Raw genomic sequence first — 57,671 nt, forward strand, 5'->3', positions numbered from 1 at the left:
ATCTGCCGGCCGCGATCGCCCAGCAGATCGGCATCCTGGCGCAGCCGCGAGATCAGGCTCCAGCCGTGCCCCTCGGTACCGGTCGGATTGAAATGGCTGAAACGCGCCCGGCTGTAGGCGATCATCGCCTCGACCTGATCCGAGAGGCTGGATCCCTGCGCCGACCACACCGCGCGCAAGCCGCTCAGCGTCGCCTGCATGTAGTCGCCAAGCACCTCGTCGACCAGCGCCTGTTTGTTGCCGAAATGATAGTGGATGTTGGCGCGCGTCGTGCCGAGCGCCGCCGAAATATCGCCGAAGCTGGTGCCGCGATAGCCATGGCGCACCAGAAGCTCCAGCGCCGTATCCTTGATCGCCTGCCTGGTGTCGGTCTCGTCCATGCTTCCATCATAGCCAAATGCGTTGGCCTTGGACGCCGAAGCTTTGCGGCGTCCCCAGCATTTGACGGAACACTGACTTGCAGGTAAGTAAGTCTGAAATCAGCGGGGAGGATACGTGGTGAGGATGCAGACATTCAGCGATATCGAAGGATCGGCGCCGCAGGCCGTCCGTGCCGGTGACCTGGTCTTCATCGGCGGGCTGATGGCGACGGATGCTAGCGGCAATATCGTCGCAACCGGCATAACCGCTCAGGCGCGCGCCATCTTCGACCGGCTGGCGGCCCTTCTCGCCCAGGCCGGCGCCGGCATGGCCGATGTGGTCAAGCACAACATCTATTTTAGTTGCGACGCCGATGCCGTCGGCGCCTTCCTCGACGAACTCGATGCCGTGCGCGCCGGCTGTTTCGCGGCCCCCGGCCCGACCACCACCGAAATCCGCTGCGGCCTCGACCGCGAGGGCGCGCTGCTGATGGTCGACGCCTGGGTGGTGATCGGCGGCAAGCGCGAACTGCTCGACCCGCCGGGTCACTGGCGCTGGCGCAAGCAGCTGCCCTTCGTCCATGGCTGGAAGGTTGGCGACATGCTGTTTGTCGGCGGCCAGCGCTCGCTCGATGCCGAAGGCAATGTGCTCGGGCTCGGCGATATCGAGGTGCAGACCGAGGAAGCCTTCCGCAACCTCGATACCATGCTGCGGTCGGGCGGCGGCGACCGCCACAGCCTGATGCGCCAGAATACCTATTTCCGCTTTTTCGGCGAGGGCCGCGAGGTCACCGACTACTGGGAGAAGATGACCAATGTGCGCCGCCGCTACATGTCGGTGCCTTCGGCGGCCGGTGCCGGATTGCGCATCCAGGGCATGGGCAATGCCGACGAACTGATTCAGGTCGAGGGCATCGGCATGCTCGGCGACGACAAGCAGCGCCTGCAGCCGGCCAACCATTGGGACTGGAGCATTCCCAACACCCAGTTCACGCAGGGCTGGAAGATCGGCGAGCTCGCCTTCATCGGCGGCCAGATCTCGGCCGACAACAAGGCGCAGGCCGTCGGCGGCGACATGGAGACGCAGACCCGCAACGTCTTCGAGTTCATCCGCCGCACGCTGGCCGAAGGCGGGCTCGACGAAAGCGATGTCGCCAAGCTCTATATCTACTATCATGCCGAAGGCGGCTGGACCGGGATCGAGGCGACGCGCGCGGTGATTGCCCGCGTGCAGCGCGAATTCTACCCCGAGCCCGGTCCGGCGGTGACCGCGATCCGCGTCGCCGGCTTTGCCTTCGAGAACCTGCTGATCGAGATCGAGGCAATGGCGGTGACGCGAGACTGATGTCGAAACACGACTTCACAGCCGCCGAGTTCGCCGGACGCCTCTCCAGCGTGCGTGAGGCCATGGCCGCACGCGGCCTCGATTGGCTGGTTGCCGTCCATCCCGCCTCCATCCATTGGCTGACCGGCAGCGACGCCAAGAGCTACCAGGAATTCCAATGCCTGCTGGTCGGCGCGCGTGACGGGCCGCTGGTCGTGCTGACACGCCAGGGCGAGGTGCATGAATTCGAGACGGACGCCCTTGTCGGCGAGGTCCAAGGCTATGGCGGCGGCGAGAACGAGGATCCGGTCGCGGCCTTCGCCGGCATGGCGCGGCGTCACGGCATGCTCGGCAGGCGCGTCGGTCTCGAAGTGCCGGCCTACTACCTCCACCCGCATCACTATCTCGGCCTCCGCGCCGTCATCGGCGATGCCCTGGTCACCGAGGCGACCGAGCTGATCGCCGGCCTTAAGCTGGTGAAGTCGCCGGCCGAGATCGACTATATCAGGCGCGCGGCGGCCCTTGCCGACCTTGGCATGGAGCGTTTTGCCGGCGAGCTCGCGGCGGGCCTGTCGGAACTGGCGCTGGCCGGCGGCATCCACGAGACCTTGCTACGCAATGGCAGCGGCATCGCCGCCAGTCCGATCAACCTCGTCTCCGGCCCGCGCTCCGCCTACAGCCACGGCGCGCCGACAGCGCGCCGGCTTGAACATGGCGATTTCGGCAACATCGAATTCGGCGCCACCTTCAACCGCTACACCGCCACCATCGGCCGCAATTTCGCGCTGGGCACGCCGACGCCGCGCATGGCCGAACTGCACGACATCGTGCTGCGCGCCAGCGACGCCATGATTGCTGTCATCCGCGACGGCGTGCCGGCAACCGTGCCGCACCAGGCGGCCCGCGCCGTCATCGGCGAGGCCGGGCTCGAAGCCTGCCGTGTCCATACATCCGGCTATGCGTTGGGGCCGGGCTTTCCGCCGAGCTGGGCCGAGCCGCTGCACATGATCGGCGACAGCCCGCACATGCTGAAGGCCGGCATGGTGGTCACCATCGAGCCGCCGGTCTATATCGGCGCCGAAGGCCTTGGCGCCCGCATCATCGACAATGTGCTTGTCACCACGACCGGTGCGCAGGTGCTGTCCCGCACGCCGCGCGACATCATCGTCGCGGGCTGAGCCAGCTACCCTCCAAGCTCATGCGCGATCTCGGCGCAAGCGAGCTTCAGCCGCGCCAGCATGGCCTCGAAATTGGGCGCGGCACTGCGCCGGCTGACCGCCGCCACCGTCACGCAGGCCACGGCGCGCCCGTCGCCGGCGATGATCGGACAGACGACGTCGGTCACGCCGATGATGTCGCGGCTCTCATGGATGATGGCGCCGCGCTCGCGCACCGCGTCGAGTTCGGCGGCGAGCGTCGTCGGGTCCGGCGGCTCGCGCATCAGCATCAGGCATTCGGCGATCATCCGGTCACGCACCGGCTTGGGCTGAAACGCCATCAGCACCAGCCCGGAATGGGCATCCGCCAGCGGCCGGCGATAGCCGAGCTTGAGCGAGAAGTTCATGTCCGCCCCGCCCGACGCGGCCGCGATGATAACGGTTTCGCCGCGATGCGCGACGACCAGGTGCGCCGCCTGGTGCACTTCCTCGGCGAAGCGCTCGACGATGGGGGCCGCCGTGCTGACCAGGTCGCGGGCGCGCGCCGTCTGCATGCCCAGCCCGAACAGCTTGTTCGACAGCATCAGCCCCTCGCCGCCCTCGTCGCGCTGGAGGTAGCCGCGCGCAAGCAGCACATGGACCATGCGGAAGATCTCGTTCTTCGATCGCCCCAGTTCCTCGGCGATCTGGCGCGTGCCCATGGGCTGGCCGGCATTGGCCAGCAATTCGAGGATATCCAGCCCCTTTTCGAGGGCCGGCGCGCTGTAATTGAGCTTGTCGTCCGTCATTTGCATCCGCTTCATAGATGACGCTTGACGTCACATATGAAGCGACGATAGCGTGGTGTCCAGCAAATCCGAGCGGAAAATAGCGATCTGTCTGGAGTTGCATAGGGGGACGCTCTGCATCCATGAGCTATAATTTCAAATTTGATGTCCTGCTGCGCTATATCCCCGAGATCGTGCAAGGCGTGCTGCTGACCTTGCAGTTCTCGGTCGTCACCATGCTCTGCGGCCTTGCCATCGGCTTGATCGTCGCCATGGCCTCGATCAGCCCGCTGATGCCGCTGCGCGCCTGCGCCCGCGTCTATGTCGAGGCGCTGCGCAACACGCCGCTGCTGGTGCAGCTGTTCATCGTCTTCTTCGGCCTGCCTTCGATCGGCATCAAGCTTGGCGCCAACACGGCCGCGCTGATCGCGCTTTCGATCAACATGGGCGCCTATGGCGCGGAAATCCTGCGCGCCGGTTTCCAGTCGGTGCGCCAGAGCCAGGTCGAGGCCGGCCGCTCGCTCGGCCTCACCGCCGGCCAGACCTTCCGCCATGTCGTGCTGTTCCAGGCGGTCAAGACCATCTACCCGGCGCTGGCCAGCCAGTTCGTGCTGATCATGCTGACCACCAGCGTCGTCTCCTCCATCGGCGCCACCGAGCTGTTCCACCAGGCCGCCTTCATCGACTCGCGCACCTACCGCTCCTTCGAGACCTACACGCTGATCACCGTTTCCTATCTCGTGCTGACGCTGGGCTTCCGAGCCTTCTTCGCCGGCGTCTACTGGATGGTCTTCGTCAGGAGGCCGCGCCGATGATCCGCGAATTTGGCGGCACCGATATCGTCTACCTGATCGAGGCCGCGCGCTGGACGCTGCTGCTGGCGCTCACCGCCACGGTGGGCGGCGGGCTGCTCGGCATCGTCGTCGCCGTCCTGCGGGTCATCCCGTTCAGACCGCTCAACTGGCTGGCCATCGCCTGGATCAACCTGATCCAGGGCACGCCGCTGCTCGGCCAGCTCTTTGTCTTCTTCTTCGGCCTGCCGCTGATCGGCCTCTCGGTCGACGCCTGGACGGCGGCGGCACTTTCCCTGTCGATCTACGCTTCGGCCTTCTTCGGCGAGATCTGGCGCGGCAGCCTGCAATCGGTGTCGCAGCGGCAATGGGAGGCGGGTGCCGCGCTCGGCCTCACCTACGTGCAGCGCCTCGGCCATGTCGTGCTGCCGCAGGCGATCCGCATCTCCGTCGCGCCGACCGTCGGCTTCCTCGTCCAGCTCGTGAAGAACACCTCGCTCACCGCGCTGATCGGCTTCGTCGAACTGACCCGCGCCAGCCAGATCATTAGCGGCGCGACCTTCGCCCCGCTGCCGGTCTACCTCACCGCCGCCGCCATCTATTTCGTTATCTGCTTTTCCCTCTCCCAGCTCGCCCGCATGCTGGAAAGGAGACTTCATGTCGCTCGTTGAAATCGCCGATATCCGCAAGCGCTTCGGCGCCGTCGAGGTGCTGAAGGGCATCTCGCTCAACGTGGAAAAAGGCGAGATCGTCGCCGTCATCGGCCGCTCGGGCTCGGGCAAGTCGACCATGCTTCGCTGCATCAACGGGCTGGAGAAGGTGCAAGCCGGCCGCATCGTCGTCGACGGCATCGACGTCACCGCGCCCAGGGCTGACCTCAACCTTCTGCGCCAGCGCGCAGGCATGGTGTTCCAGAGCTACAATCTGTTCCCGCATCTCAATGTCGAGCGCAATGTCACGCTGGCGCTGAAGCTGGTGCGCAAGCTCGACACGCCGGCCGCCCGCGAAGTCGCCCGCGCCGTGGTCGCCAAGGTCGGCCTCGCCGACAAGCTGCTTGCCTATCCCGACGAGTTGTCCGGCGGCCAGCAGCAGCGCGTCGCCATCGCGCGCTCGCTGGCCATGCAGCCGACCCTGATGCTGTTCGACGAGATCACCTCCGCGCTCGACCCCGAACTGGTCGGCGAAGTGCTGCGCGTGCTCGAAAGCGTCGCCAGCGAAGGCATGACCATGATGCTCGTCACCCATGAGATGAACTTTGCCAAGAACGTCGCCGACCGCGTGATCTTCATGCACGAGGGCCGCATCCACGAGGATGGGCCAGCGCGTGAGACCTTGCTCGAGCCTCGTACGGCCGAACTCAGGAGCTTCCTGAGCGCCGTCCTTCACTAAGAAAAGAAAGTCCAACCAGAAAAAGGGGAAGTTCCATGTTCAAGCATCTCACCAGGATCGTCACAGCCGTGCTCCTGGCCGGCGCCGTCTCGGCAATGCCGGCGCGAGCGGCCGACCTGCAGAAAATCCTGTCCGCCGGCACGGTACGCATCGGCGTGCCGATCGACGTGCCGCCCTTCGGTTCGGTCGACGCCAAGAACGAGCCGCTCGGCCTCGATGTCGACATGGCCAAGAAGATCGCCGAGGCGCTGGGCGTCAAGCTCGAACTGCAGCAGATCACCGGCGCCAACCGCGTGCCCTATCTGGTCACCGACCGCCTCGACATCGTCATCGCCGCCATGGGCGCGACGCCGGAACGCGCGCTACAGATCGCCTTCACCTCGCCCTATGCGGCGCTTTCGATCGGCGTCTTCGGCCCCGACAGCATCACGGTGAAGAGCCCGGCCGAACTCAAGGACGAGACCATCGCCGTGGCGCGAGGCACGACGCAGGACCTCGAACTGACCAAGGCCGCGCCCAACGCCAAGATCGTGCGCTTCGACGACGACGCCACCGCCGCGGCCGCTTTCACCTCCGGTCAGGCGCAACTGCTGGCCACCGCCGATGTCGTGGCCAAGGATTTGATGGACAAGGACGCCAAGGTGCAGCTGAAGCCCAAATTCATCCTGCAATTCTCGCCCTGCTACATCGGCATCCAGCAGGGCAGCCCGGAACTGCTGCGCTGGCTCGACACCTACATTCATCTCGGCATGCTCGACGGCTCGCTTTCGGCGCTGTCGCAGAAGTGGATCGGCACCACGCTGCCGACCCTGCCGCCGATCTGACCTTTTTGGCGGCGGGGGCCTTTCCGCCCTCGCCGCCTCTCCTCGCCACCTCATCCCCACAGAGTTTCAAAGAGAAACATGGCCCGCATGTCCACCGCCCGCACCACCATCGATTTCGACCGTTCCGGCAAGCAGATCGGCTTCGTCGACATTCCGCATTCGCCGCATGACGACGCCTGGGGCGCGACCCGCATTCCGCTCGCGGTGATCCGAAACGGCAACGGGCCGACCGTCATCCTGCAGGCCGGCAACCATGGCGACGAGTATGAGGGGCCGATCACGCTCGGCGAACTCATCCGCGATCTGGACCCGGGCATGGTCAGCGGCCGCATCATCTTCCTGCCTGCGATCAACCTGCCGGCCGTGCTGGCCGGCCGCCGCACCTCGCCTGTCGACGGGCTGAACCTCAACCGCACATTCCCGGGCGACCCGACCGGCACCATCACCCAGCAGATCTCGGCCTATGTCAGCGACGTCGTCATGCCGCTTGGGCATGCCTATGTGGATCTTCACTCCGGCGGTTCCTCGCTCAACATCCTGCCCAGCGCCATCATCGAGCCGGCGCCCGACGCCGCCCACCGCAAACGCAACATGGAAGCGGTGCTCGCCTTCGATGCTCCGCTCACCGTCGTCATCGACAATCTCGGCGAGCCGCGCACCTCCACGGCCACGTCGGTGCGGGCCGGGCTGACCACGGTCGGCACCGAGATGGCCGGCGCCGGCACGGTCTCGCTCGACGCGCTCGGCATCTGCCGCAAGGGCGTGCGCAATGTGCTGAGCCACCTCGGCGTACTGCCGCCGACAGGCAGGCCGCCTGCCGCGAGGCCGGAAAAAATCCTGCGCATTCCCGGCCATGACGGCTATGTGCTGGCCACCACCAATGGCGTGTTCGAACCGTTCCACGCGCTGGGCGCCGAGGTGCATGCCGGCGAAGACGCCGGCCGCATCCACAATCTGGCCGACCCCGGCCGCGCGCCCGAGACCGTGCGCTACCTCTCGGACGGCATCGTCTATGGCCGCCGCCAGCCCGGCCGTGTCGTTGTCGGCAATTGCTGCGTCACCGTCGCCACGCGCTTTGAAGGAGCGCTGGCGTGATCGCGCTGGAAGACATCCGCACCGCTGCCACGCGCATCGAAGGCAATGTCAGGCGCACGCCGATGATCGCCGCCGGCAACCTCAAGACGCCGCTGGCCGGCGGCGTCGACCTGACGCTGAAGCTGGAACTGCTGCAGGTCACCGGATCGTTCAAGGCGCGCGGCGCCACCAACAGGCTGCTCTCGCTCGACCCCGCCGCGCTGGAGCACGGCATCGTCACCGCGTCGGGTGGCAACCATGGCATAGCCACCGCCCGCGCGGGCTTCATGGCCGGCGTGCCGACAACAATCTTCCTGCCGACCAACGCCTCGCCGGCCAAGATCGAGAAGCTGCGCGCCTGGGGCGCGGCCACCCACATCGTCGGCTCGGCCTGGCACGAATCCAACGAGGCCGCGCAAGCCTTCGTCCGCGAAACCGGCGCTGTCTATTTCCACCCCTTCGCCGACCCGGCCGTGGTCGCCGGGCAAGGCACGGTCGGCCTCGAAATCCTCGACCAGATGCCGGATGTGACGACAGTGTTGGTCGCCATGGGCGGCGGCGGCTTGGTCAGCGGCGTCGCGACCGCGATCAAGGCGCTGGCGCCGCATGTGCGCGTCGTCGGCATCGAGGCCACAGGCTCGCCGGTGCTGCTGCGCGCGCTCGAAGCCGGAAGCAACGTGGCGCTGGACAAGGTGACGACCTCGGTGGCGACCATGGCCTGCGCCAAGACCGACGACCGCATCTTCGATATTGTCCGCGACAAGGTCGACGAGATCGTGCTGGTCGACGACGACGAGATGCTGCGCGCCGCCAGAAGCCTGTGGTTCGAGATGGGCCTCGCCGCCGACCTCAGCGGCGCCGCCGCCATCGCAGCACTGGCCGAGAGCCGGGTGCGGCTGAAGCAGGGCGAGCGCGTTTGCGCCATCGTCTGCGGCGCCGGCCCGGATGCCATTCTGGGATGATGGCGGCGGAGTTGCGCTTGAATCATGGTCTCAACGATAGCGGCCAACCGATTGATTGGATTCGGATCCTGCCTTCGAAAGACCTCTTGCTACCGCGGCAGCCCATCCGAACTGATCGATGAAGTGAAGGAGCCTCGGTGCAATGGCATCGGGTAGTGACTCATTGCCTGCGGTGGAAGACATCTCCTGAGATCGAGAAGGCCGACTCGTCGATCCACACGATGCTGAAATAGACCGGTGCCGGCTGGTAGGCGTTGACGTTCATTATGGTCAGGATGCCGCCATCCGACGATGGGTTCCAACTGCATGATCCGATCGCGCCAACCATGCCATTGGCCTCTATCTTGCACGTTTGCCCGACAACCATCGTCTCGCCCGCATCGCTGTCCCATATGCCGACCGGTGCCGGCGCGGATTGGGCAAGGGCGCAAGGGACGGACATCGCGATCGCGGCCATGCCGGCAAGAGCGGTGACGGAACAGCACAACCTTGTCAAAAGCGAAGTCAAGGTAACCTCCGGCTCACAATAGCGTTGCATCTGTCAAGGCGCCGCGCCGGCAAAAGAGCACCGACCCCCGCCCGGGGTCGGTGCCATATGCGCCCATTGGTGGTATCGAGGCCAGGCGAACCGTCCATGAAGCAGTCGCCCGGCCCTCACCTGAGGCGCACATTCCGCTACCCGCCGTTAGCCTCGCCCGTTACTTTTTCTTGTGCTTGAACAGGCGCGCCTTGCAGGACGCCGACAGCGCGTCCTTGTGGTCGGTCAGGCACTTGGGCGCGGCGCCCGTCGTGATCACGCCGCCACCGCAGAAGCGATTGGCATCGGCCGCGCAAGGGCCCTGCGTGGTGGTGTAGCGGGCGAACGCTTCGTTTGAGCTCACAAGAGCGACCGCGGCTATCATCACGGCATAGAAGATTTTCATTACAAGGCTCCCGACAAGAACACTGGATCCCCCAGTGCAGGGTTGGTTATGGATGGTTCCTGGAGCGGCGCGCTTTCATGGCCCGCATGCCGGCATCGTCACGGATGGTCATGCTGGCGGCCTGCGATCCTGGCGTGCTCGCTGCTGCCGCGGCGAAGGGGATTGGCGTCCATGCTCCAACCGCCCGCCGCTGCGTGCGACAGACAAAAACAGTCCTGCTTCCGTCCATCGACGACCGCCCCACTTCCCGCCAACGCAGGGATCCCTGCGGTTAATGTCCTGATGCGGGAATGACTAAGGCAGTTCGGACGCGGGCGCATCCTAGCTGAAAAGCGGAGGTGGAAAGCATGTCGCGCGCAAACGCAGCCACCGCCCCCACGGCAGGTCGCGCACTGGGATAGAAATGAACTAGAACAAAGGCTTGAATCGCATCGCTAAACGGATCCGGCCAACACCAGCAGCGCCACGGCTTCGCTGCGGCTGCGCGTGCCTGCCTTCTTCTTCACGTTCTCGATATGGTAGTGAACCGTGGCGGGCGCGATGCCCAGGATGATGGCGATTTCCGCATCCGTCTTGCCCGCCGCGACCCAGCGCATGCAATCCGCCTCCCTGGGTGTCAGCAGGATCGGTGAGCGATTGGTGAGACCAAACCCCACGGCTTCATAGGCCTTGTCATGCACCGCGAGCGCCATTGAGCGTATGATGGCTCTCTCCGCCGCATTCATCGTCACCGGCTTCAGGGAGGCGACCGAGACCAGCCCCTGGTAGCTGGAAGGCCCGTGGATCGGTATGCCCATGACCTCGGCCCAACCATAGGCTTTCGCCCCGGCGGTGACCGCGGCCCCCTCGACGGTAAAACTTCGTGCATCCACCATTTCGGTCCACAGGAACGGTGTCATGCGGCGGCGCGCCTCGAGGATCATGGGGTCGACCTCCATGAACCCGTTCGCCATGTAGGAATCGAACCAGTCCTTTGGCCAATTGTTGAAATAGAAGCGATAGGATCGCGAACCTCCGGCACCCGCCCAGGCGCCTCCCGCCGAGGCGGTGAAGCCGAAAACGCCGATCGCCTCGATGAAGCGCTCGATGACTTTGCCGACGTCGCCTTCCGCTGCGCAAAATTCGAGAAAGTCCTGCCCTGCCGCCGTCCGCATATGCTGCCCCCAAGCCACGCGGCAAATCTCCGCGATCCCATGCCAGCGCACAAGGCGTTTTCATCGAATTGAGCCCTCGCCGCCGAGCCCCGGATCGAATTGGCGCTTCCGCGTCACCCGCCCAGCCGAAACAGCCCAACGCCAATCACGCCAGCAACTTCACCGGCGCCTCCAACCCCTCCAGCAATGCGTCGCGAAACAGCGCGATCGGGCGGCCGAGCCGGCCGGCTGGCGGGCGATGCAGCATCCACGCCCGCACCCGCGGTTTGAAATCGGTGCAGTCGATGATCTCGACCTTGTCGCGCCACGGGCTGTCGGCGAAGGCTGCCGGGGTGACGAGGCCGATGCCATGGCCGCGCGCGACCAGCGACATGCGCAGATCCGCGCTCATCGCCTCGACCCCGACCTGGAAAGGCAGCCGTGCCGCCTCCAGCGTGTGGCGAATGAAGGCGCGGAAGCCGCAGCCATTCTCGTTCATCACCCAGGGAAAGCGCGAGAGAGTGGCGAGATCGACGGGCTTCGGCACGCCGAGACCAGGTGCGGCGACCAGCAGCACCGACTGTAGGCCGAGATCGTCACAGACCAGCTCGTCCGGCGGCTTGACGCCATCGGGAAGACAGACCGCGACCGCGTCGAGTTCGCTGCGCACCGCCTGCTCCACCAGCCGTGGCGACCAGCCGGACGTAATGCGCAAGGTGAGGTCCGGAAACGCCGCTCGCAGCCGGTCGAGCGGCAGCGCAAGCGCCGCATCCGACAGGTAGGGCATGATCCCCAGCCGGAACTCGCCGTTCAATTCGCCCTGCGGTGACACGCCGGCCTTGAGATCTTCAAGCGAACGCAGCACGCGCCTTCCATGCTCATAGGCCTGGCGCCCCGAGGCGGTCGGCTTCAGCGGCTTCGACTGGCGGTCGAGCAGCGCCGTCGCCAGCCCGTCCTCGAGGTTCTGGATGCGGCGCGTGACACCCGGCTGGGTGAGGTTGAGCCTGGCCGAGGCACCGACGATCGAGCCGGTTTCCACGACGGCGATGAAGGCTTCGAGATCATGGATATTCATGCGTATCTCGCATAATCATTATCGAATTGATTGAATTGTAGCATGATAATTCTTCGGCATAAAGTCGTCGCCCGATATGCAACCTTATTGAGGGCCTTATGCTCGACACCAATGACGGCCAATTGTGCGAGCGGCTGCCCGCCGGCACCATCACCGGTCCGCAGACGCTGCTTTTTGCCGCCTCTACCGGCATCATCGTCACCAATCTGTTCGCGCCGCAGACGCTGGTCGGGCTGATCGGCCCGTCGCTCGGCGCCAGTGCCGCGAGCGTCGGTCTCGTCGCCATGGCCACCCTGCTCGGCTATGCCGCCGGCCTGTTCTTCCTGGTGCCGCTGGCCGATCTCGCCGAGAACCGCGCCCTGATCCTGCGCATGCTCGTGGCGGCCGCCCTGGCGGCTGGCGTCGCCGCCTTCGCGCCCACCATCGCCTCGCTGCTGCTCGTCCTGTTCGTCCTCGGCGCCGCCTGTTCGGCGATCCAGATCCTGGTGCCGATCGCCGCCTCGATGGCGCCGCCCGGCGCGGCCGGCCGCGTCATCGGCGATGTGATGGGCGGGTTGATGATCGGCATCCTGCTCGCGCGGCCGCTGGCGAGCCTTGTCGCCGGCGCCTGGGGCTGGCGAGCCTTCTACGGCCTCAGCGCCGCCGCTCTGGTCCTGCTCGCCTGCGTGCTCGCCTTCACCTTGCCGCGCCGGCGCCCGGAGGCGAAGTCCTCCTACGGCGCGCTGATCGCCTCACTGTTCGACCTGCTGCGCGACGAGCCGATGCTGCGGCGCCGCGCGTTGACGGCGGCCCTGGTGATGGCGGCGTTCAGCCTGTTCTGGACGGCGGTTGCCTTGCGCCTGGCAGAGCCGCCCTTCGGCCTCGGCCAGCGCGGCATCGCGCTCTTCGCATTGGTCGGCGCCGGCGGTGCCGTTGTCACGCCGCTGTTCGGCCGCGCCGGCGACCATGGCTGGACCCGATCCGCCACCATCGTCTGCCATCTCGTGCTGATCGGCGCGATGGCGCTCGCCGCCTGGGCCGGCTCCTCCCGGTCCGGAGCTTCATGGCAAGCCTTGGCGTTGCTGGGCGCCAGCGCCGTGCTGCTCGATATCGGCGTCACCGGCGACCAGACGCTCGGCCGCCGCGCCATCAACCTGTTGCAGCCCAGGGCGCGCGGCCGCCTCAACGGCCTGTTCGTCGGCATTTTCTTCCTTGGCGGCGCCATCGGCTCGTTGCTGGCCGGCATGGCCTGGAGCTGGGGCGGATGGCCCTGTGTCTGTGCCATCGGCACGACGTTCGGCCTTGCTGCCCTGCTGGTCGACTGGATCGGCGGGCCGCAGTGACGGCCAGCCGGCTCAGGGAAACACGTTCACCTTGCGGACCTTCACCTCGGCCGATCCGTGGTTGTGACGGTAGAAGAAGTCGTAGACCCAAGGCAGGCCGAACACGGCATCGTTGACATAGACATAGAGCTCACCCGATGCCTTGGGCTTGATCTCGGCGGTCAGCTTCATGTTCGCGCATTGGCCGGGGATCACCGGCTCGACGGCATTGAGGACATACTCGTCATTGCCGAAGCGGCTGACGCGGGCGATGGGCTTGAAATAGGGCTCCGCCCACCAGCGTTTCATCAGCGTTCCCAGATAATGCGCGACGCTGCCGCTGGCGACGCCACGTGTATCGGCACAGGCTTTGTCCTTGTTCCCGTCTCCGTCGATCCATGGGTCCCCGGCAATGATGGACATCTCCACCTCGTAGCGAACCCCTTCCTGTAGCCAGTTGCCGGTGTCGCCGCACATGTCGGCGGTGTGGAGGAGATAGGGTGTCCCCGTCAGCCTTTCGCCTTCCGGCGGGTCGCCAAGCCCGGGTTTGGCGCAGAAGGCGCCCATCGAATCGGCGACCTCGAATGTGGCCTTGTTGACGGCAAACAGGATGAGGCCGATCGACAGGATAAGAAATACCGCCGGCAGCACAAGTTCCCTCAGCTTGTCGTAAACCCATTGGGCGAGCGGGTTCGTCCGCACGGCGCGGGCGAAGCGGAGCGAGACAGGGGTCGGCGCGACCCCGCGGCGCGGCCCCCTGCGGGTCAGCAGGAGATAGGCTGAGAACGAGCCGAGCGCCCCTGCGGCGAAGACCCAGCCGGTGTAGTAATTTCCGCCAAGCCACACGGCCAAGGCACCGATGCCGAAGCTGACCGCTCCCAACAGCGACGTGCGGCGATGCGCGTCATTCCTGCTTGATTGCAACATTGTCGCGCTGCGCCCGGCATTGACATTCCAGGCGGCCCGCGCACGGTCGTTGATACGCGTGCGCAACACGCCGTTGACCCAAAGGAGAATGCCAAGCAGCGCGGCCAGGATCGCGGCCGCCGGCGGATGATTGACCACCGCATCGATCCATGGCGCGGCAAAGCCGGGCAGCAAGCCGCTGACCAGGCCAAAGATCGGCCCGATGAGGCCGGAGGCGGACTTCCCGAGTTCACCGCCGACATCGAGCGTGACGTAGCCGGCAAACAGCGGAAACGCCAGGAACAGGACCCCGATCGACAACAGCGCATAGTACAGCCCACGGCGCCACCACACGGTGTCGCGCATCAGCTGCGCGCGTTCCAGGCGACCCTGCGAATGACCGCGGCCGCCGGCGGTCTTTTCGCCAGACGCCGACGCCTCGCCGATGTCGTTCTCCTGAAGCTTGCCCAGCGCTTCGCGGAAGTTGTTTTCCATGTCGGCCAGATCGCGCTTGCGTCCGGCCGGGAGCGGCAATTTGTCGATCGGGGCGGCCTCGCTCATCGGCGCCAGGCGATTGTCCGGCAGGCCGGTAAAAGGTATCCGTGCGCCGAGCGGCGACAGAACGTCGATATGTTCGGGCAGCGCGATCGGCGCGTAGTCGTCGCATCCCTTGGCCATCCGGATTATGACGCTCGCATCGACCAGCGGCTTTACGCCATGATTGATGCGCCGGCCGTCGCGCTCCATCAGATCCTGGGCGTCGCGCGGATGGTAGCGGTAAAAGACGCTGATGCCGGATCGCGAATCGTAGATGCGCCCCGCCTCGGACGCGTAGTCCCAATAGTCGGCGACCAGGTCCTTCTTGAATTGCAGCCCCTGCTCCGCGGCTTCGCCGATCATCCAGCACAGGGGTATGTGGGCAAGCCTGTCGTCCGGGTAGCCGCCGCCGACATTGGCATGGCAGCCGGCGAACCAGACCTGCAGCAGGCGTGGATCGGCCATTGCGGCGGCGCGTTCATTCCAGGGAATCGGAAAGAATGTCCGCCGTTCGTCGTCGATGCTGAAGGCCTGCCGGGCACAATCGACGGCACCGAGAAGGTCCCTGTTGGCGAATGTCATTGGCCAGACCCATTTGTCCACCGCCTTGGTCAACTCGTCGACCGGCAGGCCATAGGCGGAGACGGTGTCCCATACACCAATGAAGGCGACGCGGATCCTGGCGGCGGACCGGTCATCGTCATCCCCGGGTTTGACCTCGCTGTAGGGGCGGCTCCCCGTGATCTCATTCCAAAGGTCGACCGCCCTGTCGCGCACGAAGCGGGCGAACACGACCCAGGGCAGCGAGGAACCGAAGGCCTGGGGGCGGTATGCCCGATAGGTGGCGAGCGCGTTGCGGTCGAGTTCCTCTTCCGACTTGAAGTTGACCAGCCCTTCGCGGGCAATCATCCCGACCAGCACGCGAATGGTGAAGGCGCCGCGGCTGAAGCCGAAGGCGAAGATCCTGTCGCCCGGCTCATAGTTGAGACAGAGGAACTTGTAGAGCGCCAGCACGCGGCGCTTGACGCCGAAGCCGAGCGCCAGGCCGATGATCTCGAACGGCTTGAACTGCGAGGTGCCGACGCCGTCGCTGAACACGGCGATCTGGTCGCCCCCGGTGAGGTCCAGCGCCTGGTAGAGGCGCCAGACATTGGTCTTGAACGCCTTGGCGGCGCTGTTGCCGGTGCCGTCGGCGAAGACGACGATGTTCCTGCCCATCTCCTGCCCCCTCCAAGACCTACACTGCTGTGCTACTCCTGTTCGATCGCCGCGCTGCCGGCTTCAGGCTGTCAATCGACCGCGCCGCTGATATCCAGCCTGCGCAAAGCTCGCCCCTTATCCTGTCCTGCGAAGGGCAATGGACATGCAGCGCCTGCGCGCCGGATCCGGGAATGAGGCAGCCAGGGCCAGAAGTCTCCTGGCGATCGCCTGGTTTTCACTCGAACCCCCAGTTCGTTGGCGTCACTATCCAACAACCACGGGCGGCGTGCAAGTTGAGGCAGTAAAATCGCCGCTTTGACTTCGTTGAGCGGGAAATCGACTGGAATAGAACCTGACAGGATCTTTCTGGACGGCCTCTAGGCACGAATTTCCGGGTTTCCCCAAGCAAACGGCGCCCCTCGCCATAACAGGGCAATATCTTTCTTCAGAACCGCGTCGAGAAGCTTGCCTTGAAGGCATTCTCCATGGCCCCGGAGGCGAACTGGCCGTCATAGGTGAAGCCGAGCCGGCTCGCCTGGCCGATGGCGACGTCGATGCCGGCCTGCAGCGCCAGCGCGTCCCTCGCGATCGGCACGCCGGTCACCGTGAAGGCGTCCCCGCCGGCGAAGGACAACCGCGCCGCCGGCAGGTCGGCGAAGGCATGCCGCCAGCCGAGCGAGGCACGCGCTTCGAGCGCCGAGCCGCCGACCGTGAACGTCCGCGACAGCCGCGCGCCGAGCGTGGTGAAGGTGGCGTCGTTATCTATGCCCTCGGAAGCAAGGGCCGCCGCGCCGCCCTCTTCGCCAAAGCCGTTGGTCGAGAGGTGGACATAGGCGAGCCCCGCGAAAGGCTCGACCTTCATCGCGCCGACATCGAAGGCGCGCGATGCCTCGCCGAACACCTGCACGGTGCTGGCGCCGTAGCTGGCCTTCAGCTGGTCGCTGAAGCCGGAGAAGGCCGGATCGCGCGTGGTGTCGATGTCGTGATGGCTGTAGCCGGCGCCGAACTTCAATTGCACGCTGTCGACCATGCCGCCGCCATAGGCGGCCAGATGCACGCTGGTGATTTCGGCCGAGGAGGCGCGATCGTCGACGTCGAGCGAGGTGACGCTGATGCCGCCGAGGAAACCGAGCGTCCAGCCGTCGGCCACCGTCGCGTCGACACCGGCAAAGAAGGCGCCGGTGCTGGCGTCGACATCGGCGGCATTGCCGTCGCTGTCGAGCGAGCGCGCGAGACCGGCGCCCTGCATCCAGAAGCCCCGCGCCCCGGGATTGGCGATTGCGGCCCCCGTCCGCGCAAGTGCGGCGTCGCGCAGCAGCCGGCTTTCGTCGAGCAGCAGGCCGGACACGGCCGCATGCACCTCGCCCGACAGCTGGTCGAAGGCAAAGCGTGCGCCGTCGGCCGAAAGCGGGGCGACGGCATTGTAGACCGGATTGCCGGCGCCGAGCGCCTCGATGCCGCCGGCCGCCGCGCTCTGGTTCGGCGTTTTGGCCACGGACGAGAAGTCGACCGCGTTGCGGGTCAGCGTCAGCACGACGTTGTTGCCGTCGCCGCCGGTGTAGATCACGTCGGGCGTCAGGAAGGCGTAGACATGGCTGATCGCGGCGAACTGTCCGGTCACCGCGCCGGCGCCCTGATTGTCGATGATCGTGTAGGACTGGCTCGGCTGCCAGCCGGTGCCGGTCAGCTCATGCAGCGCAAGCGTGCCGCCGGTCAGGTCGACAGTGCCCGTCACCACGACCTTGTCGGCACTGGCCGTGTCGACCTCGATGTCGAGCGTGCCGGCCAGCTTGTAATTCCCGTTGATGGTCTGCGTGCCGATCGAGGCGCCGGGCGCATGATGGCCGCCGGCCTGGATGGTCACCGTGCCGCCGGCCACGCCTCCGATCGAGCCGTTGCCGCCAAGCGTGGCTCCGCTCGCCACCACAAGATCGGCCGAGCCCAGCGAGCCGTCGACCTGCAGGATACCGGCATTGACCGTCGTCGTGCCGAGATAGGTATTGGCGCCGGACAGGATGAGCTTGCCGGTGCCGTCCTTGGTGAAGTTGCCCTTGGCCAGCGCACCGCCATCGGAAATCACGCCCGAAATCGTCTCGTCGAGATTGAGCGCGCCAACTTTGAGCGTATGCGCACCGAGAAGGATGTCGCCGCCACCGGACACCGAGCCCAGCGAAACGCAGTTGCACAGGCCCGCCGCGTCGAAGGTCGAGAGATCGACCTTGCCGCCGGCCTGGTTGACGATCCTGGCCGCATTGGACGCATTGTCGCCGCGGAACGCCGTGCTGCCGCCGCCCTGGTTGGTGATGACGGCCGAACCGCCACTGCTGCCGGCCAGGAACACCGTCTTGCCGTCACCCTGGTTGGTGATCGTGGACGTGCCGGCGCTCGACTGGTTGTCGAACACGACCGAACCGTTCTGCGTCGAGATCGACAGGCTGCCGGCGCTGACCGGGCCGGCGAAGCGCAGAACAGGCTTCAGCGTTGCCGCCGGCGCGCCGGCCACCGAAACCCCGCCGGTGCCGAGCGCGCCATTGGCCGCCGCAACGAGTTCGCCCTCCTTGATGGTCGAGCCACCCTGATAGGCGTTGGCCACGCCCAGCGTAAGTGAGCCGTCGCCGAGCTTGACGATGCCGCCCGTGCCGGAGATGCCGACATTGACGATGGCGTTGTTGACGCTGGCCCCCGGATCGGCGGCGACGATGATTTCGGTGGCCGCCGAATTGGAGACCAGCGCGCCGCCCGCACCGGCTGCGAGCGTGTAGGTCCAGTCTGTCGGATGCGAGACGAACCGCAGGCCGGTGAAGGTCTGCGCACCGACCACCGTCACTGTGCCCGGCGTGCCGGCGAACACCGCTTTCTGGCTTGCCCAGGCGGCGTTGATGTCGCCGGCCGCATTCGTCCAGTTGGTGCTGGAGGAATCCCAGGTGCCGCTGCCGCCACGCCCGTTGGCGACAACGCCGGGCGTCATGTTGGCGCCGTCCCAATATTGTTCGCCGGCGCCGGTCGCCACCAGAAGGTTGACCGCGCCGCCACCGCTCTGGATCGACCAGTCGCCGGGGTTGAAGCCCGGCGGCACGTTGCCGATCACCAGGCCGTTATTGGTGAAGGCGCCGCCATAATTGGCGATGCGGTAGGTGCCGTTGCCGAAGCCGCCGGCATCGCTCACCGACAGCTTGCCGTCCAGCGTCAGCGCGCCGGTAACATCGAACAGCGGCGTGGTGCTGGCCGCGCCCAGCGAGACGTTGAGGTTGGAGGTGTCGTTGAGGCTGAGCGAGGCCATGGTCAGCGTTTGCCCGGCGACACCGAGAAGCGTGCCGCCATTGGCGATGGTGGTGGCGCCCAGCGATCCGGTGCCGCCGAGCGTGCCGCCGGAATTGACATGGAAAGTGCTCGAGGCCATCGAGCCGTTGACCAGAAGTGTGCCGGCATTGACGTTGGTGACGCCGGAAAAATTCTTGTTGCCGCTGATGGTCAGCGCACCGCTGCCTTGCTTGGCAAAGGTGCCGGTGCCGTTGATCTGGCCTTGGTAGAGCGTGTCGGCCGACGCGCCTGCGGTCAGCGTGCCCGTCCGGATCTCCAGCCGGCCATAACCCGAGAGATCGCCGACCGTCTGGTTGAAACCGTTTAGGTCCAGCACACCGCCACTGCCGATGATCGCGCCCGTCGTCAGCAGCCGGTCGTTGCCGCCCAGGATCAAGCTGCCGAAAGTCAGCTTCGTGCCACCTGTATAGGTCTGCACGGTGTTTAGCGTCAGCGTTCCGTTGCCCGACTTCTCGAAGCTGCCCTCACCCGAGATGACGCCGGAATAGGTAGGCGTGGCGTTGGAATAGAACAGCAGCCGGCTGTGATTGACATAATCTCCGGTTAGCGTGCCGTTGCCGAAGATGCCGCCCACGTTCAGTTGTCCGCTGTTGATCGTGGTGCCGCCGCCGTAGCTGTTGGCGCCGGTCAGCGTCGACGTGCCGGTGCCGTTCTTCATCAGTTGGCCGTTGCCGGAGATGACGCCGGCATAGCCGAGGCCGAAATCGCTGGAGCGGTCGATGATCAGCGTGCCGTTGTTGGTGACATTGCCGGTGATGCTGCCCGTCGTGCCACCATTTCCGAGTTGCAGCACGGCGCCCGGGGAAATGGTCGTCACCGGCGTGTAGGTGTTGTCGGCGGTGAAGATTGTGGTGCCTGATATGATGTTGACGGCGCCGGGCCCATTGCCGTCGAGCTTCGGCGCGAACACGTAATTGCTGGACGTATGGTTGAAATTGACCGCCTGAGGCGCAACGGCGGTGCTGACGAAAATGGCCGTCGAAGCCTCGAGCGTGCCCGGCGCCGCCGCGGGGCTCGCGGCCGCCGCGCCGATGTTGATGGTGCCCGAGGAGCCGGCGATCCCGCCGATGCCCACGCCACCCGTGCCGCCATTGACCCTGACCACTCCGCCGTCGGCGATGGTCAGCACGCCCTTGCCGGCACCGCCCACGACCAGTCCCTGCGAGGCGTTGGCCGGAGCGCCGAGCGTGTCGCTGATCGTCCACAGCGAACCCGCGCCCGTCACCGTAACCGTGTCGGACGTGGCTGCCGTGGCATCGCTGGCGCTGGCGATGATGGTGTAGCCGGTGTTGAGGTTGCCGCCTCGGGACACGGTCACCGTGGCCGTCGAATCGGCGGCGTTGCCCAGATAGAGCCTATAGGGGGTAGTGAAGCTGGAACCCGAGCCATCGATGTTGATCGCCGCCTTGGAATTGGCCGCGTTGGCGATGCGGGCATCGCCGGAGAGGTAGCTGCCGGCGGTGGAATCGATCACCACCGTGCCGCCGGCAAGCACATTGAGCTCGGAGGTCTGGGTGGTCGAACCCATCGCCAGCGGTATGTTGTTGTAGACGCCCGTGATCTTCCACTGCGAGCCCGCGCCGGTGACGGTCGCCGTGCCGTTGAAGATCCTGGCGGCTGTGTCGGAGCCGGCCGCGTAGGTGGTGGTGAGCTTGCCGCCATTGGACACGGTCAGCGTGCCGGTCGCCGTCTGGCCGACAACCAGATTGCCGGTCGACCACGAGGCTCCGCCCGAGACGGTGGCGGTGCCAGTGCCGGTCGTGCCGACATTGCCGCCGACATAGGTGCGGATGGTCGTTGCCGTGGCGTTGTCGAGCAACTGGAAATCGCCCTTGCCGGTCGCGCCGATGACGAACTGGGTGGCTATGGATCCATTCATGGTGAAATCGGAACCGCTGCCGGTGACGATCAGCTGGCCGTCGGCGAGCGCGGAACTTTCGCCGATCATGACATTGCCGGTGGACAAAAGCTTGCCGCCGGCCTCGACCCGGACGCGGCCAATAGCGCCGGCATCGGCCGAGATCGACAGGAAAGTGTTCGTCCATTGCGAACCGGCGCCGGTGATGGTGACCGTGCCCGAGGAGGACGGATTGTTGGCGACGACACTGCCGGCGCTGGTGATCTTGCCGCCGCCCGACACGGTCAGCGCGCCGGTGCCGAAGTCACCGACGATGAGGTAGTTGCCGCCCACCGATAATGCGCCGGCACCGGTGACGACGAGCGCGCCGTTCGAGCCGGCCGAGCTGCCGATAGTGACGGTCTGGGCGGCCGCTCCGGCGGAGCTGATGGTCGCCGTGTTGACGCCGGCGCTGTTGATGGAGAGCTGGTCGCTGGCGGTCGGCAGCGAAGATGGCGTCCAGTTGCCTGATGTGAACCAGTTGCCCGAGCTTGACCCGTTCCAGGTCAGCGACGCGCCCAGCGCCAGGGACGAACTGGACAACAGGAGCGCCGCCAGCCCCAGCGCAAGCGAGGCACGCCGGCCTGCCATCGGTCGACGGCCTGCCATCGGTTGATTGTCCATTCCGCCCCTGCCCCATCGCCTGCGGACCGGCCTTCGGCCCGCGCACATCCCCTCGGGCACACCGGCCGGTGGCCCTCCGAAACGCTAGAGGCGTGCGCCGATCGTCGATACCGGCAGTTAGGGACAGATGCGGGCAATTCAGGACATCGGGGCGTCCGCCGGCTCGCGATTGCCGTCACGGCGCTGTCGCCGGGACAGAATCGCTCCCTTGTCGCGCCGATCGGGAATCGGCGATCGGCGCGCCGCCCGCGGAAACCGGGAACGATATTGCCGGCAAACTGTTTTAGTCCTTGCCGGAGGATGCCATGAACGACGCGTCGGCAAAGCCTGCTGGCCCCGCCCTTTCATCGACGGAGCGCGTGAACACGCTGTCGCATTTCCACCGTGCCGAGATCGCGCGCATGGCCGGATGGCGCGATCGTCTGGACAGGACGACGAACTGGGCGATCACCGTCGTGGCGGCCATGCTGTCGGTGTCGCTGTCGACGGCCAGCGCCCATCATGGCGTGCTGCTGTTTGCCATGCTGCTGATCCTGCTGCTCTTGTGGATCGAGGCGCGCCGTTATCGGTTCTTCGACTTCTACCGGGCACGCGTGCGCCAGTTCGAACGCCACTATTTCGCGCAGATATTCTCTCCGCAGCCCGACTTCGCCTCGGATTGGCTGCTCATTGTCGGGGAGGGTCTGCGTGCGCCGAAGTTCCTGTTGTCGCAGCGTGCCGCCCTGGCGCGCCGTCTGCGCCGGAATTACATCTACCTGTTCCTCATCCTGCTGCTGGCCTGGGTGCTGAAAATATCGACACCCAGCCTTCAAACTGTCGGCGTCAGGACCGGCTTTGTCGGCTCGCTGCGCGAGGCGGTCGACAGCGCCGCCCTCGGTCCCATTCCAGGCGTCGCCATCGTCGCGATCGTGGCCGCGTTCTATGTGGGACTGCTCGCCATCGTGCTTTTCGCGGCGGGCGACGACGGCGAACTCTCGTTCGGCGATGTCCATGTCTGAGTTCGATGGCTGAGGCCACGCGGCTGCAACGCAAACACCGGTCGCGCGTTGTGAGGGTCAGCCCGCCGCAGCGCATCTTGAGGGATCCATGAACCGTCAACCGGCTACAAGGTCACACGGCATCGTGGCCGCCCTTCTGCCGGCCCTTGTCGTCCTGGCGCCGGCAAGCCAGGCGTTGGCCGCGCAACCGGCCGGACATGCGTCGGGCATGGGCGGCTCGGCCGAAGGAGTGTTCGTCGCCGAGATCGTTCTTCTCCTGCTGGTCGGCCGGGGGCTGGGCGAAATCTTCCAGCGCTATGGCCAGCCGGCGATCATGGGGCAGTTGATCGGCGGCATCCTGCTCGGGCCATCGCTGTTCGGCTGGATATGGCCCGACGCCCAGCACCTGATCTTCTCCAACGACCCGGCGCAAAAGAGCATGATCGATGCCGTCTCCCAGCTCGGCATCCTTCTCCTTCTGCTGCTGACCGGCATGGAGACGGACCTGCGCCTGGTGCGCCGGGTGGGCGCCGCCTGCTTCTCGATCTCGATCACGGGCGTCGTCGTACCCTTCGCCTTCGGCTTCACGCTGGCGCAGTTCCTGCCCGACTCGCTCTTGCCGGACCCGACGCAACGCGTCGTCGCCGGGCTGTTCATCGGCACGGCGCTGTCGATCTCCTCGGTCAAGATCGTCGCCATGGTGGTGCGTGAGATGAACTTCATGCGCCGCAATCTCGGCCAGGTCATCATCTCCTCGGCCATTATCGAGGACACGATCGGCTGGCTGATCGTCGCCGTCACCTTCGGCATCGCCACCAATGGCAGCTTGCAGGTCCTGCCGCTCGTCACCACGGTGGCCGAGGTGGCGCTGTTCATGGTGTTTTCCTTCACCATCGGCCGCCGCCTGGTGTTCACGCTGATCCGCTGGAGCAATGACTACTTCCGCAGCGAATACGCCGTCATCACGGTCATCCTGATCATCATGGGCGTGATGGCGCTGATCACCAACCTGATCGGCGTCCATACCGTGCTCGGCGCCTTCGTCGCCGGCATATTGGTCGGGGAATCGCCGATCCTGTCCGATCACATCGAGAGCCAGCTGCGCGGCGTCATCACGGCTCTGTTCATGCCCGTGTTCTTCGGCATGGCCGGCCTCTCAGCCGACCTCACCGTGCTTACCGACCCGACGCTGGCGTTGCTGACGCTTGCGCTGGTGGCGATCGCCAGCGTCGGCAAGTTCGGCGGCGCCTTCCTCGGCGGCCGGCTGGCCCGCATGTCGCTGAAAGAAGCCACCGCCGTCGGCAGCGCCATGAACGCGCGCGGCTCGACCGAGGTGATCGTCGCAAGCATCGGCCTGTCGATGAATATCCTGTCCCACAATCTGTTCACAATGATCGTCACCATGGCCGTCATCACCACGCTCGCCATGCCACCCATGCTGCGCTGGGCGCTCGGCCGCCTGCCCGTCAACGATGCCGAGAAGCAGCGCGTCGAGCGCGAACTGCTCGACGAGCGCGGCTTCGTCTCCAGGCTGGAGCGCCTGCTGCTGCTGGTGGACGACAGCCCGGCCGGCAAGTTCACGGCTTACCTCGCAGGCCTGGTCGGCGGCGGCAGCGGCATGCCGACCACGCTGCTTCATCTCCAGGATGGCAAGCTCGCCCGGCAGGTCAACGACAAAGGTCCGGAGCGCGCGTCCAGGGAAGTCAAGAAGGGTGCCGCCAGGAGTGCGAAGGCCGTCAGCAAGGCCGAGGACACGCCTGTCGACAAGGTCCATCTCACAGCCCGCACCGAGCTTGAAGCCAGCGCCGAGACAATCGCGGCGGAAGCTCGCAAGGGCTATGGGCTTCTGCTGGTGGGGCTGGAGAACACTCTGAGCGACAAAGGTACCTTCAGCGGCGCGCTGAAGGACATCAGCAGTGGCTTCGACGGCCCGCTCTGCCTCGTGCTGAACGGCGCCAAAGCCAATGGAAAGATGCCCGTACTGCGCGCCGGAACGACGATACTGGTCCCCGTCAACGGCACCGAGGTCGCGCGCCGCGCCGCCGATTTCGCGCTGGCGCTGGCGCGGCCGCACCGGGCCCGCGTCAAGGTGCTCTATGTCTCGCAAGCCAGGCAGGGCAACCGGCCCGGCTCGGTTTCGCACCGCCGGGAGGAAGCCGTACTCAAGGACGTCGCCGATCTCGCGGACCGCTACGGCGTCGCCGTCGACACCGCGATCCGCACCCGGGCCACGGCGGACAGATCGATCGCCAGGGAAGTGGCCAAAGGGGCCGCCATGGTGGTGATGGGTGTCACCCAACGGCCGGGCGAGGAGCTGTTCTTCGGCGACACAGCGACAGCGGTACTGGCCGCGGTCGCCTGCCCGGTCGTGCTTCTGGCCAGCGAACGCGTCAAGCGGGCTGACGCCAACACCGAGGAGACGGCAGCCGAAATCAGCCCCTGAAACACCTCGGCCGAGGTGCCGGAACCTATATGCCGAAGAACTGCCGCCCGATCATGTAGCCCAGCGCGGCCACGACGAGCGGGAACAGCGCCGGCGCGGCCTTGCTGAAGAAGGACGCTTTTGTGTCCTTGGGCGGCACATAGCGTGCATTGCCGAGATTCTTGGTCATTGCGTACCCCGCGCTAAACCAATCAGTTTCGCGCATGTCGTTATCCCGAAACCGCCACGCGGTTTCGGTGGACATGCATTAGAATGCACTTATTAACAGCATGGCCGAATTAACGGCCTGCAAAGAAATTAGATCAAATAGCCGGCTTTCCCTCCTCGATCCGACAACCCTGTCGAAGGAAAATCGACAGGCACCGGGAACCGAATGGCTTGTCCCGGGGTTGTGGCGATCGGGGAGGAAATGCCTGTTCACGTCTTGCCAGATGCTATCTGTCATGGCCACGGTCGCGCCCGCGCCGCGATGTCGTGCGGGCCGCCACGAAGCGAACGATCCACGGAATCTGACACGTTAGCCAGACCAATCGACCCTCGAGCAACGCCGACCGATCCAGGACTCCATGCCGCAAACCAGCACAGCGACCGTAGGCAATCCCCACCTCGCTTTCCTGTCGGGCGGCGGAGAGCTTGGCCGCCTGATCGCCGCCTTCGACTGGGCCTCGACGTCGATCGGACCGATCGGGGGCTGGCCGCAGAGCCTGAAGACAGCGATCTCGCTGATCCTGCGCTCCAGGGTGCCGATCGTCATGCTGTGGGGCGAGGACGGCGTCATGATCTACAATGACGGCTATTCGGAATTCGCCGGCGGCCGCCATCCGCAATTGCTCGGCTCGAAAGTGCGGGAAGGCTGGCCCGAGGTGGCCGACTTCAACGACAACATCATGAAGGTGTGCCTGGGCAAAGGCGGCACGCTTGCCTATCGCGAACAGGTGCTGACGCTGAACCGCACCGGCAAGCCCGAGCAGGTCTGGCTCGATCTCGACTACTCGCCTGTGCTCGACGAAAGCGGCGAACCGGCCGGCGTCATCGCCATCGTCATCGAGACGACCGCCAAGGTCGCCGCCGAGCGCTGGCGCGCCGGCGAGCGCGACCGCCAGCGCCAGATGTTCGAACAGGCGCCGGGCTTCATGGCCATGCTGTCCGGTCCGCAGCATGTCGTCGAACTGACCAACGCCGCCTATATGCAGCTTGTCGGCCACCGCGACATCATCGGCCTGCCGATCCGCCAGGCCTTGCCGGAGATAGAAGGCCAGGGCTTCTTCGAACTGCTCGACCAGGTTTTCACCAGCGGTGAGGCATTCATTGGCTACGCCTTGAAGGCGGAGTTGCAGCGCACACCGGGCGCGGCGATCGAAGACCGCTTCATCGACCTTGTCTACCAGCCGGTGCGCAACCCCGCGGGCGAGGTGTTCGGCATCTTCGTGCAAGGTGTCGACGTCACCGAACGGCTGATTGCCGAACAGGCGCTGCGCCAGAGCGAAGCGCAGTTCCGCACCTTCGCCGAGGCAATGCCCAACCACGTCTGGACGGCCACGCCGGAGGGACTGCTCGACTGGTTCAACCCGCGTATCTACGATTATTCCGGCGCCAAGCCGGGCGAACTTGACGGTCGTGGCTGGGCCGATATCGTACACCCCGACGACATCGTCGCGGCCTCGGAAAAGTGGCAACGGACGGCGGCCGCCGGCACATTCTATGAGACCGAGTTCCGGCTGCGTCGCAATGACGGCATCTATCGCTGGTTCATCGCGCGCGCAGTTCCGATCCGCGATACCGACGGCGCCATCCTGCGCTGGATCGGCACCAACACCGATATCGACGACCAGAAACAGGCGGCCCAGGCCCTGCTGCAGAGCGAGCGTCGCTTGCAGTTGTCGCAGAATGCAGCCGGCATCGCGGCACTCGAACTCGACATCCCCACCGGAACCGTGGTTGGCTCCGAGGGCTTCTGGGGTCTCTGGGGGCTTTCGCCGCGCGACAGCGTGCACATCTCCGTGCTGGAAAACATCGTCATTCCCGCCGACAAGGACGTCCGCTCCAACCCGGAAACGCGTGAGAAGGGCACCGCCGTGCCGGCGGTGGAGTACCGCATCCGGCGGCCCGACACCGGCGAGTTGCGCTGGCTGTCGCGCCACATCGATTTCGTCCACGACGAGAACGGCAAGCCGGTCAAGATGTTCGGCGTCATGCAGGACGTTACCGACCGGCGCGAGGCACAGGCGCGGCAGGAGCTGCTGACCCATGAGCTCGAACATCGCATCAAGAACATCCTGGCGATGGTCGCGGCCATCGCCTCGCAGACGCTGCGCAATACCGACATCGCCACGGCAAGCGCCACCTTCAACGAGCGTCTGCGCGCACTGGCCAACGCCCATGACATCCTGAACAAGACCCGCTGGACCAGCGCCTCGATCCGCGAGGTGGTCGACAACACCGTCGCCACCTTCCCGCTCGAACAGATATCGATTTCCGGCCCGGCACTGCCGATCAATCCCAAGATGGCGCTGACGCTGGCGCTCGCCGTCAACGAACTCGCCACCAACGCGCTGAAATATGGCGCGCTGTCGACAACGGACGGCAAGGTGGCGATCGAATGGTCGCTGCAGCCATCGCAAGACAAGCCCAGCGATATCAGGCTGATCTGGCGCTGGCGCGAGAGCGGCGGTCCGCCGGTAACGCCGCCCAGCCGGCGGGGCTTCGGCCGCTTCCTGATCGAGCGGGTCTTCGGCACCGACTTCGGCGGAACCGTGCGGATCGACTACCACCCCGACGGCGTTGAATGCGTGTTGAACGCACCGGCACCCCAGTTGCCGACAGCACCGTACTGACTACATAGGGCATGCCATGACCATTCAGACCCCCGCCACCGTCCTCGTCGTCGAAGACGAAGCTTTTCTGCTGTTCGCCATCGCCGACGAACTGCGCGAGGCGGGGTTTGGCGTGCTGGAGGCAAGCAATGCCGACCAGGCGATCAGCCTGCTGGAGACACGTCAGGACATCAGCATCCTGTTCACCGACATCGACATGCCGGGATCCATGGACGGGCTGCGCCTGTCCGCCGCCGTGCGCGACCGCTGGCCTCCGGTCAAGATCATCATCACCTCAGGCAAGCAACAGCCGGCCAGGGACGCGATGCCGAGCGGCGGCGTCTTCCTGCCCAAGCCCTATGCGCCGGCGGCGGTTGCAGCGACAGGGGTTGCTGGACTAGTTCGCTACTCCGAGACAAAGCAACCCGAAGGGCTGCTTTGCACTCCAGCTGTGCGCAAGAGCTGTCCTTAAGCGCCCCGGAACCATCCTTTCGTCATCTGAAGCTATTGAAGCTACTCCGAGCCACGAATTTCCAACGGCGACGCCTGAGCTTGGAACAGGTCGATCGGACAGGGAGAGAATACCCAAACGCATGTGCCATAGGCCGTAACGAAAGAGATCATCAGGGCGGTCAAGACGGATAAACGGTGCATGATAGCGTTGGGCCTCTTTGTTGCAGACCCGTGCACAACCCACTGCAACCTGATCGGTTCTCCATAAAATATTTACCTTGTTGGAATGGTTTACGAATAGTTTCGAAGGCTGGCTGAGGCCAACCTCCACCAACTGTAGCGGCGATAGGTCTGGCCTACGCGACGGTCGGCTACGGCCTACTTATCGCTGTTTTCGAACGCCCCGATACCCTGCGCGATGAGATTGGTGGCCATCACCAGCGAGATGATGGCGGCCGAATTGAACACCACCACCCACCATTTGCCGCCGGTCAGGAAGCCGTAGCCGTCTGCGATCGCCAGCCCCCAGTCGGCCGATGGCGGCTGGATGCCGAGGCCGAGGAAGCTCAGCGTCGCGATCGAGAAGAAGGCGTAGCCGAGCCGGGTGATCAGTTCGATCAGGATGGTTTCCCGCACATTGGGCAGGATTTCCAGGAACATGATGGCCAGCCGTCCTTCGCCGGCGAGCCGCGCGGCGCTGACATAGTCGCGCTCGCGCTGCTCGCGCGCTGCGGTGCGCACGGTGCGCGCAACCAGCGGCGCATAGGCAAGTCCGATCACCGCGATGACGGTGAGGTTGGATGGGCCGATCGCCACCAGCGCCATCGTCACCAGCACGATGAAGGGCAGCGACATGACGGCGTCGAGCAGCCGCGCGCCAACGGCATCGACCAGGCCGCCAAAGGTGCCGAGCACGAGCCCGATGATGCTGCCCGCCGTGACGCCCGCCAGTGTCGCCAGCGGCGCCACCAGGAGGATGTCGCGCGAGCCGACGATGATGCGTGAAAGCACGTCTCGCCCAAGCTGGTCGGTGCCGAACCAGTGCACCGCGTCGGGCGGCGTCATCATCGACAGGAAATCCTCGGCATAGGGGTCGAACGGCACGAATTGCGAACCGAACACCGCGCAGGCGACCCAGAACAGAAGCACCACCGAGCCGATCACCGTCGACGGCGCGGCGTCAGGCAGAAGGCCACGCAGCCGGCCGATCCAGGAAAGCCGGATGTCGCTACGCACGGGAGACTGCGCGAGGTCGGTCATGGCGCGCTGCGCCGGCGCTGGCGCGGATCGAGCAGCGCCTGCAGGAGGTCGCCGATCGCCGCCGTCGACACGAAAATTGTCGCCATCACCAGCACGCCGGCCTCGAGCATCGGGAAATCGCGCGCCTTGGCGGCACTCAGCACCAGATTGCCGAGACCCTGTATGCCGAACAGCGCCTCGATCACCACCAGCCCGCCGAGCAGAAAGCCGCTCTGCGTGGCGATGACGGCCACCGTCGGCACCAGCGCGTTGCGCAGCACATGCTTGAACAAGATTTGCGACGGGCTCAGACCCTTGAGGATCGCGGTGCGCGTATAGTCCGCCGCGCGCGCCTCGATCACCCCTGCCCTGGTCATGCGCGCGACATAGCCGATCAGGTTCAACACCAGCGGCAGCGCCGGCAGGATGAGATAGTAGCTGGACGTCCAGAAGCCGGCCCCATCAGGCGCGGTGCCGGTGATCGGAAACCAGGCCAGCCACAGGCCGAAGACCATCAGCAACAGCAGGCCGGAGACGAAGTCCGGCACGATGCTCAGCGAAACGCCGGTCAGCACGATCAGGCGGTCGACAAGGCTCCCCGAGCGCAGGCCCGCGACGACGCCGGAGCCGATGCCGACCGGCACCAGGAACAAAAGCACGACGCCGGCCAGTGCCGCGGAATTCTTGATGCTGGACAGAACGAACGGCGCCACCGGCGCCCGCATCGACAGCGAGTCGCCGAAATCGCCTGAGATAGCCCGGCTGAACCAGTGCCAGTATTGGGCAAGGATCGGCTGGTCGGTGCCGAGCTTGCGATTGAGTTCGGCGACCGCCTGCGCATCGGCGAACGGGCCGAGCATGACACGGCCGACATCGCCGGGCAGCACCTGCCCGGCGAGGAAGACCAGCGCGCTGACCAGCCACAGCGTCAGCAGCAGCGAGCCTGCGCGTGCGGCCAGAGGCCGGACGATCGCCATCGAGGCGATGCCGTTCAAACGAACGACACCTTGTCGAGCAGCAGGTGCGAGATGGCGGTGAAGCGCACGCCTTCGACCTTCGAGGAGACGATGCGGCTGTATTGCGAGAAATAACCGATGATCAGCGGCGTCTCGTCGAGCAGCAAGGTCTGGATCTTGCCGGCGGCCACGCGTTGCGCCTGCAGGTCGCGCGCCTTGCCGTAGTCGGCCAGCAGCGCATCATAGTCGGGGTTATTGAAATGCGCCGCGTTCCAGGCGCCCGAACTCTTCAGCGTCGCGTTGAGGAAGATGTCGGGTGTGCCGCGATGGCCGAAATCGGTGATGCCGAGATTGGAATCCAGCCATGGCGAGCTGCCGAATGTCGCCGAGCCGTAATAGGCATCCTGCGGCAGCACGTTGAGCTTGATGTCGATGCCGGCCTTCTTGGCGAAGTTCTGGATCAGAACGGCATAGTCGGGAATGTCGTAGGCACGCTCGGTGGTCAGCGTCACCTCGAAGCCGTTGGGCACGCCGGCCTCGCCAAGCAGCCGCTTGGCCTCCTCGATGTCCTGCCTGCGCTGCGGCACGGACGGATCGGCCGAGGGGAAGATCGGCGCGAATGGGGTGTCGTTGCCGACGATGGCGCGGCCCTTCAACAAGCCCTTGACCACGGCCTCGCGGTCGATGGTGAGCGCCAGCGCGCGGCGCACGCGCTTATCGGTGAACGGCGCCTGGTCGGTCCGCAGATGCACTTCGTCATGCGAGCTTGCCTGCACGCTGAGCAGCTTGAAGTTGGGATTGCCCTCGATCGCCAGTTCCAGCCGCGTGGTGGAGGGGATGACGTCGAGCTGGCCCGCCTGCAGCGCCAGCACCTGTGCCTGCTCGTCGTCGAAGAACTTGATCTCGACGCGGTCGGGCAGTGCCTTGTCGCCCCAATAATCGGGGTTGCGCACGAAGCTGGCACCTTGCTTGGGACGGAAGGAGTCCAGCTTGAACGGGCCGGTGGCGTTGAAGTTCTTCTCGAAATCGCCGGCATAATCGGCCGGCAGGATGACGGCATTGTAGACGTCGGAGGAGACATAGAACGGGAAGTTGCTGTTCGACTGGTCGAGATCGAAGGCAACGGTTTCGTCGTCGACGATCTTGGCGCCGCCCTTGGAGAGGATGCCCTTGTAGGCCGACAAGGCGGACGAGCCGCTGGCCGGATCGACAAGCCGCTCGAAGCTCGCCACCACATCCTTTGCGGTGACGGTGCGGCCATCATGGAATTTCACGCCTGGCCTGAGCTTGAAGGTCCAGCGCTTGGCCGTCTCGTCGGCTTCCCACGAGAGCGCAAGCTTCGGCTGCAGCCCATCCTTGGGGTCGTCGAGGATCAGATATTCACCCACCTGACTGATCACCCCGATGCTGGCCGGGTCGGTCACCGTGACGGGATCGATCGCCTTGGTCGGCTGGCCGAGACCGACGCGGACCGTGCCACCGGCTCCCGCAGCGCGTGCCGCGCCTGGCGTGAACAGCCCCTGCGAGGCGGCAAAGCCGGTGAGGCCGAGAAGTGCTGCGTATTTCAGGAGGTCGCGGCGCTTGAGGAAGCCTTGCGCATACTCGTCCACCGCGACATTCCAGATGTCGCCTGTGTGGTCACGTCCAGCCTGGTTGCGCAGCAAATCGATATCGGACCGTTTCGTCATTTTTTCTCTTTCTTGAATTGGATGATGGGCATGAATGGTGGGAAAGCCGCCGTCAGGCGGGCTGGCCGTCGAGATGGATGCGGTCGACCGCTTGCGGATAGAAGGCGATCAGGCCCTTGATCTTGGGCATCTCATCGATCGGGTCGCGGTAGGTCCAGGCAATGTCGGGGCGAACCGAACCGTCCTTCAACAGACCCGACCAGTAGGAAGCGATGCCCTTGTAGGGACATCGCGTCGTCGAATTGGACGCCGTCAGCCGCTCCAGCCTTATATCCTCCGCTGGCAGGTAGAAGCGCGTCGGCAGATGGGTCTCGAACAGCAGCACCGGGCGCTTGCTGTCGGCGATGATGTCGCCATCGAACCAGACCTGGACATGGCTGGAACTTTGCAGCACGTCGATGCGCGCATAGGGGTCGCGGGCGTGGACGAAGACTTCCTCTTCCTCCTCGAACCACTGGTCGACCGCCTTCCAGGTGAAGGCGATGCGGCCGGCGAGCGGCGAAAGGTTTTCGTCCGGCGGTGCTGTGAACGACCACGCCGCATTGGCGGCACGCCTGTCGCCGCTGTCGATGTCCCAATAGGCGGTCTCGCCGCCGACGGCGTGCGGCTCGCGATGCAGCGACGGCTTCAGCACCGACGGATCGACCGAGGACGGCGGGAAGAAATAGATCGGCAGGAAATGGTTGGAGCGCAGCACCAGCACATTGCGGCTGTCGGCGATGGTGCGGCCGCCAAACTTGACGCGCACCCGCTTGGGGCTGTGCAGGACGTTGACGAGACGCGGAGCGGTGGCTTCGCGAGGCTGAAGGTTCGGTGCCGCGGTCATGGCCATTCCCCTCAGGACACGGCGCGCGCATTGGCGCGCTGCTCGGCGAAGCGGTTGGCCGGGCGGGCGAGCCCGAAGCGGTCGCGCAAGGTGCCCGGCGCATATTCGGTCGGCACCAGCCCACGGCGCTGCAGCTCCGGCACCACCTGTTCGGCGAAGTTCACCCAATCCTCGGGCAGCAGCGGGAACATCAGGTTGAAACCGTCGGCGGCTCCCGAGACGAACCAGTCCTCGAGCTGGTCGGCGATCTGCTTCGGCGTGCCGGCGACCGTCGGCACCGAGCCGCTGTTGGCGAGCTTGCGGGCGATGTCGCGCAGGCTGAGATTCTGCTTCGACCATTGCTTGACGCGGTTGAGCGAGGTACGCCCGCCATTGAAGGTGCTCTCGTCCGGCAGGGGCGGCAGCGGGCCATCCGGCGGGTAGGCCGACAGGTCGATGCCGCTCCAGCTCGACAGAAGATCGATGCCGACCTGGTCGGGAAGCAGCGTCTGCAGATACTCCTGCTTGTCGCGTCCTTCCGCCTCGGAGGCAGCGACAACAGGCAGGATGCCGGGCAGGATCTTGAAGCTTTCCGGCCGCCGGCCGTGGCGCGCCAGCCGCTCGTTGATGTCCTGGCGGTATTTGATGCCGTCTTCCCTGGTGCTGTAGATGGCGAAATGCGCATCGGCCTGGGCAGTGGCGAAATTCTTGCCGTCCTCGGACGAGCCGGCCTGGACGATCAGCGGATGGCCCTGTGGCGGCCGCGACACGTTGAGCGGCCCGCGCACCTTGAAGTGCTTGCCTTTGTGGTCGATCGGATGGACCTTGTCCGGGTCGGCGAAATAGCCCGTCTCCTTGTCGATCAGGAGCGCTTCGTCCTCCCAGCTGTCCCACAGCGCCTTGACGATATCGAGGAACTCGCCGGCCCGCTCATAGCGGAAGGCGTGCTCGATATTGCCGTCGCGGCCGAAATTGCGCGCCTCCTCGTCCATGGCCGAGGTGACGACGTTCCACGACGCCCTGCCCTTGCTGATATGGTCGAGCGAGGCGAACAGGCGCGCCACATTATAGGGCTCGCTGTAGGAACTCGACGCCGTGGTGATCAGGCCGATATGCTTGGTCACACCGGCCAGCGCCGACAGCAGCGTCAGCGGCTCGAGACGCGCATTGGCGTAGTGCGCGACGCCGCTCTTCACCGAATCCCAGATCGACACATGGTCGGCGACGAAGATGGTGTCGATCCTGGCCCGCTCGGCCGCCTGCACCAGCTCGCGATAATAGTCGAAATCGAGCACTTCGCGGCCTGGCGCGCGGGGGTGGCGCCATGCCATGCGATGGTCGCCCTGCGGGTTGAAGAAGAACGCGCTGAGGATCATGTGCGACATCTGGATACCCTTCCCTGCGGATGCGGAAAAACGCCGGAGCCGCGGCCTGTGGCCGTGCCCCGAAAATCTTCCAGTCAGCGAAAGTTAGATTGCGCTCGGGCTTAATTCGAGTAATTTTATAGAGATTGTTCCATATGAAAGCGGAAGCGATTGCCCCTGATCGCGGCGCTCGCAGAAAGTGGTTTCCGGTCCCCCCATGCCTTCGGTTTTGCCAACCATGTCTTCGGTTCTTAATGTCGAGCACCTCTCCGTCTCCTACAGGGGAGCCCGGCGCGTCCACCGCGCGGTGGATGACATTTCGCTCGAGATCGCGCAGGGCGAAGCGCTTGGGCTGGTCGGCGAATCCGGTTCCGGCAAGAGCTCGGTGGCGCTGGCGGTGCTGCGCTACCTGCCCAGGCACGCCCGGGTCGAAGCCGCGCAACTGGCCTTTGAGAACCGCGAGATCCGCGACCTCTCGACCAACGAGTTGCGCCGGCTGCGCGGCGATCGCATCGCCGCCGTCTACCAGCATCCGGGCTCGGCGCTGAACCCGAGCATGACCATTGGCGGACAGATCACCGAGACGATCCTGCGCCATCGCCCGATGCACCACGACGAGGCCCTTGGCCGTGCGGCACAGTTGCTTGGCCGCGTCCGCGTCGCCAATCCCGAACGCGTGCTGCGGCTCTATCCGCACGAATTGTCGGGCGGCATGCAACAGCGCGCCAACATCGCCATTGCCATCGCCCTCGACCCGTCGCTGCTGGTGATGGACGAGCCGACCACGGCGCTCGACGCCAGCGTGCAGTCCGAGATCATCGCCATCCTCGACGATCTGCGCCGAGAGCACCGCACCTCGATCCTGCTGATCAGCCACGACATCAATCTGATCCGCCGCTCCTGCGACCGGGTCTCGGTGATGCAGGCGGGCGCGATTGTCGAAACCGGCGCCGCCGGGGAGGTGTTCGACAACCCGCGCCATGCCTACACAAGGGCACTGGTCGCCGCCATTCCGACGCTCAACCGCACCAAGCGCGACGGCAGGCTGGCCGAGGATGCAAGCCCCGTGGACGTGGCTTCGGATAAGCCGGCCGGGGAGAGCGAGGACAATGCCCTGCCCGCGCCGCAACGCGAAATCGCCGTCTCGTGCCGAGGCATCAAACAATCCTTTGGCGGCCAGCCGGTGCTGCACGGCATCGACCTCGACATCGCCAGCGGCGAGACCTTCGGGCTGATCGGCGAGTCCGGCTCCGGCAAGTCGACGCTGGCCCGCATCGTCACCGGCCTGCAGCCGCCGACGGCTGGTACCGTCGCGCTGTTCGGCAAGACCGTGGCGCCATTGGTCGAACAGCGCCAGCCAGGCGAGCGGCGCGATGTGCAGATGGTGTTCCAGTCGCCCGACCGCACGCTCAACCCGCGCCAGCGCATCGGCCGCATCCTTGGCCGCCCGCTGCGGCGACTGGCTGGCCTGTCCCGCCGCGCGGTGCCACAACGCGTCGGCGACCTCCTGGCTTCGGTGCGCCTCGCGCCCACCACGGCGGAACAAAAGCCCGGCACGCTGTCGGGCGGCCAGCGCCAGCGCACGGCCATCGCGCGCGCCTTCGCCGGCCTGCCGAGGCTGGTGGTGCTGGACGAGCCGACCTCGGCCCTAGACGTCTCTGTGCAGGCAACCGTGCTCAACCTGCTCAACGACCTGCAGAAGAGCAAGGACACCGCCTACCTCTTCATCAGCCATGATCTGCGGGTCGTGCGCTACATGGCCGACCGCATCGGCGTGCTCTATCGCGGCCGCCTGGTCGAAACCGGTTCCTCCGACCAGATCTTCGCCGGCCCCAACCACCCCTACACGCAAATGCTGCTGGCGGCGTCCTCGAACGATGGGCAGGCGACGGCCATGGCCGAAGCGCAAACCGCCATCGAGGCTGGCCCAGGCGGCTGCGCCTTCGCCGGCCGCTGCCCGCTGGCGGATGCCGGCTGCCTCGAGGCCGAACCTGTCGCCCGGGAAGTTGAAGCCGGCCATTTCATCGCCTGCTGGAAGCGCGCCGGCTGAGACATCCCCTGGAGAACCCGGTCGCGCCGGGAAGCGTTACGCCGGCAGTGACGGCTCGGTGTTCGGCTCCAGCGGCTCTTCCGCCTCATGATCGTCCGGAAGCACATCGCCATGCACCCCCAGCGGCCGGCCGATCCAGACGGGATCGACCAGATGGTCGCGCTTGGGGTTCTCCGTATTCGGGTGGATGAGGATGCTCAAGCCGCCATGGTTCAGCATCAGCCAGGGAACGAGCGTGCCGAAAATCTCGTTGGCGAAGGAGACCTGGTACATGGCCTGGTCATGCGGGCCGACTTTGCCGTCGTGCCAATTGCCCAGGCGTACGCGGAAACGCTCGCCGATGCGAAGACGCAGCCATTCGGCGCGTTGCCGCTCGGTCTCTCCGTCATAGTAGATGTGGGCGTGATAGCTGGCGATTTCCGCGAGAGGCCTTGGACTGGCTTCGTTCATCACAATGCTCTCCTTCGATGATTCTCGCGCCCGGCAGGCCGAAGCGCGGAGCGGACCCTGTTCACTTGTTTCGGCAACGTGGCGAATGTCCAGGCATTCAGCCCAAGAACGAGGTTTTAAGCAAGATCGCCCGACCGCCCCGAGGTTCTCGTCGGCCAGGCAGACCCGCCGCGATCGATCGGCAAAGGCGCGCCACTGCCGATGCGAACCACGCCAGCGGACGAGAGATCGGGGACGGCCTTGCCGCCATCGCGGCGACATTGCGCGAGAGGCAAACGTTTTTGTTGTGAGGGTGAGCGCTCGGGCCGACGACCGACATGTGTCGGCCTGGATGGGTGCCCGAGCAGCCTGCGTAGTCCGGTCGGACGGTAAAATCAGTACGAGATGCAGCCCCGCCGGATCGCTCCTGGGGCTCGAACCACGCAACTATTCAAATCCTGAGATGCCTGGTCACGCCACGGCGGTCTCATTGACATGCTCTCCCAGGATTCGCTTGATGATCCTGTCGAAATCGTGAGGGTCGGCGCCGTTGACTTTTATCAAGGGCCATCCGTCCTGGCGCAAGCATTCGCCGACCTCCCTCGATATATTGGCTTGCTTCAAGCCCCTGTCCACGCCGAGTTCGAACAGGAGGACCTCGATCAGCGGTTGCCCGGCATGGCGGTCCGTAAGACGGCGGCGCAAGGTTTCCTGCGGCGCATCGATTTGGATAAGGACATCCGGTCGCGGCAGGAACGCCAGGGTCTCGCGAACCGCGTCGATGCTTGGAGTGCGCGCCAGCAGAACCAGCGCACACAAAGCCTGGATCAGGCCTTCTTCGAAAATGAAGTAACCTTCCGATTCCTGCGCCTTGCGCCAGGACTCGCATAGCAGGGCGATGTCGACCTTCATGCGCCACGACCATGTCCGGCTCCGCAGGGGGATTGATGCCAGAAGCCGCGCCGCTACCCCGTCCTTTGGCAAGGTCGACAGCAAGACAGGAGCGGAGGTGGCGATCTTTTTGCCAATACGGCCAATGCCATGGCGTACCTCCGGGCCGTCATCCTGGGCCGACCCGTATTCAATCAGGCGATAGCCGTTCACTGTCTTTATGTTGATGCCTTGCTTCGCCATCCCCTGGCAGAGGCCGCGAAGAAGTGTGGTCTTGCCTGCACCAGGCGGCCCAAACAACTCGATGATCATGCCGAAATGCCCAGCGTCTCCAAGCAGGCAGTCACTCACCTGCGACTCAAAGCTTAGCCAGATTACAACCCCCACCAACATTCATTTGAATGACTGTCAGCTCCGTGGCCCCCTTGGGAAGGCTCATGGTTTCCTGCCGCCGGGGCACGCGGCATTGGTCCTGGGCAAGCGTCTCGCGGCCGCGGGACCTTGGGGCGGGCCCGGCCGTTGCTGGTAGGAATTAGAGTACTTCCGCCGAGGCCGATCGTGAAAAAGCTGTCCGCTCAAGATCGAGGCATCATCCGAATGATTGATGAAAAGATTCCGGTGGCGAGCGATGGTCGACATTCAGCTTGGTGGGGCTCTGAATGTCTCCAGCGTATTTGCAATCGGAAGCGGTGGACCAGGATCTACAGGCGGATTGTCGGCCAACGACACCCCGCGGATGGTTTGACGTGCCCGAATATGCTCTCGATGAGGGTGGGCCTGTCTGGCGCCACTATCAGCGGATGGGCGCCGATTTCGCGGACATTCCCATCTTCGATCACCTTGCAGATGTCGCAAGGCAATATCCGGACAAGCTCGCGATCAGCGACGGTGCCGACCGCCTGACTTATTCCCAGCTTTTGCGGGCTGTCGAGACACTGTCCAGCCGTCTCACCGCCGTCGTCCCCGAGGGACAGGCGGTCGGAATCCTTCAGGCCAACTCGGTCTGGTACCCGGTGGCAATGCTGGCGAGCATGGCGGCCGGACGGCCTTCGGTCCCGCTCAACATGAGAGATCCGGGCTCTCGGATCATCGAGATTGTGAATGCCGCCCGGCTCGGCGCCATCATAGGCGCTGGAAATGGTCGCCCCGTCGATCTGGCACGGGACGTGCTGTGGATCGACATTGCCGCCGGCGTCGCGCCGGACGCTCAGCGGGCGTCACAACAACCGCCGCCCGTTTCCGTCGATGCGCCCGCAATGGTGCTTTACACCTCAGGTAGCACCGGACGTCCCAAGGGGATCGTCAACAGCCAACGCAGCCTGCTCTGGCGCGTCCTGCAATATGTCGACGCGTGCCATATAAACGCGGAGGACGTTTTCCTGCCGCTGACCGGGCCGGCCACGATTGCCGGTTGCCGGGAGATTCTCGCCGCGCTGCTGACGGGCGCCGCGTTGCATCTTCTCGAGGTGGAGGCGGTCGGCCTGCGCGCGGTGCGCGCCCGGTTGCAGGCCGAAGGCGTGACGGTCGCCTATCTGGTGCCGGCGCTGCTCCGGGCGCTCCTGACCGAGGCCCCCGCCGACGCTTTCCACTCACTCAGAGTGGCCCGGATCGGTGGGGAGAAGGTGTCGTGGACCGACATCGCGTTGCTGCGCAAGGCCGTTTCGGACCAGTGCCTGATCCAGATCGGCTACTCGTCGACCGAGACCACCGGTTCGCAATGGTTCTTGCCGGCGGACTGGCCGGAGCAAGACACGTCGGTCCCCGTTGGCAGGCTGCTTCCCGGGATGGCATTCGCCATTGTCGACGAAGCGGAGCGCAGTGTCGGGACAGGCGAGAGTGGGGAGCTTCTGATCAGGAGCCCCTATGTGCTGCTCGGTCACTGGGAGAACGGCGTCGTCGTTCCCGCGCGGACGGACCCTGACGATCCCGGCGTCCGAATTTTTGCGACGGGCGACCTCGTTCGGCTGGACGATGATGGGCTGTTGTGGGTCGTCGGCCGCAAGGGGCGCCAGATCAAGATCAATGGTCGACGCGTCGAACCCGCCGAGCTCGAACGGGTCCTGCGTGGCGCGCCTTCGGTGGCGGATGCGGTGGCAATCGTGACGCCGGAGAAAGAACTCATCGCATTCGCGGTTGCCAAGCACTTGGTCGGGGCTGCTTTCGCGGAGGAGCTTCGCCAGCTCGTCAGAACGACGTTGCCGGCGCCACTGCGTCCCTCGCGGTTGCACACCATCGCCGCCATCCCGCGCCTGCTGGGCGGGAAGGTCGACCTGGCAAGCCTCGCCCAAATGGATCGTTCGGACAGAAAGACGGCGCCAGCCGCCCAACCGCCCGCTGCCCGACCGCCGCCCGCCGGAGGCGAACTGAACACCAGGCAAATCGTGCAGCACGCGTGGATGCAGGTTCTCAACACGGGCGTTGCGGCGGGAAACTGGGACGATGCGGGAGGGGATTCGCTGCAGCTGCTGCATTGCGTCATGGCGATCGAGAGCGCTATCGGCCAGGAACTGGGCCTTGAGGCCTTCACCGTCGGAATGAGCTTCAACGAGATGGTTGAGGCGGTCGCGTCCGCGCAGGCAGGCGAACGGCGCGAGAAGAAGCATCACCCCCCCGTTCTTTTCCTGTTTCCTGGATCCGTCGGCTATGGCCCGAGCCTGGCCGCCTTCGCGGCCGCCATGGGCAAAGTCGCCCGGGTCAACCCCATCAGGTACCCTGGTCTCGCCCAGATATTGGACGGACATAACTCTCTCTCCGCCATGGCTGCCGCCGCGCTCGACCAGATAGGCCGCGCCCAGCCTGCCGGCCCTGTGCGACTTCTCGGCCATTCGCTTGGCGGCGCGGTCGCATTCGAGGTTGCCGCACGGCTGCTGGCCGCCGGTCGGCCGGTCAGGTTTCTGGGCATCCTCGACACGAGCCTTCTGAACGAGCCGAGCGACCCGTGGGCGACGCTGACCCGCACATTCCATCGCATTCGCACAAATCGCATATCCGCCCACCGGATGGCTTGCCGGGCCCTTGCGAAGATCACCGTTGCAATGGGCTGCGAGGCGTATCTCGCCAGGTTCCTCGACCGCTCCGCCAAGGGAGAGTTCAACCCGACGAGCTTCAGAACCAAACTGGAACTGCAGGAGGTCCTGCGGGCGCGGTCTTTCTTCCAGTGGCTGGACGCACCGAAACCGGCCCTGCCGATCGGCGGCACCTTGTTTCGATGCCGCCGCGAGGGAATGCCTCAGGCCTTGGGCTGGGATAGCGCCCTGGCACGGCTGGACGTGGTTGCGATCGACGGCAACCACATCGACCTTGTCGTCGAGCCTCATCTTGCCACCAACCGTCCCCTCATCGAGAGGGCCGTTGTGCAGACCTACTCCGCGGCAGAGTCTCGCAAAAGGGAGGATTTGTCATCGACGTGATCTCACACTTCAGCAAGGACGCGCTGCTGCTCGATGCTCCCGCGGAGGTCGAGCGCATCGTTGACACCTTGCGCGCGCAGGTCCTTGGCACGCTCCATCGTCGCGGCGTGGTTGTCGGCCTTTCCGGCGGCATCGACAGCTCCGTCGTCGCGTCCTTGTGCACGCGCGCGTTCGGCAAGGACAAAGTCCTGGGACTGTTCATGCCGGAGCGGGATTCCTCCGGCGACTCGCTGAGACTTGGCCGCCGTGTCGCGGCACAGCTTGGCATTGAAAACGTCGTCGAAGACATAGCACCGGCACTGGAGGCCACCGGCGCCTACCGCCGGCAGATCGAGGCGATCCAGACCGTCGTTCCCGACTATGGAGACGGCTGGAAATGCAAGCTGGTGCTCGCCTCAGTGCTGGAGAGCAACGGCCTCAACATCACCCGGCTCACGGTCCAGGATCCGGAGGGCAAGGTCGACACGGTGCGCCTGTCGCCTGCCGCCTACCTGCAGATCGTCGCCGCGACCAACTACAAGCAGCGCCTGCGCAAGATGACGGAATACTACCACGCCGACCGGCTCAAATACGCGGTTGCCGGGACACCAAACCGGCTTGAGTACGACCAGGGCTTTTTCGTCAAGCAGGGTGACGGAACCGCCGACGTGATGCCGATCGTCCACCTTTACAAGACCCAGGTTTATCAGCTCGCGGACTATCTCGGGGTGGACGAGGAAATCCAGCGGCGGCCACCCACCACCGACACATTCTCCATGGCGCAAAGCCAGGAGGAATTCTATTTCGCGCTGCCCTATCACCTGATGGATCTATGCCTCTATGGCCTGAACCACGGGATAGCCGGCGATGAGGTCGCGGCGGCGTCAGGCCTCACCGAGCCCCAGCTTCAGAAAGTCTTCAAGGACATCGACGCGAAACGGCGGGCCGCCCACTATCTTCACGCGCGGCCCTTGCTGTCCGCCGGAATTGACGAGGATTGACCGGGGATGTGCGGCATCGCTGGAATAGTGGCGCTGAACGCCGCGGCGGCTTCTCCCTCGCGTGAGGCGCTGATGCGGATGGTGGGCGCGCTGGCGCATCGCGGCCCCGACGAGCACGGCCTTTACCGGGACAGACGCGCGGGGCTGGCGCATGCGCGGCTTTCCGTCGTCGATCTTTCCAATGGCCAGCAGCCGCTCGCTGACACGGGCGATACGACCTGGATCGTGTTCAACGGCGAGATCTTCAACTACGTAGAGCTGCGGGAAAAGCTCATCGCGCTCGGCCACCGCTTCCGGACCCGCAGCGACACCGAGGTCGCGCTCCACGCCTATCGTGCGTGGGGCGAAGCAGCCTTCGAGCGGATGAACGGCCAATGGGCCATCGCCATCTGGGACTCGATGGCGGGTCGTCTCGTATTGTCGCGCGACCGGTTCGGCATTTGCCCCCTGCATTTCTGCGAGCACGCGGGCCGCCTCTATTTCGCCAGCGAGGTGAAGGCCATTTTCGCGGCCGATCGAACCATATCTCGCGCCTTTGATCCGGCTGGCATCGATCAGACTTTCACGCTCTGGACGGTCGTTCCGCCGCAAGGGGTATTCCAGGGAATCAATGAGCTCGAGCCGGGGCATGTCCGCACCTACCAGGACGGCACCGTTCGCGACCGGGCCTTTTGGCAGCCCTCCTACCCCGAGATTTCCGGATCGCGGCAGGGCGAGTTCACCGGGTCGTGCGATGACGCGGTGGACCGCGTGCGTGACGCCCTTGAGGCCGCGACGGCGCTCAGGATGGTGCGCGCCGACGTGCCTGTCGGGTGCTACCTCTCCGGAGGACTGGACAGTTCGCTCGTGGCCGCGCTGGGAAGGCGCTTCGCCGGCGAACGCTTCCAGACCTTCTCCCTGCGTTTCGCCGACGCCGAATATGACGAGACCCGTTTCCAGCGCCTGGTTGCCGAGGCAACCGGCAGCGAGCACCACGAGGTGGTGGTTTCGCGTAGCGATATCGCCGCCATCTTTCCGGAGGTGATCCACCACACCGAGCGCCCGATATTGCGGACCGCCCCGGCGCCGCTGTTCCTGCTCTCGCGGCTGGTGCGCGAGCGTGGCATCAAGGTCGTGCTGACTGGCGAAGGGGCTGACGAGATGTTCGCCGGCTACGACCTGTTCCGCGAAGCCAAGGTCCGCCGGTTCTGGGGCCGCCAGCCGGCATCGACACGGCGCTCGCGGCTCCTGGAACGCCTTTACCCCTACCTCACCCGCTCGCCGGTGCAACAGCAGGCGATGGCGCGCCAGTTCTTCGGGCGCAACATCCAGGCCTATGATGCGCCGGGCTTTGCCCATGACACACGCTGGCATACCACCAGCGCCATCAAGCGCCTGTTTTCCGCCGACATGCGCGCCGAGACCGAGCGCCGCGACGCCGTGTCCGAGTTGCTCGCCCGCCTGCCCGCGGAGTTCCCGCGCTGGAGCCCGCTCGCGCAGGACCAGTATCTCGAGGTCCAGACGCTGATGTCGGGCTATCTGCTCTCCTCGCAAGGCGACAGGATGCTGATGGCCCACTCCGTCGAGGGGCGTTTCCCCTTCCTGGACGATGAGCTTGTGAAGCTGGCGAATTCGCTTCCGGCCGCCTACAAGCTGCGCGTCCTCGACGAGAAGCACGTGCTCAAACGCGTGGCCGAACCGATCGTGCCCTCCGAGATCGTGACCCGCAAGAAGCAGCCGTTCCGCGCGCCCAACGCGCTTTGCTTCGTCGCCGACGACGCACCGGAATATGTTCGCGAGGCGCTTTCGGAGACGGCGCTGCGCGAGGCCAATATCTTCGATCCGAAGGCGGTCACGCGCCTGCTCGGCAAGTGCCAGGCCAGGACCGGCGACGGCGATCTGTCCAATGCCGACAACATGGCGCTGGTCGGCGTGCTGTCGACCCAACTCCTTCACCGGCAATTTGTCGCGAGCTGTCCCAGTGCAACTCGCGAATATGCGCTCAGCGTCGACGTCGACCGCGAACATCGGGAAGAACGCTTGCATGTTGCATGATGCCGTACCCCTGCTGCACGACTACCTCGCCCACTCCGCCCGCCGGCTCGGCGGCAAGGTTGCGCTGGTGTGCAACAAGCAGCGTGTCACCTATGGCGAGCTTGAGACGCGCGCCAATGCGATCGCCCGGGATCTGGCCGCGTCAGGGGTCGTGCGCGGCGACCGCGTGATGATCTTCGCCGACAACACCGTCGAGACGGTGGTGAGCTTCTGGGCGGTGCTCAAGGCGAACGCGGTGGTGTGCATCGTGAACCCGCTCACCAAGAGCGACAAGCTCGATTATCTGCTCAACGACTGCAAGCCGACGGCGCTGATCACGGACGGGCATCTGCAGGCCATCTTCCGCGAGCCGGCGCGCGGTTGTCCGTCACTTCTGCGCATGATCGTTTCCGGGTCGATCGACGACGTCGAGCTCTCCCGATTGCCGCATGCCGTGCGCTGGGACGCCGCGGTCGCCAACGACGGCTCCGCACCGCCGGCGCGGCGCTGCATCGATGTCGATCTCGCCGCCATCATCTACACCTCCGGTTCGACGGGCGAACCCAAGGGGGTGATGCTGACGCACAGAAACATGATGACCGCCTGCACGTCCATCGCCTCGTATCTCGAGCTTGGCGAAGACGAGGTGATCCTCAACGTCCTGCCCCTGGCTTTCGACTACGGCCTGTACCAGATGATCATGGCGTTCCGCACCGGCGCCCGGCTGGTGCTCGAACGCTCGTTCGCCTTCCCGGCGCGGGTCCTTGAACTGATCAGGCAAGAGGGGGTTACGGGCTTTCCCGGCGTGCCGACCATCTTTGCGGCGCTCTCCGAGCTCAAGTCCCTCAAGGACCAGGATTTCTCACGCATTCGCTACGTCACCAACACCGCGGCCGCCTTGCCGCTCAAGCATATTCTCATGCTTCAGGATCTGTTTTCGAGCGCACGCATCTATTCGATGTACGGCCTCACCGAATGCAAGCGTTGCACCTATCTGCCGCCGGAGGACCTCGAGCGAAAGCCGTTGAGCGTCGGGATCGCGATCCCGAACACGGAAATGTGGATCGTCGACGAACATGACAGGCGGGTCGGCCCCGGCGTCGTCGGCCAGCTCGTCATTCGCGGCGCAACGGTGATGAAGGGATATTGGGGCAAGCCCGAGGCGACGGCCAGGAAGCTCAAGCCCGGCCCGCTGCCGGGCGAGCAGGTCTTGTACACCGGCGACTACTGCCGGATGGACGCGGAGGGTTACCTCTACTTCGTCGGCCGTGGCGACGAGATCATCAAGTCGCGTGGCGAGAAGGTGGCGCCGAAGGAGGTCGAGAACGTGCTCATGAATATTCCAGGGGTCCGGGAAGCGGCGGTCATCGGTGTTCCGGACGAACTCCTTGGACAGGCGGTGAAGGCATTTGTCGTGATGGAGAACGGAAAAACCATCGGCGAAAAGCAGTTGCAGATGGAGTGCCAGAAGCGACTGGAAAACTTCATGGTCCCGAAGTCCATCGTCGTCGTGGCCAGCCTGCCGATGACGGACACCGGCAAGCTCAAGAAGACCGCCCTGTCATGAGGCGGGCTACCGCATGCCATTCGAAAGTGACCCCGGTCCTGGGAGAACGACATGCAATGAAAACAAGGACCTGGAAAGAGCGTCGCATGAATCCGTTTCAACGCGAGGCGCTTTGGGGGACGAAGTTACTGGATTTATAAGGCCGCAACGGAGGGCAAAGTCATGTTGACTACCAAGGAACGCAACGGAATCTACAGCGAGCAAATTCGCAGTTTCCTGGTTTCCAATTTCTACGTGAGCGACGCGAAGGCATTGGTGAACGACACGTCCCTGCTCGATCAGGGCATCGTCGACTCCACGGGGGTTCTCGAGATCATCGGCTTCATCGAGGAGACCTTCGGCATCATCGTCGAAGACAGCGAGCTCTTGCCTGAAAACCTCGATTCCATTCAGGGCATCGAGCAGTACATCCTGCGCAAGATGAACTGATTGCCGGCGTGGAGCTTGATGCATGTCGCCCGGAAGCGACCTCGGCTTTGGGAAAGCGGCATGAATGAAAACAAGGACTTGAAGCGCATCGCATGAATCCGTTTCAACGCGAAGCGCTCTATCTCCTTGTTTTCACGCAACTTCGAGCGACAGACCGCTACTGAGTTTTCCTGGAATTGCTCGGGCGTTCCGCACGGCTCACGCCTGCGCTTTGGCTTGCCCCAGGACCACCCGGCCCTCGCCCGCTTCGTTGGAAACGGCGCGGATGTTCTCGTATGCCTTGCTGCGCTCCAGCAGGGCCATCACCTGCCGGTCCTGGCCAAGGCCGACCTCGAAGAGCAGGACGCCGCCGGGCCGCAAATAGCGCGGCGCGTCCTTCACCACCCGCATATGGATGCTGAGGCCGTAGGGGCCGGCCGCGAACGCTTCACGCGGTTCGAGCTCGACCAGATGCGCGCGGTCGCCCTCGAGCCGTTTTTCCGAAATGTAGGGCGGGTTGCAGACGATCACGTCGATCGTCCCTTCAAGTCCCTGGCCCGAGAGGGCGCCGAACAGATCGCCCTGATGCACCGAGACGCGGTCGGCCATGCCGTGATGGGCGGCGTTGCGCCGTGTCGCCTCGACGCATCCATCGGTGAGGTCGCTCGCCCAGACGCGTGCGGCGGGCACGCGGTGGGCGATGGCACAGGCCAGGTTGCCGGCGCCGCAGCACATGTCGATGATGCGCGGTGCCGGCAGGTTCATCTGATGCAAGACACCAAGGGCCGTCGTGCCGAGCAACTCCGTCTCCGGCCGGGGCACGAGCGCACCGGGCGCGACGAGCAGCTCAAGTCCCATGAAGACGGCGCGGCCCGTGCCATAGGCGTCGGCGACACTGAACTCTTTGCTCATGGCGACCCCCCACTCGCTTGGTCCTACCAGTATAGATGTTCGGCATCCGCGCGCCAGTCAAACCTGCGCCGAAGCCAAATTTCTCCGGCTTTTGTCTCGAAACCGGGGCACGCAGGACAGGGGGTCATGGACGCTTCCTGCGATGCTCCGCCGCGGCCCGCCGCCCGCCTTTATTTGAGAGATACGCCGTAAACCGCTGAAATCCTTAACACGATTTTCATTCCACTGCCCTAACCACGATGCCATGGCAGGGCATTTCGAGCGCTTGTTTGCTGGCCCCTCTCCCCGGGGGCAGAGCGAAGCCGTGGCAACCGGGATCCTCCGCGATCAGTTCGCTGATCTGCGGAAAGGGGTCTTCATTTCCATGCCGATCGCCACGGTGCTGTCGGCGCTGATCCTGGCCGTGCAGATGCTTTCGCATGGCGGCCTTGGCGCGGTGCTGTGGTTCGCCGCGGTCAGCATCATCAACAGCGCGCGCCTGGCGCTTGCCGCCGCCCAGCCCGACATTTCCGGGAACGGCCCGAGGCCGGTCAGCGCCCGGCTTTCCCTTTACGGCGCATTGGCGCTGGCGTCCGGCATTGCCTGGTCTTTCCTGGCCGTGCTGGCGGACGGATACACCACGGCGCAGGCGCCGCTCTATCTGATCGTGCTCGCGGGCCTGTCGGCCGGCTCCGTCACCTACTCGGCCTCGTACACGCCGGCGGCGATCAATTTCATGACGCTGCCGCTTCTGGTCGCCGCCGGATGCGTGCTGGCCAGGGGCGGCATCGAGAATTACGTCCTGGCTTTCACCATCGTGCTGTTCCTCGGCGGAATGGTCCGAAGCGCGCTGATCGGGCAGGCCAGCTTCCGCGAGACGAGCCGCCTCAAATACGAGGCGCGGGAATTCGCCGCCGAGATGGACCGCAATTCCAGGCGCGATCCGCTGACGAACTTGCTCAACCGGTACGGGCTGGAGCAGGCAATCCGCCAGCTGGGGCCTTCCGACGGCCCGTTCGTGACCATGCTGATCGACCTCGACGGCTTCAAATCCGTCAACGACACCTATGGCCACAACATCGGCGACGACCTGCTGGTCAAGGTCGCGCGCAGGATCGAAGACCATGCGCCGCAGGGCGCCACGATCGCGCGCATCGGCGGCGACGAGTTCGTGCTGTTGTTTTCCGCCGCGCGATCCGCGCATGCGGCCGGTGCGCTCGCCGGCGCGCTCATCGCGGCGATCGCGCAGCCGGATCCGGCGTTGAACTCGGTGCGCGTCGGCGCCTCGGTCGGCATCTACGTTTCGGACAATCCACGACTGACGGAGATGCTGCTGCGGGCCGATTTCGCGCTCTATGCGGCCAAGCGCAAGGGCAGGAACGAATACTGCATCTTCGATGCCGGGCTCGATCAGGCGCTGGAGCGCAAGCACTGTATCGAGCGCGACCTGCGCGGCGCCATCGAGGCCGGCGCGCTGTGCTCATGGTTCCAGCCGCTGGTGCGCCTGGACACCAGCGCGGTGGTCGGCTTCGAAGCGCTGCTGCGCTGGCAGCACCCGCTCCATGGGGCGATCGCGCCGCCCGAGATCGTCACCGCGGCACGCGAGACCGGCCTGCTGCCGCTGCTGACGGAAACGGTGTTCGGGAATTGCTGCGCCATGATCGAGGAACTGGCGGGGAGCGGCCGCGGCGATGTGCGGGTCGCGATGAACCTGTCGCCGCGCGAACTCGAGGCGGGCAATGTCGACGACATGATCCTGGACATGCTGAAGGCCAGGAACCTGCCCGCGGCGATGCTGGAGATCGAGATCACCGAGGAAGCGCCGGTCGACCGCGACCGGGTCGATGAGAAGATCGGCCGCCTCGCCGACGCCGGCATATCGATCGTGCTCGACGATTTCGGCACCGGCTTTTCGACCCTGGTCGCGCTGAAGGACAGCCGCATCCGCAAGATCAAGATCGACAAGCATTTCGTGCGCGACCTGGCCAAGTCCGTGGAGGACCAGGCGCTGGTCAGGACGGTCATCGATCTCGGCCGCACGCTGGGCATAGAGGTGATGGCCGAGGGCGTCGAGACGGACGCTGACCGCCTGATCCTGCGCTCGCTCGACTGCATGGTCGCGCAAGGTTTCCTGTTCTCGCCCGCCCTCCCCGCGCCCGAGGCGCTTGCCTATGAAGCCGCCCGTTCCAGCCGCACGCTCGCGGCGGAAGCGCTCTTCGATCCCGCCACAAGGCGCCAGAGCGGCAGCGCGGCCTGACCTTGCACAGCCGCTCGCGGCGCGAGGCTTTCGGCCCGGCGCGCATCGTGTAATCTGATGATCTCCTAGAGCCGGATGATTTCAGGTCGAACCGACCTGAAATCTGAATCCGTCTCTAAAATCAAACAGATAGAGCATGATGTCGTCCGAAAACCGCTTCACACTTTTCGGCATCATGCTCTAGGGAACATGACAAGATGAACAACCAGTCCCCGGCCGCCGAAACGCTGCCCTATCTGTCGTCGGCGGTTCTCGACCGCCTGGCGATCTCCACGCCCGATGTGGTCGACGAGATCGAACGCCAGATCGTCGGCCAGAGGCGCGGCGAAGTCTGGTGCGCGCCCAAGGCCGCCGTGTGGCCGGGCGACGACCGCTACTTCATGGCCACGCTCGGCGTCGCCTCCGTGCCCTCGGTGCTGGCCACCAAGTCGCTGGTGGTGAACCCGCGCAACGCCGCGCGCGGGCTGGCCACGATCAATTCGCTGATCAGCCTGCTCGACGCCGAGACCGGCCTGCCGCTGGCCCTGGTCGACGGCAATTGGGTAACGGCCAAGCGCACGGCGGGCCTGAGCGCCGTCGCCGCAAGGCGCATGGCACGGGCCGATTCATCATCCGTCGCCTTCATCGGCTGCGGGGTGCAAGCGCGCGGCCATTTGGAAGCCTTCGCGGACCTCTTTCCCCTGCGCGAAATCCGCGCCTTCGGTCGCGGCAAAAGCAATCGCGATGCGCTGTGCGAAATGGCGCGCTCGCGCGGCCTGGAAGCAATCCCCTGCGACACGGCAAGGGAAGCCGTGGAAGGCGCCGACATGGTAGTGACGACGGTGACCCTGGTGCCCGAACCCGAACCGTTCCTCGACGCCAACTGGCTGAAGCCGGGAAGCTTCACCGCCATCACCGACCTCGCTTTGCCCTGGCTGCCCGAAACCATGCGCCGCTTCGACCGCATCGTCGTCGACGATTTGGAGCAGGAAAAGAAAATGCCCAAACCCATGGTCGACGCAGCACTGGTCGCCGGCGACCTGACGGGCCTTGTCTGCGGTGATTTTGCGGGGCGGCAGAACTCGGGCGAGGCCACGGCGTTTGTGTTCCGGGGGATGGCCGTGGGGGATCTTGCGGTGGCGGCGCTGGCGTATGTGCGTGCGCAGGCTGCGGGGGTGGTCTGCTAGGAAATGGACAGGATCTCGAGTTCGCGCGGCCCCAGCTGGACAACATCGCCAACGCTCTTGCCGATCAGCGCGATGGCCACCGGCGAACCATGCGAAATGGAAGCTCGGGGCGGGTCGGCCTCATCCTCCCCGACGATGCGGAAGGTCTGGGTGCGGCCATCATCACGCGCGAAGGTAACGGTGTGCCCGAAGGCGATCACGTCATTGGACGTCGGCACAGGCACAAGCTGAGCCGTACGGACGCGTTCGGCATAATAGGTGACATCCCGAACCGGAACCGCCGACTGCCGCCGCCTCTCATTGACATCTTCCAGCACGCTGGCCGCCTCCAGCGCCTGCCGGGCGCGAGCCAATTCATCATGCAGCATCTTGAGACCCGCCTCGGTGACGAGGTTGATCCGATCGGAGATAGGCCGAGCCGGCAGGACGGTTTCCGACGCCGCCTCCGCACTTTCCTCCTTGGCAAAGGCTACGCTCAATGGGTCGCAACTCCGTGTCGAATGGTGTTGGTTAGGGGATAACCGATGGGCGGTGATAAAGCTGCAAGAATTTGACGGGTGGTTTTGGGGGAAGCGGAATGGTCGCGAACGCCCAGGCGCTTGAGCGGCTGGGTCGCGAGGTCCGCGCGCTCGAAGACCAGATCCGCCATCAGCAGGAAAACGACCACATGGCCCAGCGCTATCAACATGAACCGGGCACGCTGGCGGAGAAGGATGCGGTTCTGGTCGGCCAGCGGAGCTGTAAGGTCGATGCAGGAAGGTGTGGCGGGGGACGCGATGCTGATGGGCAGGCGTGAGATTGAGGGCGGGATTGCGGCGATCACGGCGACGTTGCGGGAGCGACAGACGTTTTTGTTGTGAGCCGGCGCGAGCGAACCGCAGAAATTGCGGCAGCCTGATGATCAGCGCGCAATCCCCGCCTCAAGAGGCGCTTAAGGAATTGAGCCAAGCAGCTGACTTTGCCGGAACCTACTTGGCAACGAAGGTGGCATGGGGTTGGCGGCATTTCAACGCAATTTGTTCGAAGGCCTAGACCGTCAGCTTTTCACAGCACGCGGATTCGCGCGTGACCATCCTTCATCCATTGTGGAACCTCCATATCAGCGTGGATTACGACTTTCGTTCGGACGTGTCGCCGTTTAAACTTCTCCTCAAATGCGGCCGTGCCGCTGTTAGCTAACGCCTGCAGTGTGAAGGCGTAAGGCGATAAATTCAAAGCGATACTCCCTAAACGGTCTCGTTCGGCAGCAAGGATGGCAGTGAGAGAATCCGCCTTCAGGTCACAAGTGTTGAGTAGATCGACGACCGACGTGGCGAGCCGCTTCACGTCCTTTGGCAACTGGTCAGCCTGCCAAAAGGCGACAACCTGTGTGATTACTTCCTCAAGCTGGACAGTGCTGGCATCCTGCTTAGCAACGGACCGGGATGCGGCGAGGTTAGGCGCCTCAGCGATGGCGATCTCAGCGTGCTCAAGCATGGCCTTCACCTGGAATGCAATACGCTCCTTGGACCAGCTGACGGCATCGCTTTTATAAACCAAGTCGTGTGTGGCAATGGTCCACGCATGTTGCAGTATCGTTTTGATCTGCACCTCGAATGGAAGTCCCGTGAGGTCGCCATTCCGGCCGCTGATCGTGTCTCGGCGGGTGACGTACATGCGGATATCGTCAAAAACGAAACTATGTGGCGGCTTGTGGGTCTCCGTATCGCTGCTAGGGCGTCGTTTTTTGAAGTCGTAATGCTCGAGCACAAGCGCTTCAGCCGCAGGGAGTGCCAGTGCGTTGGGAACTACAATGGTGCAGCCGAAGAAATCGTCCGGTGCCGTGATATCATCGACACGCCCGGTTTCAATTTTGAGGGCAAAGCTTTCGAGCTTCTTGACGCGGCCGAGAAAGAACCAATGGCTCTCCTCGACCCGCGACTTGAGCGTTAGCGTAACTTCATCCTGCAGGCGGAGGTATCGTTCTTCATTGTGGGCGTATGCGTCGCGAACCGCCTTACTAATTTTCACCGGCCGCGGTCTCCTGTCCGCCGATGAGCGTCACCAGTGCGTTTAACCGCGTCTGGCGCTGAGGAAGCTCTGTGCTGGCACCCGTGGCGTTGGCAGCGTAGGCATGCGCGGCCTGATCGAGAACTGAAGGGGTATCGGGAAGCGGTTCGGGATTTTGCCCCTGAAAGGTGCCTACCCGCGCCAGAAACTCCTTATAGATAACCGCAAATTCCGCCGCTGGTGGTAACTGGTCAACGTGAAGCACCAGTAGTGACCATAAAGAGTAGAAATGCGTCTGAACCTTGAGAACTGCGATGATGGTAGGATCTAGGGTTACGACATCGGCTGCCCTGGCCATCGCGGCAATATAAGCCTTTGCGGCTTCAACCTTCTGATCAAAGTCGTCTTCAATCAACTCCGGCTGGTCCGCCAAGTCCTCGTAGTCTGCGTACAGATCATCGAGCATGTCCTGGTCAAACCCGTGCACCTTGTCGGTTATGACGATCGCAAGAAGTTCGGATATAAACTGCGCATCCGCCATGCGCTTGATCCGGGCAGCAGTCACAACCCCAAAGTCGCGCCATTCCTTCTTATCGGCTTCGGCTTCCGCACGCGTGATGAGCCATCCATCGTACTTCGCATGACGCAGTTCCTGCGGGGTCAGCTTCCGCGAGTTCCGGTTAATCCGCTCGAAGATGTTCCGGATGGCGGCATCACTAATGTCCGGTAGCATTTCAACAATCATGACGTAATTCCAGAACTTTTCGCGCGTCTCGCGCTGTAGGTCGACCCATTTCCGCCCCTGCAAATTGACGTCGCTGAAGTCGTCCGGGATTCTCACTTTGTTTTGCGTGAAATCGATAAAAGTCTGGATGCGCTGCTTACCGTCCACGACGTGGTAGGTTGCTTTGCCCTGATCATTCAGTGACTTATGTAGAAACACGGGTGGCGCGGGGTAGTTGTTCAATATGGTGTCTATGAAAAATCGCTTATCCCGAGGAGACCAGACGCTACGACGCTGATAAGGCGGATTCAGATTGAGCTGCCCTTTCTCGTTCATATCGAGAAACCAGCTGATGTCCTGGTTCGTGAGGTTTCGCGCCATTAGGATAATTCTCTGTTAGGTCGGAAAATATATTCCGGATGTCTCGTTCAGTGCAATCAGCGGCGCTGGCCGCTAGGCATTCACCTTCATCATCTTCCAACTCGACCGAGAATGTCAAAGACAGCGTTCAGCCCCCGCCGCCTAGCAGCGCGGTCCAGGGTGCTTTGTACTTCTCTCGGGAAAATTCGCTCAAGCATATGAACCCATACTCAAAGTGTCGCCACTATGATGGCCAGTACTCAGCTCGCGAGCAGCGAATATCACGTTATTATAGTAATGCCAGACCTGCCGCCGGACTTCGCCTCGATGCGTGAAACGCCTTTCGATCTGATACTGACCGACGGGTTTAATATGGAGGAACACTGCCATGACGCCGGCGACTTCACCGGTCATGTGATCCATCAGGAGCATGAGGGCACGGCCACACTATATTCCCTCCAATATGCAGTTGGTCAGGTTGTCGATTGCCGAAGACAACTAATTTCGCAGCACATTTAGTGACGACGCTGCGCCGGCACCATTAAGGTCGTCAATGGCCGGATTAAATCTGCCGGATGTAGCGCTAGCGCAGGGAGGTTCGAGCGGGTCCGCTTAGTTCCATCAACAGCTCGGGCTCACCCATAAACCACGCAAAAGTGCCGTAAGCCAGCATTTCCACGGTTTGTTTGAAGGGTGCTCTGCTCCGATCGAGATAGGCGGTGACGAACGCAACATTTTGGAGATCGAACTTGCCCTCGGTTGCAATCTTTTCCAGCGCTTCCTTGCGCCGGTCGCCGATGGGCCCGTCAGTCGCGACTACCTCCACGAACACCAGCAGCGGTTGAGCTGGCTTCAGGTCAACTAGAATAAGGTCCGGCAGCTCACGCTGCGCATTGATGGTGAGGCCGATGGCTTTAAGCAGATGCTCGTCGCGGGCAACGACCTTGTTTCCGCTCTCGCTCAAGAATAGCACAGCAGGGTCACCAAGAAATCTCGGCGCGAAGACCTCAATCACCGCTTTGGTGATGTTGGAGCTGGGGCCGGCTTTCAGACGACGGGTCTCGCCGCTTGGGAAGATCACTGAGACTTGCTCGCCGCCCTTGGCGGCGCCGGCTCGCACTACGGCGACGCGGGCAATGGCCCCGGCCGTCAAGTGTTTTGCCTGCCAGGACTTGACTGCGTCCTCGAGCTGAACACGATCCAGTGCCGGATCGAATAGCGCCGCAAAAGCCGTCTGAAGCGAATACCGACCCTTGCCGGAGGTTGTCGGCACGGTGTCATCGTCGAGAACTGCGCCGACCACCACGAAGGCTTCGCGGATGGTGTCGTCGCGGACACCTTCACGAGAGTTGTCTTCATACCAGCGGTTGCCCGGCACCTTGCCGTTGGCCTTCATGATTTCCGCAGCATAGCTAAGCCGATCCGCATCGGCGGTCTGGCCGGTCTGCTCTTCAGTCATCCGGTAAACGTGCTTTGGCGCCAACAGGATGCCGGAGCCTTCGACGGCATTGACGTACAGGAATGTGTATATGGTCCGCGCCGCCATGACGCTGACCAAACGCGAGCCCTTTGTTTTAGTGCTACCGGCCGGGAAGACCGCTTGCAGCCGTGTCTGAATATCCTGCCACGGCAGCAACGCCGGAAGACCTGCCATCATTTACCTTCCAGGAAGATCGATTCGATGTTCTGGTCCAGTGTTGCGCGATCTGCGCCGCGGTCAATCAGCGTGGCGATCGGCGCGAGCTTTTCGGCAACCGGCAATGGCAACGCCTCAAGTTCAAATGCAGATACAGCGACACTTCCACTGATGCATCGGAAAGCCCGGTCAGCAATTTGGCTATTGAGCACTGCGGCTACCAAGGCCGGTGATACCTTCGGTCTAGGACCAGTCGGCTTGACCATGTTGAGGTGGTTCTCAACGATGACGCCGCCATGGGATGCGATGAAAGACGCGGGCAGCTCGGCCGCGATGAGGCGACGGGCTTGTTCCTTGGACGTCGTGCGCTGCAACAGCACGCAGGGCGCCGAGACCGTGAGCCACTCGTCGCAGGCCCTTGGCTTAAAATAGGGGGCATGGTTGCGCTTCTCGGCGCGGAAAATGAACCGGCCGTCGGCAGTCACCGCTTCCGCCCAGATGACCGGAAGAGTGTCACGGCTAGACTTGGTGCGGAACTGATCTTTGAAGCGGTTCCAGACCAAGGGGCCGGTCGAAACTTGGTAACCCCAGTCGACAAGACGTGCTGGCAGCTTCTCGAGCGCGTCGACCAACGCCATATCAGTCGGCGTGCGCGGTGCCATCCACGGTGCGGCTCGGTCGGCTGGCAACGCAAATGTTCCGGCATGTGTGACCGCGGCAGTGCCGTTGACCGACAGGTAATGCACGCTCGGGTTTTGCGCGACGCCTCCCCGGCGATAGGCCGCTAGCAGGGTTTCCTGCAGCACATCGTCGAAAACGCCGCGGCGTTCCGTGATGAAATCAATGGCAATCGGCGGCGCATCCTTTGCGAGCAATGAGCGCAGCGCCTTGAAATACTCGCCGGCGAGGAATCCGGTCGGCGTGAGATACGCGACCACCCCGCCCTCGCGTGCCCATTGCAGCGCAAGGTCGGTGAACATGCCGTAGAGGTTGGCGTGACCGTAGAGGCTACGCGCAAAGCGTTGGCGCAGTTCCGGGCCGACCTTCTGGCGACCGTAGGGGGGATTGCCGATGACTAGGTCGAAGCGCTTGCCTGAAACTGGCTCTTGCAAACTATCACATACGCGGACGACCGTCGGAAACGCGGTTCCGGCGTCGGCCACGACCTCGCTGAACGCAATCTCGAGCCAGGTCTGGGTCAGTTGTGCCGCGAACGGATCGATCTCGAAGCCGGCCAAGTGCTTCGCGAAATGGCCCAGCAGCTTCGTTGCCGGGAGGTGAGCTAGCTCGCCCTGCATTTTCAGAGCTACAGGCAGGAGAAAGGCCCCTCCCCCACAGGCCGGATCGAGCACGCGAGCAGTTTGCCAGTACACCCCAGCTTCGGTGGCGAGATCCATCAAGCGTTGGGTCAGCGCCGGTGGCGTATAGAACGCTCCCCAAGCACTCCGCAGATCCTGCGGCAACATGGCTGTATAGCACGCGCTCAGCTGGAATGCGGCGCTTTCAATCGGAAGGTCCGCCGCGGCGCGGCCGAGAGTATGGGCAAGACCTGCCGCGGCAGCATCGAGTTTGTAAGTGACCGCCACGCTAAGGTTGGCTGCGGTCGGTATCGTTGAAGGCTGCCGTCCGGAAGCTTCAATGTAGGCCTGCACAGTGGCAGCCACGAAGGCCCAGATCGCCGGTAAGCGCTTGCGACCATCGAGCTGTTCCGACCAGCCCCGCGCCATGGCGCGGCACACGTCAAGGCTTAGCGGCACGTCAGCGACGGCAGCTGCGCTCAGCTTGCGTTTGCGTTGGGCGGTGCGGTCTGCTGCGAACATGGTACACGGGAACGTTTCGTGTACACGCTAACCCGATTTGGCTGGGGCCGGCAATCGGAATGCGCGCCTTCGCGGCACAATTCCGGTCCACAAGGATAGAGCTGTGCCATTTCGGCGTCATGTCCTCGTCAGCGGTTGAAGCTTCAAACGGGACGTCGCCCAAATTTGAGCGATTCTTACCGGCCAGTCTCGTCTAGTAGACATGGACGGTCTGTTGGTGGACGGGATTAGCCGTTCGGAGTACTGAGAGTTCGTACATTTGGATTTTGACGCAACGGCTAGGACGGGAATAGACGGCGCAAGCCAACCAATTAAACGACCCCGATCGCGCACCCAGAATGGCAGCTTTCGACCAAACTTTGCCAAAGCGGGACCTTCCGCTGCCGGCCCCCACCAAGACGTTCGAGACCTGGAACAAGCCGATGGCAGCGAGTCGCCCCCTCAGCCCCCAGCCAACCGTGGCAGCAGAAAAATCTCCGCCCCCTGCGGCAGCTTCTTCGACCACGTATCCCTGTAAATCACCCCGTCGATCGCCACCGCGATGCCCTTGTCGATCCATGGCTCAAATCCGGGATACTGTTCAGCCAGTTTCCTGAACAGTTCCCTTATGTCCTTGGCCTCGACCTCGACCTTGCTCTTGCCGCCGGCGAGCTGGCCGAGCGCGCCCCAGAGGGTGACTTCGACCATCGTTGCTCGCCCCTGCCCTAGCCCCGTTCCGCCTCGATCGCCGCGAGAATCCGCGGCGGCGACATCGGGATGTGGGTCATGCGCACGCCCG

The 57,671-nt window shown here is 64.4% G+C and carries 46 protein-coding genes (2 of these 46 cut by a window edge); 22 read left to right on the plus strand and 24 right to left on the minus strand.

Annotated elements, in window-relative coordinates; all coding sequences use genetic code 11:
• Positions 1-380, minus strand: partial view of a TetR/AcrR family transcriptional regulator gene (locus FJ977_RS21390; RefSeq protein WP_140774186.1) — the 5' portion only. Its footprint begins 223 nt before the window's first position; only the first 380 of its 603 coding nucleotides appear in the window; the start codon lies at positions 378-380; its stop codon lies beyond the left edge, outside the window.
• Positions 381-504: 124 nt separating this feature from the next.
• Between FJ977_RS21390 and FJ977_RS21395 the strand changes: the two genes are divergently transcribed.
• Positions 505-1,704 (plus strand): RidA family protein, encoded by a 1,200-nt coding sequence (locus FJ977_RS21395; RefSeq protein WP_140774187.1) that lies wholly within the window; start codon positions 505-507, stop codon positions 1,702-1,704.
• Complete coding sequence (locus FJ977_RS21400) at positions 1,704-2,861, plus strand: Xaa-Pro peptidase family protein (RefSeq protein WP_140774188.1); 1,158 nt, start codon at positions 1,704-1,706, stop codon at positions 2,859-2,861. Before FJ977_RS21395 ends, FJ977_RS21400 begins: the two co-directional genes overlap by 1 nt.
• A 5-nt stretch (positions 2,862-2,866) precedes the next feature.
• Here the strand turns inward: FJ977_RS21400 and FJ977_RS21405 are convergent, their stop codons facing one another.
• Positions 2,867-3,628 (minus strand): IclR family transcriptional regulator, encoded by a 762-nt coding sequence (locus tag FJ977_RS21405; RefSeq protein ID WP_065005262.1) that lies wholly within the window; start codon positions 3,626-3,628, stop codon positions 2,867-2,869.
• A gap of 122 nt (positions 3,629-3,750) precedes the next feature.
• On the opposite strand from FJ977_RS21405, the gene FJ977_RS21410 reads away from it, so the two are divergent.
• From FJ977_RS21410 to FJ977_RS21435, 6 genes are all read left to right on the plus strand, one after another.
• Complete coding sequence (locus tag FJ977_RS21410) at positions 3,751-4,422, plus strand: amino acid ABC transporter permease (RefSeq protein WP_140774189.1); 672 nt, start codon at positions 3,751-3,753, stop codon at positions 4,420-4,422.
• Positions 4,419-5,069 (plus strand): amino acid ABC transporter permease, encoded by a 651-nt coding sequence (locus FJ977_RS21415; protein ID WP_140774190.1) that lies wholly within the window; start codon positions 4,419-4,421, stop codon positions 5,067-5,069. Before FJ977_RS21410 ends, FJ977_RS21415 begins: the two co-directional genes overlap by 4 nt.
• Positions 5,056-5,787: an amino acid ABC transporter ATP-binding protein gene (locus FJ977_RS21420; protein WP_056570897.1), complete on the plus strand. Its 732-nt coding sequence runs from the start codon at positions 5,056-5,058 to the stop codon at positions 5,785-5,787. The genes FJ977_RS21415 and FJ977_RS21420 overlap by 14 nt, the downstream gene beginning before the upstream one ends.
• A 35-nt stretch (positions 5,788-5,822) precedes the next feature.
• Positions 5,823-6,611: a transporter substrate-binding domain-containing protein gene (locus FJ977_RS21425; RefSeq protein WP_140774191.1), complete on the plus strand. Its 789-nt coding sequence runs from the start codon at positions 5,823-5,825 to the stop codon at positions 6,609-6,611.
• A gap of 78 nt (positions 6,612-6,689) precedes the next feature.
• Positions 6,690-7,706, plus strand: a complete 1,017-nt coding sequence (locus FJ977_RS21430) for a succinylglutamate desuccinylase/aspartoacylase family protein (protein ID WP_140774192.1) — start codon at positions 6,690-6,692, stop codon at positions 7,704-7,706.
• The gene (locus FJ977_RS21435; protein ID WP_140774193.1) at positions 7,703-8,647 is read left to right on the plus strand and encodes a threonine/serine dehydratase; all 945 of its coding nucleotides are present in this window, start codon (positions 7,703-7,705) and stop codon (positions 8,645-8,647) included. Before FJ977_RS21430 ends, FJ977_RS21435 begins: the two co-directional genes overlap by 4 nt.
• A gap of 160 nt (positions 8,648-8,807) precedes the next feature.
• Here FJ977_RS21435 and FJ977_RS21440 read toward each other — a convergent pair whose 3' ends face one another.
• The 4 genes from FJ977_RS21440 to FJ977_RS21455 all read right to left on the minus strand — a co-directional run bounded on the left by FJ977_RS21440 (position 8,808) and on the right by FJ977_RS21455 (position 11,778).
• A complete protein-coding gene (locus tag FJ977_RS21440; protein WP_140774194.1) occupies positions 8,808-9,155 on the minus strand; it encodes a hypothetical protein in 348 nt (115 codons plus the stop codon).
• Between the two features lie 190 nt (positions 9,156-9,345).
• Positions 9,346-9,570, minus strand: coding sequence for a hypothetical protein (locus tag FJ977_RS21445; protein WP_140774195.1), 225 nt, complete (start codon positions 9,568-9,570; stop codon positions 9,346-9,348).
• A 434-nt stretch (positions 9,571-10,004) separates the two neighbouring features.
• Entirely contained in the window at positions 10,005-10,742 is a 738-nt protein-coding gene (locus FJ977_RS21450) for a LuxR family transcriptional regulator (protein WP_181179998.1), read from the minus strand.
• 127 nt (positions 10,743-10,869) lie between these two features.
• Entirely contained in the window at positions 10,870-11,778 is a 909-nt protein-coding gene (locus tag FJ977_RS21455) for a LysR family transcriptional regulator (RefSeq protein WP_140774197.1), read from the minus strand.
• A 98-nt stretch (positions 11,779-11,876) separates the two neighbouring features.
• Between FJ977_RS21455 and FJ977_RS21460 the strand changes: the two genes are divergently transcribed.
• Complete coding sequence (locus tag FJ977_RS21460) at positions 11,877-13,100, plus strand: MFS transporter (RefSeq protein WP_140774198.1); 1,224 nt, start codon at positions 11,877-11,879, stop codon at positions 13,098-13,100.
• Positions 13,101-13,112: 12 nt separating this feature from the next.
• Here the strand turns inward: FJ977_RS21460 and FJ977_RS21465 are convergent, their stop codons facing one another.
• A complete protein-coding gene (locus tag FJ977_RS21465) occupies positions 13,113-15,740 on the minus strand; it encodes a DUF2235 domain-containing protein (protein ID WP_140774199.1) in 2,628 nt (875 codons plus the stop codon).
• Between the two features lie 427 nt (positions 15,741-16,167).
• Positions 16,168-21,531 (minus strand): autotransporter domain-containing protein, encoded by a 5,364-nt coding sequence (locus FJ977_RS21470; protein ID WP_181179999.1) that lies wholly within the window; start codon positions 21,529-21,531, stop codon positions 16,168-16,170.
• Between the two features lie 338 nt (positions 21,532-21,869).
• Here FJ977_RS21470 and FJ977_RS21475 point away from each other — a divergent pair, with 338 nt between their 5' ends.
• Both FJ977_RS21475 and FJ977_RS21480 read left to right on the plus strand, forming a co-directional pair.
• On the plus strand, positions 21,870-22,562 hold the full coding sequence (locus FJ977_RS21475) for a DUF2270 domain-containing protein (protein ID WP_140774201.1): 693 nt from the start codon (positions 21,870-21,872) through the stop codon (positions 22,560-22,562).
• Between the two features lie 208 nt (positions 22,563-22,770).
• Positions 22,771-24,984, plus strand: coding sequence for a cation:proton antiporter (locus tag FJ977_RS21480; protein WP_140774728.1), 2,214 nt, complete (start codon positions 22,771-22,773; stop codon positions 24,982-24,984).
• Positions 24,985-25,009: 25 nt separating this feature from the next.
• Here the strand turns inward: FJ977_RS21480 and FJ977_RS21485 are convergent, their stop codons facing one another.
• The gene (locus tag FJ977_RS21485) at positions 25,010-25,153 is read right to left on the minus strand and encodes a hypothetical protein (RefSeq protein ID WP_140774202.1); all 144 of its coding nucleotides are present in this window, start codon (positions 25,151-25,153) and stop codon (positions 25,010-25,012) included.
• Positions 25,154-25,550: 397 nt separating this feature from the next.
• Between FJ977_RS21485 and FJ977_RS21490 the strand changes: the two genes are divergently transcribed.
• The gene (locus FJ977_RS21490; RefSeq protein WP_140774203.1) at positions 25,551-27,818 is read left to right on the plus strand and encodes a PAS domain S-box protein; all 2,268 of its coding nucleotides are present in this window, start codon (positions 25,551-25,553) and stop codon (positions 27,816-27,818) included.
• A gap of 16 nt (positions 27,819-27,834) precedes the next feature.
• Entirely contained in the window at positions 27,835-28,269 is a 435-nt protein-coding gene (locus FJ977_RS21495; RefSeq protein WP_246683239.1) for a response regulator, read from the plus strand.
• A 359-nt stretch (positions 28,270-28,628) separates the two neighbouring features.
• Here the strand turns inward: FJ977_RS21495 and FJ977_RS21500 are convergent, their stop codons facing one another.
• Genes FJ977_RS21500 through FJ977_RS21520 form a run of 5 tightly spaced genes read right to left on the minus strand, consistent with a single transcriptional unit; the run spans position 28,629 to position 34,323 of the window.
• On the minus strand, positions 28,629-29,510 hold the full coding sequence (locus tag FJ977_RS21500) for an ABC transporter permease (RefSeq protein WP_140774204.1): 882 nt from the start codon (positions 29,508-29,510) through the stop codon (positions 28,629-28,631).
• Entirely contained in the window at positions 29,507-30,466 is a 960-nt protein-coding gene (locus tag FJ977_RS21505) for an ABC transporter permease (RefSeq protein ID WP_140774729.1), read from the minus strand. Before FJ977_RS21505 ends, FJ977_RS21500 begins: the two co-directional genes overlap by 4 nt.
• Before the next feature lie 14 nt (positions 30,467-30,480).
• Positions 30,481-32,133, minus strand: a complete 1,653-nt coding sequence (locus FJ977_RS21510; RefSeq protein ID WP_140774205.1) for an ABC transporter substrate-binding protein — start codon at positions 32,131-32,133, stop codon at positions 30,481-30,483.
• A 52-nt stretch (positions 32,134-32,185) separates the two neighbouring features.
• Positions 32,186-32,959 (minus strand): DUF427 domain-containing protein, encoded by a 774-nt coding sequence (locus FJ977_RS21515; RefSeq protein ID WP_140774206.1) that lies wholly within the window; start codon positions 32,957-32,959, stop codon positions 32,186-32,188.
• An 11-nt stretch (positions 32,960-32,970) separates the two neighbouring features.
• Positions 32,971-34,323, minus strand: a complete 1,353-nt coding sequence (locus tag FJ977_RS21520) for an LLM class flavin-dependent oxidoreductase (RefSeq protein WP_181180000.1) — start codon at positions 34,321-34,323, stop codon at positions 32,971-32,973.
• 217 nt (positions 34,324-34,540) lie between these two features.
• Between FJ977_RS21520 and FJ977_RS21525 the strand changes: the two genes are divergently transcribed.
• Positions 34,541-36,352, plus strand: a complete 1,812-nt coding sequence (locus tag FJ977_RS21525; RefSeq protein WP_140774208.1) for an ABC transporter ATP-binding protein — start codon at positions 34,541-34,543, stop codon at positions 36,350-36,352.
• A gap of 36 nt (positions 36,353-36,388) precedes the next feature.
• Here the strand turns inward: FJ977_RS21525 and FJ977_RS21530 are convergent, their stop codons facing one another.
• Together FJ977_RS21530 and FJ977_RS21535 are read right to left on the minus strand one after the other, a co-directional pair.
• Positions 36,389-36,802, minus strand: coding sequence for a DOPA 4,5-dioxygenase family protein (locus FJ977_RS21530; RefSeq protein ID WP_140774209.1), 414 nt, complete (start codon positions 36,800-36,802; stop codon positions 36,389-36,391).
• A gap of 450 nt (positions 36,803-37,252) precedes the next feature.
• The gene (locus tag FJ977_RS21535) at positions 37,253-37,984 is read right to left on the minus strand and encodes an AAA family ATPase (protein ID WP_140774210.1); all 732 of its coding nucleotides are present in this window, start codon (positions 37,982-37,984) and stop codon (positions 37,253-37,255) included.
• A gap of 347 nt (positions 37,985-38,331) precedes the next feature.
• On the opposite strand from FJ977_RS21535, the gene FJ977_RS21540 reads away from it, so the two are divergent.
• The 5 genes from FJ977_RS21540 to FJ977_RS21560 all read left to right on the plus strand — a co-directional run bounded on the left by FJ977_RS21540 (position 38,332) and on the right by FJ977_RS21560 (position 46,071).
• Positions 38,332-41,082 (plus strand): AMP-binding protein, encoded by a 2,751-nt coding sequence (locus FJ977_RS21540; protein WP_140774211.1) that lies wholly within the window; start codon positions 38,332-38,334, stop codon positions 41,080-41,082.
• Positions 41,079-42,062 (plus strand): NAD(+) synthase, encoded by a 984-nt coding sequence (nadE, locus tag FJ977_RS21545; protein WP_140774212.1) that lies wholly within the window; start codon positions 41,079-41,081, stop codon positions 42,060-42,062. Before FJ977_RS21540 ends, nadE begins: the two co-directional genes overlap by 4 nt.
• Before the next feature lie 6 nt (positions 42,063-42,068).
• Complete coding sequence (gene asnB / locus FJ977_RS21550; protein ID WP_140774213.1) at positions 42,069-44,096, plus strand: asparagine synthase (glutamine-hydrolyzing); 2,028 nt, start codon at positions 42,069-42,071, stop codon at positions 44,094-44,096.
• The gene (locus FJ977_RS21555) at positions 44,086-45,642 is read left to right on the plus strand and encodes an AMP-binding protein (protein WP_181180001.1); all 1,557 of its coding nucleotides are present in this window, start codon (positions 44,086-44,088) and stop codon (positions 45,640-45,642) included. Before asnB ends, FJ977_RS21555 begins: the two co-directional genes overlap by 11 nt.
• A gap of 162 nt (positions 45,643-45,804) precedes the next feature.
• Positions 45,805-46,071: an acyl carrier protein gene (locus FJ977_RS21560; RefSeq protein WP_140774214.1), complete on the plus strand. Its 267-nt coding sequence runs from the start codon at positions 45,805-45,807 to the stop codon at positions 46,069-46,071.
• Positions 46,072-46,269: 198 nt separating this feature from the next.
• Here the strand turns inward: FJ977_RS21560 and FJ977_RS21565 are convergent, their stop codons facing one another.
• Entirely contained in the window at positions 46,270-46,962 is a 693-nt protein-coding gene (locus FJ977_RS21565) for a class I SAM-dependent methyltransferase (RefSeq protein ID WP_140774215.1), read from the minus strand.
• 364 nt (positions 46,963-47,326) lie between these two features.
• Between FJ977_RS21565 and FJ977_RS21570 the strand changes: the two genes are divergently transcribed.
• A complete protein-coding gene (locus FJ977_RS21570) occupies positions 47,327-49,198 on the plus strand; it encodes a GGDEF domain-containing phosphodiesterase (RefSeq protein ID WP_246683242.1) in 1,872 nt (623 codons plus the stop codon).
• Positions 49,199-49,395: 197 nt separating this feature from the next.
• Positions 49,396-50,364, plus strand: a complete 969-nt coding sequence (locus tag FJ977_RS21575; RefSeq protein WP_140774217.1) for an ornithine cyclodeaminase family protein — start codon at positions 49,396-49,398, stop codon at positions 50,362-50,364.
• On the opposite strand, the gene greA is transcribed toward FJ977_RS21575, so the two are convergent.
• Positions 50,361-50,843 carry a transcription elongation factor GreA gene (gene greA / locus FJ977_RS21580; RefSeq protein ID WP_140774218.1) on the minus strand — a complete coding sequence of 161 codons (483 nt, stop codon included), beginning with the start codon at positions 50,841-50,843 and terminating at the stop codon, positions 50,361-50,363. The two genes, FJ977_RS21575 and greA, sit on opposite strands and share 4 nt — an antisense overlap.
• 98 nt (positions 50,844-50,941) lie before the next feature.
• Between greA and FJ977_RS21585 the strand changes: the two genes are divergently transcribed.
• A complete protein-coding gene (locus tag FJ977_RS21585) occupies positions 50,942-51,160 on the plus strand; it encodes a hypothetical protein (RefSeq protein ID WP_140774219.1) in 219 nt (72 codons plus the stop codon).
• Between the two features lie 248 nt (positions 51,161-51,408).
• Here the strand turns inward: FJ977_RS21585 and FJ977_RS21590 are convergent, their stop codons facing one another.
• The 6 genes from FJ977_RS21590 to FJ977_RS21615 all read right to left on the minus strand — a co-directional run.
• On the minus strand, positions 51,409-52,374 hold the full coding sequence (locus FJ977_RS21590; protein WP_140774220.1) for a hypothetical protein: 966 nt from the start codon (positions 52,372-52,374) through the stop codon (positions 51,409-51,411).
• Positions 52,364-53,458, minus strand: a complete 1,095-nt coding sequence (locus tag FJ977_RS21595) for a DUF262 domain-containing protein (RefSeq protein WP_140774221.1) — start codon at positions 53,456-53,458, stop codon at positions 52,364-52,366. The genes FJ977_RS21590 and FJ977_RS21595 overlap by 11 nt, the downstream gene beginning before the upstream one ends.
• A 562-nt stretch (positions 53,459-54,020) precedes the next feature.
• Positions 54,021-55,094, minus strand: coding sequence for a BsuBI/PstI family type II restriction endonuclease (locus FJ977_RS21600; protein ID WP_246683243.1), 1,074 nt, complete (start codon positions 55,092-55,094; stop codon positions 54,021-54,023).
• Positions 55,091-56,893 (minus strand): N-6 DNA methylase, encoded by a 1,803-nt coding sequence (locus FJ977_RS21605; protein ID WP_140774222.1) that lies wholly within the window; start codon positions 56,891-56,893, stop codon positions 55,091-55,093. Before FJ977_RS21605 ends, FJ977_RS21600 begins: the two co-directional genes overlap by 4 nt.
• Before the next feature lie 441 nt (positions 56,894-57,334).
• The gene (locus tag FJ977_RS21610) at positions 57,335-57,580 is read right to left on the minus strand and encodes a MoaD/ThiS family protein (protein WP_140774223.1); all 246 of its coding nucleotides are present in this window, start codon (positions 57,578-57,580) and stop codon (positions 57,335-57,337) included.
• A 17-nt stretch (positions 57,581-57,597) separates the two neighbouring features.
• Positions 57,598-57,671, minus strand: partial view of a xanthine dehydrogenase family protein molybdopterin-binding subunit gene (locus FJ977_RS21615; RefSeq protein WP_140774224.1) — the end only. The gene runs 2,188 nt beyond the window's last position; 74 of the gene's 2,262 nt are visible here — the last part of the coding sequence; the start codon falls outside the window, past its right edge; it ends in the stop codon at positions 57,598-57,600.

Source organism: Mesorhizobium sp. B2-1-3A (genome assembly GCF_006442655.1).
Lineage (GTDB): Bacteria > Pseudomonadota > Alphaproteobacteria > Rhizobiales > Rhizobiaceae > Mesorhizobium.

Excerpts from the sequence above, each read along its gene's own strand:
- FJ977_RS21405 (WP_065005262.1), bottom strand. The coding sequence starts at position 3,628 with ATGACGGACGACAAGCTCAATTACAGCGCGCCGGCCCTCGAAAAGGGG.
- FJ977_RS21510 (WP_140774205.1), bottom strand. The coding sequence starts at position 32,133 with ATGACGAAACGGTCCGATATCGATTTGCTGCGCAACCAGGCTGGACGT.
- FJ977_RS21530 (WP_140774209.1), bottom strand. The coding sequence starts at position 36,802 with ATGAACGAAGCCAGTCCAAGGCCTCTCGCGGAAATCGCCAGCTATCAC.
- FJ977_RS21495 (WP_246683239.1), top strand. The coding sequence starts at position 27,835 with ATGACCATTCAGACCCCCGCCACCGTCCTCGTCGTCGAAGACGAAGCT.
- FJ977_RS21445 (WP_140774195.1), bottom strand. The coding sequence starts at position 9,570 with ATGAAAATCTTCTATGCCGTGATGATAGCCGCGGTCGCTCTTGTGAGC.
- FJ977_RS21400 (WP_140774188.1), top strand. The coding sequence starts at position 1,704 with ATGTCGAAACACGACTTCACAGCCGCCGAGTTCGCCGGACGCCTCTCC.
- FJ977_RS21410 (WP_140774189.1), top strand. The coding sequence starts at position 3,751 with ATGAGCTATAATTTCAAATTTGATGTCCTGCTGCGCTATATCCCCGAG.
- FJ977_RS21425 (WP_140774191.1), top strand. The coding sequence starts at position 5,823 with ATGTTCAAGCATCTCACCAGGATCGTCACAGCCGTGCTCCTGGCCGGC.
- FJ977_RS21485 (WP_140774202.1), bottom strand. The coding sequence starts at position 25,153 with ATGACCAAGAATCTCGGCAATGCACGCTATGTGCCGCCCAAGGACACA.
- FJ977_RS21470 (WP_181179999.1), bottom strand. The coding sequence starts at position 21,531 with ATGGCAGGCCGGCGTGCCTCGCTTGCGCTGGGGCTGGCGGCGCTCCTG.
- FJ977_RS21455 (WP_140774197.1), bottom strand. The coding sequence starts at position 11,778 with ATGAATATCCATGATCTCGAAGCCTTCATCGCCGTCGTGGAAACCGGC.
- FJ977_RS21525 (WP_140774208.1), top strand. The coding sequence starts at position 34,541 with ATGTCTTCGGTTCTTAATGTCGAGCACCTCTCCGTCTCCTACAGGGGA.
- FJ977_RS21490 (WP_140774203.1), top strand. The coding sequence starts at position 25,551 with ATGCCGCAAACCAGCACAGCGACCGTAGGCAATCCCCACCTCGCTTTC.
- FJ977_RS21560 (WP_140774214.1), top strand. The coding sequence starts at position 45,805 with ATGTTGACTACCAAGGAACGCAACGGAATCTACAGCGAGCAAATTCGC.
- FJ977_RS21540 (WP_140774211.1), top strand. The coding sequence starts at position 38,332 with ATGTCTCCAGCGTATTTGCAATCGGAAGCGGTGGACCAGGATCTACAG.
- FJ977_RS21605 (WP_140774222.1), bottom strand. The coding sequence starts at position 56,893 with ATGTTCGCAGCAGACCGCACCGCCCAACGCAAACGCAAGCTGAGCGCA.
- FJ977_RS21535 (WP_140774210.1), bottom strand. The coding sequence starts at position 37,984 with ATGATCATCGAGTTGTTTGGGCCGCCTGGTGCAGGCAAGACCACACTT.
- FJ977_RS21475 (WP_140774201.1), top strand. The coding sequence starts at position 21,870 with ATGAACGACGCGTCGGCAAAGCCTGCTGGCCCCGCCCTTTCATCGACG.
- FJ977_RS21595 (WP_140774221.1), bottom strand. The coding sequence starts at position 53,458 with ATGGCGCGAAACCTCACGAACCAGGACATCAGCTGGTTTCTCGATATG.
- asnB (WP_140774213.1), top strand. The coding sequence starts at position 42,069 with ATGTGCGGCATCGCTGGAATAGTGGCGCTGAACGCCGCGGCGGCTTCT.
- FJ977_RS21570 (WP_246683242.1), top strand. The coding sequence starts at position 47,327 with ATGCCGATCGCCACGGTGCTGTCGGCGCTGATCCTGGCCGTGCAGATG.
- FJ977_RS21565 (WP_140774215.1), bottom strand. The coding sequence starts at position 46,962 with ATGAGCAAAGAGTTCAGTGTCGCCGACGCCTATGGCACGGGCCGCGCC.
- FJ977_RS21555 (WP_181180001.1), top strand. The coding sequence starts at position 44,086 with ATGTTGCATGATGCCGTACCCCTGCTGCACGACTACCTCGCCCACTCC.
- FJ977_RS21520 (WP_181180000.1), bottom strand. The coding sequence starts at position 34,323 with ATGTCGCACATGATCCTCAGCGCGTTCTTCTTCAACCCGCAGGGCGAC.
- FJ977_RS21610 (WP_140774223.1), bottom strand. The coding sequence starts at position 57,580 with ATGGTCGAAGTCACCCTCTGGGGCGCGCTCGGCCAGCTCGCCGGCGGC.
- FJ977_RS21460 (WP_140774198.1), top strand. The coding sequence starts at position 11,877 with ATGCTCGACACCAATGACGGCCAATTGTGCGAGCGGCTGCCCGCCGGC.
- FJ977_RS21415 (WP_140774190.1), top strand. The coding sequence starts at position 4,419 with ATGATCCGCGAATTTGGCGGCACCGATATCGTCTACCTGATCGAGGCC.
- FJ977_RS21430 (WP_140774192.1), top strand. The coding sequence starts at position 6,690 with ATGGCCCGCATGTCCACCGCCCGCACCACCATCGATTTCGACCGTTCC.
- FJ977_RS21515 (WP_140774206.1), bottom strand. The coding sequence starts at position 32,959 with ATGACCGCGGCACCGAACCTTCAGCCTCGCGAAGCCACCGCTCCGCGT.
- FJ977_RS21395 (WP_140774187.1), top strand. The coding sequence starts at position 505 with ATGCAGACATTCAGCGATATCGAAGGATCGGCGCCGCAGGCCGTCCGT.
- FJ977_RS21505 (WP_140774729.1), bottom strand. The coding sequence starts at position 30,466 with ATGGCGATCGTCCGGCCTCTGGCCGCACGCGCAGGCTCGCTGCTGCTG.
- FJ977_RS21465 (WP_140774199.1), bottom strand. The coding sequence starts at position 15,740 with ATGGGCAGGAACATCGTCGTCTTCGCCGACGGCACCGGCAACAGCGCC.
- FJ977_RS21480 (WP_140774728.1), top strand. The coding sequence starts at position 22,771 with ATGGGCGGCTCGGCCGAAGGAGTGTTCGTCGCCGAGATCGTTCTTCTC.
- FJ977_RS21500 (WP_140774204.1), bottom strand. The coding sequence starts at position 29,510 with ATGACCGACCTCGCGCAGTCTCCCGTGCGTAGCGACATCCGGCTTTCC.
- FJ977_RS21575 (WP_140774217.1), top strand. The coding sequence starts at position 49,396 with ATGAACAACCAGTCCCCGGCCGCCGAAACGCTGCCCTATCTGTCGTCG.
- FJ977_RS21600 (WP_246683243.1), bottom strand. The coding sequence starts at position 55,094 with ATGATGGCAGGTCTTCCGGCGTTGCTGCCGTGGCAGGATATTCAGACA.
- FJ977_RS21585 (WP_140774219.1), top strand. The coding sequence starts at position 50,942 with ATGGTCGCGAACGCCCAGGCGCTTGAGCGGCTGGGTCGCGAGGTCCGC.
- FJ977_RS21420 (WP_056570897.1), top strand. The coding sequence starts at position 5,056 with ATGTCGCTCGTTGAAATCGCCGATATCCGCAAGCGCTTCGGCGCCGTC.